Raw genomic sequence first — 57,143 nt, 5'->3', positions numbered from 1 at the left:
AACGCGCCGAGAGGTCGACGCGTGGCTGGCCGCCGCAGCGGCGGACGGGCGTAGCGTGGAGGGGTGACCGATTTCACGTTCGCCGATGAGAAGGACGCCTCCCGCTATACGCTCCACCGGGGCGACGACCTCGTGAGCATCATCGACTATCGCGACGACGGCCGGACCCTCGCGATGACGCGCGTCTACACCGTGCCGACCTTCCGGGGGCACGGCTACGCCGCCGAGGTGGTCGACCGCGCCGTCGCCGAGCTCGAGGAGCGTGCCGACCGTATGGTGCAGCCGGTGTGCTGGTACGCCGCGGACTGGTTCGCCGCGCACCCCGAGCGCTCCGACATCCTCGCGCCCCGCTGACCGGGCTGCGACGCAGGCGGACGCCTCTAGCCGCGTCGGCGTCTGCGGTCAAGGGACTCGTCGGCACGGCGCTTCCCCGCGAGGGTGGAATCCTTCCCCTTTCCGGGGCGATCCAGGAGGAAGCCATGACCCGTGACCTGCCCGACGACATGATCGATGCCGAGCCCTCCGGCGGCTGGGCCCCCGAGGGAGGCGGTGCCTCAGCATCCGACGACGACGCTCCCTCTCCCGCCGATGAATCCGGACGGGGCGAAAACGAGGAGCGGGACGACAGCGGCGGGACCGGCTCGGCGGATCCCGTGGACGCGACGGAGGACATCTCCGACCCGTTCGTGGAGAGCGCGGAGATCCAGCAGGGACTCGATCCCGATCTCGTCACCGACGCCCAGGCCGAGCGCGACGAGGAGGCGCAGCGATGAGCGACTCTGCGCACGGCTTCCCCGTCGACGGGGAGGAGGTCGCCGCCGGGGTGCAGACCGAGCCCGCCCTCGCTCAGAACGAGACCACCGAGACCGAGCGACTGGACGGTGTCGTGGTGCAGACCCGTGCAGACCTCGGCGGCCAGGACGCCGAGACGATCGAGCAGGCCCTGCGCAGCAGGCTGAGCGATGCGGGCATCGCGATGGACGACGACGAGATCGCGGCCCTCGCGCGGGACCTGGCCGGGTGAGCCGGCGCCGGGCTGCTCGTCCTACTCTTCGTCGCAGAAGCGAAGGATCCGCTGGGCTGCCGGACGCGCATCGCGGATGAGCGTCTCGTGGCCGTGCCCGAACACCGTGAAGTGACGGGAGTCGGGGAGCGCGGCCGTCACCTCGGCGCACCAGCGCACCGTCGACACGCGATCACGTTCCCCTCGGATCACGAGCGTGGGTGCCTCGACCCGCGGGTACACGTCTTCCGGTCGGTGCGTGAGCATCGCCGTCATCTTCCGCCGCAGGTGCGGCCCGGCGCGCAGATACTCCCGCGCACCGAGGAGGAGGACCTTGGGGCTCTCGCCGAGGAGGTCGACCCCGAGGCGCGCCAGCTGGCTGAGGGCGTGCCGATGATGGCGGTCGACGGTCGGGGCCACGAGCACCAGCCGTTCGACGGTCTGCGGATGGCGGACGGCGACCTCGGTGGCCACCTGCGTGCCCATCGAGTGACCGATCAGCACGACGGGGCCGCGGGAGATCTTGTGCAGATAGGCGGCGACGAGGTCGGCGGTGCGTTCCATGGTCGGCGTCCGCGGCGGCTCGGGAGCCTCGCCGTAGCCGGGCTGGTCGATCGCGATGACGCGGCCGTGAGGCTGGAGCCGGCGGACGAGATCGGCGAAGACCTTCCGCCCCATCCCGATCCCGTGGATGAGGACGAACGTGGTCTCGGCGGATTCCGCTCCGCGTGCCTCGGCCAGGAGGGTCATGCCGCTGGCGGTGAACTCCTCGATCTCCCCGTCGTCGGTCGGCACCCCCGTGATCTCATCGAGGGCGCTGTCGACGGCATCGGCCGCCTGGTCGAGGGGGTCGTTCTCGGGCACGATACCGAGCGTACCGACCCCTGTCGGACGACTCCGCGACGACGTACCGTGTGGGGCATGTGCCGCAACATCGTGCCGCTCAACAACCTCGACCCCGCCGCGACCGACGAGGAGTGCCGGGATGCCGCCCTGCAGTACGTCCGGAAGATCGCCGGCACCACGACGCCGTCGCAAGTGAACAGGGAGGCGTTCGAGCAGGCCGTCGCCCAGATCGCCGCGGCGACGCGGCAGCTCGTCGACGGATTGACCACGAGCGCGCCCCCGAAGACACGGGAGGCCGAGGCGGCCAAACGTCGGGCACGCTCGGCGGATCGCTACGAGGCCATCCGGGTCTTCCAGCAGCAGAAGCGCGACGCCCGCGCGGCCGCCGAGCAGTAGCCTGGACGCGATGACGTCGCCACAGACCGCCAGCATTCCCCTCTCGCACGGTCAGCGCTGGCGCGCGTTCTGGGTGTGCGTGTCGGTGGCTGCGCTCACGATCCTCGACCTCAGCAAGGTCAACGTCGCGTTGCCCTCGATCGAAGCCGCCTTCGACGCGGCGTCCACCGAGCTCCAGCTCGTCGTGTCCGGCTACGTCCTGATGTTCGGTCTGGCCCTCGTCCCGTTCGGACGACTGGGGGATCAGCGCTCGCGGCGCGTGCTCTTCCTCGTCGGACTGAGCCTGTTCGCCCTGACGAGCGTCGTGTGCGCCCTCGCTCCTACGACCGAGGTGCTGTTGGTGGCCCGGCTCGTACAGGGACTGGCCGCCGGCATCCAGATGCCGCAGGTGCTCGGCACGATCCAGCAGCTCTTCGTCGGCAAGGAGCGCGGGCGGGCGTTCGGCCTCTTCGGCGCGACGATCGGGATCGCGACCGCGTTCGGGCCCACTCTCGGTGGTCTCATGATCGCCCTCGGCGGCCCGCAGGACGGCTGGCGCTGGATCTTCTGGCTCAACGTGCCGTTGTGCGTGCTCGTGATCGCCGGTGTCGTCTGGCTCCTCCCCGCCACCCGCCGACCGGCCCCGGGGCGCGTGCACCTCGACCCCGTAGGCCTGGTGCTCTTCGCGGTGAGCGTGCTGACCCTCATGTGGCCCTTCCTGTTCACGACCGGCTCTCCCGACGACGATCCCCGCCGCTGGTGGTCGCTGGCCGTCTTCGGTGTGTTCGTCGCCGCCTTCATCGCGTGGGAGCGGAGGTACGCGGCGTCCGGGCGCAGTCCGCTGATCCCGTTCGGACTCTTCGATGTCGCCTCGTTCCGCAACGGCACCCTGATCGTGACGGCCTACTTCACGGCGATCCCGGCGATGTTCCTGCTCACGACGCTGTTCCTGCAGGAGGGGATCGGGCTCCAGCCCGTCTTCGCCGGCATGGTCTCGATCGGGTTCGCCGTCGCGAGCGCGGTCAGCGCGTGGTTCGGCGGCAACCTCGTGGGCCGCCTGGGGCGGCCGCTCGTGGTGGCGGGCCTGGCGATCGTCCTCCTCGGTGTGACGGCGCTGGCTGTCGTGGCCTACACGGTTCCGCCCGGGGTGGTGGCCTACGCGATGGCCGCCGTGATGCTCGTCACGGGCGTGGGGGCCGGCCTCGTCGTCGCCCCGAACCAGACGCTGACCCTCGCCGAGATCCCCACCCGCTCGGGGGGCCTCGCAGGCTCGGTGGGGCAGCTCGGCCAGCGGATCGGAACGGCCGTGGGCACCGCTGTCGGGCTGTCGCTGTTCTACGCGACGATCTACCGCGAAGACGACGGTCGCCACGCGCTGGAGGTCTACCACGACGCGTACGCCTACGGGATGGCCGCCGTGGCACTGTTCCTGGGGCTGGCCTTCGTGCTCGGCGTCGTCGATCTCGGCTCCCGTCGCCGGGCTCGTCGGGAAGGCTCAGCGGACTGACCCTCCGATCCTCGCCGTCGCCCGCACGCCTCGGCGGCGATGTCGGTGCTCGCTCGTAGCGTGGAAGCATGCGGATCCTGCACACCTCCGACTGGCACATCGGGCGGACCTTCCACGGTCACTCCACGCTCGATGCCCTGCGCGGTGTGCTCGCCGAGCTGACCGCTCAGGTGCGGGAGCACGCGGTCGACGTCGTCGTCGTGGCCGGTGACGTGTTCGATTCCTCCGCTCCGGCGGGTGACTGCTACAGCCTCCTCACCGACACGCTGCGCGGTCTCGCCGACGCCGGGGCGCGCGTGATCGTCACGAGCGGCAACCACGACTCCGCTGCGCGCCTCGGCTTCCAGTCGGGGCTCCTCCGTGAAGGGATCAGCGTGGTGACCGATCCGGCGGCCGTCGGAACGCCCATCACGATCGCCGACGAGCACGGACCCGTGCACTTCTACGGCATCCCGTACCTCGAACCCGCGCTCCTCCGCCACCTCTGGCCCGAGGTGCGCACGCAGGAGGGGGCGCTCACTCGCGCGATGGATCTCGTCCGCGACGATCTCGCGCGTCGCCGAGCCACCGAGAGTGGCACACGGGCCGTCGCGATCGCCCATTGCTTCGCGGCGGGCGTCGAGCCGACTCCGCAGCTCGAGCGCGACATCCAGCAGGGCGGGCTCGATGTCGTCCCTCTCGCGGCGTTCGACGGCGTCGACTACGCCGCGCTCGGTCACATCCATGGCCGGCAGCGGCTCGCCGATCACATCCGGTACGCGGGCGCGCCCCTGCACTACAGCTTCGGCGAAGGCGACAAGCCGCGCGGCTCGTGGCTCGTCGAGCTCGATGCCGACGGGTGCGCCGACATCACTTGGCTCGCCTTGCCGGTGCCGCGACGGGTCGTCACCCTCACCGGTCCCCTCGACGAGCTGCTGGGCGACGAGCGGTTCGAGGGTGAGCGCGAGGCCTGGGTGTGCGCGGAGTACACCGACGACCTCCCGCAGCGCGATCCGCTGCGCCGGCTGCAGGAACGATTCCCGCACTGCGCCAAGGTCGTGCACCGACCGGCGCAGACCGCGCCCGCCGACGGCATGACCTACGCGCAGCGCGTCCGGGCGGCACGCAGCGATCGCGAGCTCGTCGAGGCCTTTCTCGTGCACGTCCGCGAGGGGGTCGGTGCGTCGGAGGCCGAACAGGAGCTGATCGACGATGTCTTGGCCGCGCGCGTGCGCGTCGAGGCGGCGGCGTGAAGCTGCACCGTCTCGATCTCACCGGTTTCGGACCGTTCCGTGAGACGCAGACGGTGGACTTCGACGCCTTCGACGGGCACGGCGTCTTCCTCATCTCGGGGCGCACGGGTGCCGGCAAGTCGAGCATCCTCGACGGGGTGAGCTTCGCGCTGTACGGCTCCGTGCCGCGGTACGAGGGCGGCGAGCGGCGGCTGCGCAGCGACCACAGCTTCCTGGGTGACCCCACCGAGGTCGTGCTCGAGTTCACGCAGGGCGAGCGGCGGCTGCGGGTGACGCGAGCTCCCGAGTACGAGCGCCCCGCCAAGCGTGGCGGCGGCATGACGGTGGAGCCCCAGCGTGCGGTCCTGGAGGAGTGGACGGGAGACGGCTGGCTGGGCCTTGCCGCCAAGCCTCGTGAGGTGGCCCAGTTTCTGGACGAGATCCTCGGACTGAACGCCCAGCAGTTCCAGCAGGTGATCCTGCTCGCGCAGAACAAGTTCTCGCGGTTCCTGCTGGCCACGGCCGCTGAGCGCCAGTCTCTCCTGCGGACGCTCTTCGGCACGAGGCGGTTCGAGCGCTACGAGGAAGAACTGGAGACGCGGCGCAAGGCCCTGCAGCGGGAGCTCGAGACCGCGGGCGAGCGCGTGCGGACGCTTCTCGGGCTGGCCGAGCGGCTCGTGGGCCAGCGTGATCTCGGTGGGAACGCGTCGGAAGACATCCCGGCGACCGATCTCGCGCGGCGTCGCGACGCCGTGGCCGCCGCCGGAGAACGCGCGCGCTACCGGGTCGAGACCGCTGAGCGCGCGCGCGACGAGGCCGAGGCCGCCGCGACGACCGCCGAGCGTGTGCTGTCGGTCGCGCTCGCGCATGCCGAACGGCTGGCGGCGCTCGATGTCGCCCGTCGCGAATGGGCGCAGCTCGACGCCGCGCGCCCCGCGATCGATGCCGCCCGTACGCGTCTCCGCCGGGCGCGAGAGGCGGAGGCTCTGCGGGCCCCGCTCGACGCCGTCGCCCGCGCAGAGGAGGCTTTCCGGGTCGCGGCCGAGGAAGAGCGCTCCGCGTATGAGGCGTGGAACCAAGACGCCGGCGATGCCGATCCCGCGGTCGCCCTCGAGACGCTCACGGGCGACATCGCCCGCTGGACCGAGGCGCTCGCCGACGAGGAGCAGGCGGCGGTGGCCTCGGCGACGATCGAGTCCCTCGCGCTCGACATCGAGGCAGAGACCGAGCGGCTCGCGACCTTCGACACGCAGCAGGCGCAGATTCCCGCCGAGCGTGAGCGACTGGAGCGCGCGCGAGATGCCGCACGGACCGATGCGGCGCAGCTCCCCGCGGCCGAGGCCCGGCAGGTCGAGCTCCGGGAACGCCTCGCGGCCGCGCGCGAGGCGGCGAGCCTCGCCGGCGAGCTGGAGAACGCGGAACGCGCCTACCTGGCCGCGTCCGAAGCCGCCTCGCAGGCGGCGGCCGAGGTCACCGCCCTTCTGCAGCGTCGGGTGGCCGATCGTGCCGGCGAGCTGGCCGCAGCCCTCGTCGACGGCGAGCCGTGCGCGGTCTGCGGGTCGACGTCGCACCCGTCGCCGGCCTCCGCCCCGCAGCATCCCGCGATCGACGACGACGCGGTGGCCCGCGCCGAGGAGCGTCGCGACGCCGCACGCGAGGCCGAACACGCGGCGGCGAGCATCGCGCGAGACGTCCGGGAGCGGCACGCCGCGGCGGCTGCACGCTCGGGGGGCCGAGACGTCGCCGCGCTGACGGAGGAGGAGGCCGTCGCCGGCGAGCAGGTCCGCGCCCGTCGGGAGGCCGCGGCCGAGGTCGAGCGCCTCGATGCGCGCCGCGCGGAGCTCGACGAGCTCGCCGCTGCCGCCGCGATCGAGCGAGACCGCGTCGCGACGGCGCTGGCCGAGCACCGCGAACGCCTCACGGGCCTGCGGGCGACGCTCGACGGGCTCCAGTCGCGGATCGCGGAAGCCCGCGGCGACAGTGCCTCCGTCGCGGAACGCCTCGCCGAGGCCGCGAATCGCCGCGATCGTGCGCGCGCGTGCGTCCGGGCCGCCGAGCGGCGCGCGGAGGCCGAGCGGAGCCTCGCTTCGGCCACCGCGGACCTCGCCGAGCGTCTGGACGCCTCCGAGTTCGCCGACGCCGCGGAGGCCGCCGCGGCGCTCCGCGACGACGCCGACCGGGCCCGGCTCGACGAGGAGATCCGCTCCCACACCGACGCGGAGGCGGGGGTCCGCGCGCGGCTCCTCGATCTGGAGCTGCGGACCGTCGACGTCGACGCTGCAGAGGTCGAGCCCGCCCGCGCCGCCCGCGATGCCACAGGCCACGCCCGCGCCGCGGCGATCGCGGCCGAGCGCGATGCCCGTTCCGACGCCGAACGACTCGGCGAGCTGCTCTCGGGGATCGACGCGGCCCGCGAAGGACTTCGCGAGCTCGAGGATCAGGCCGCCGTCGTCACCCGGCTGGCCGACACGGTGGCGGGGCGGGCGCCGAACACGAAGAAGATGGACCTGGAGACCTTCGTGCTGGCCGCGGAGCTCGAGGAGATCGTCGCCGCCGCCAACCTCCACCTCGACGACATGTCGGCCGGGAGGTACACCCTCCACCACTCGGATGCGAAGGCCTCGCACGGCCGGGCGTCTGGACTCGGGATCGACGTGCTCGATGCGCACACCGGAAAGCTCCGGTCTCCGCAGTCGCTCTCGGGCGGCGAGACCTTCCTCGCCTCCCTGGCTCTCGCCCTGGGGCTCGCCGAGGTCGTCACGAGTCGTGCGGGCGGGATCCGCCTCGACACCCTCTTCGTCGACGAGGGCTTCGGGTCGCTGGATCCCGAGACCCTCGACCTCGCCATGCGCACCCTCGACGCCCTGCGGGCGGGTGGGCGCACCGTCGGCGTCATCAGCCACGTCGAGGCGATGAAGGAACAGCTCGCCGCGCGGCTGGTGGTCGAGTCGACGAGTGAGGGCCCGAGCGTCATCCGCCAGGACGGGCTCTGATCGGGGGCCGCAGCGGTCTTGCCGGTCAGACCCAGCGGTACCCGGCGCCGCGCACGGTCTCGATGCGCTCGGCGCCGAGCTTCTGCCGCAGGTAGCCGACGTACACATCGGCCACGTTGGACCCCGGGTCGAAGTCGTACCCCCATACGCGACTGAGCAGCTGCTCGCGGCTGAGCACCTGCCCGGCGTTGCGGACGAACTCCTCCGCCAGGGCGAACTCCCGCGACGACAGCTCGACGCGGCGTCCGTCCAGGCGCGCCTCGCGCGTGCGCACATCGAGCGTCAGGTCGCGATGCGAGAGCGCGGCGACGTTCCCGGTGTCGTCGTCCTTGCGCATGCGCAGCCGGATGCGGGCGAGCAGCTCGTCGAAGCGGAACGGCTTGCCGAGGTAGTCGTCGGCACCGCCCTCGAGCCCCGCGACGGTGTCGTGGAGCTCTACGCGAGCCGTGAGGATGATGACGGGCATGCGGGAGCCGCCCCCGCGCAGCTGCTCCAGCACCTGGAAGCCGTCCATACCCGGAAGGTTGACGTCGAGCACCATGAGGTCGAACTCGTCCGACTGCGCGAGGTGGAGGGCATCGGGACCCGTGGCGGCGACGGTCGTGGCGAAACCGGCCGACCGCAGGCCCTTGTCGATGAACCCGGAGATGCGGGACTCGTCCTCGGCGATCAGGATCGATGCCATCTCAGTTGCCTTCCGTCGTGGCCATCGGGTCGGGAAGTGGGGGGCGCGGCGGCACGTCGCCCATCGTCGCCGCATCCAGCGGCACCGCGATCACGAACACCGCTCCGCCGGCGTCGGCGTCTTCGACCCGCACCGACCCCCCGTGGGCCCGGGCGATCACCTGCACGATGTTCAGTCCCAGTCCGCTGCCGCCGCGATCGTCGCCGCCGCGGTGGAACCGGTCGAACACCGTCGCCTTCTCGGCGTCGGGCACGCCGGGGCCGTTGTCGCGCACCCACAGCTCCAGGGTCTCGCTGCGCACGCGGCTGCCGATCTCGATGCGTCCTCCGCCGTGGCTGACGCCGTTCTGGGCCAGTTGCAGCATGGCCTGGGTGATACGGGCGGGGTCGAGGATCGCGACCACGTCGGCGGACTCGCCGGCCGAGACGGTCGCCCCCTCGATCCCCTCCGCCTTGCGGACGATCTGCTGCAGCAGCTCGGCGACGTCGACGCGGCTCGCGGCGATCGGCCGGGGGCCGTGGAGGGCGGCGGCGGCCGCCAGGTCCTGCACGAGCATCGCCATCCGCTCCAGTTCGTCGATCGCGAGGTCGCGGGTGTCGCGCACGTCGTCGGGATCGTCAGCGTCCATGACCTCGAGGTTGCCGCGCACGATCGTGATCGGCGTCTTCAGTTCGTGCCCGACGTCGCTGAGCAGCTGACGCTGCGAGTCGAGCGCGTTGTCGAGGCGGTCGAGCATGTCGTTCATGGTGGCGGCGAGCTCGGAGACGTCATCGGTGCCCTGCACGGGGAGGCGTTCGGTGAGCGCCTGGCCCGTCACGCGCTCGGCCGTCTCCCGCATCTGGCGGAGGGGGCGCAGCAGGCGGCCCGAGACGAGGGAGGCGACGAGGGCGATCACGACGAGGGCCACCACCGATGCGACGACGTAGGCCTGCGCCGTCCCGTTGATCTCGTCGAGCTCGGCCCGGACGTCGTAGGCCATCGCGAAGATGACCTTCTGGTTGGGGTCGCCGCCGGAGATCGCGATGGGAGCGGCGAGATATCGCCACACCACGCCCTCCTCGGCGTACGTGCCGATCCGGGGGTCGTTGCCGGTCACCTGAGACACCACGTACGGCACGAAGCCGGGCTTCTCGGTGAGGTCGATGTCCAGCCCCACACCCGAGCGGAAGCGGGCCTTGCCGTCGATGATGCCGATCGCGCCGGTGTTGTCATCGGGGCTCATGCGCTGAACGACGGCGCGCAGCGCCTCTTCCGCCGTGGTCCACGTCGTCGTGCCCTCCGGGCCGTCGGGCCCGCCGGCCACGATGATGCGCGCCGACTCGAGGTTGTCCTGCAGGCGCCCTTCGATCGCCTCCAGCGACACCGTCCGCTCGACGAGGTACACCGTCAGCCCGACGACCGCCATGCCCAGGAAGGCGACCGCGGTGATGACCGCGACGATGCGGGTCCTCACCGACAGTGCGGCGCGACGGGGGCGCGCGGTCGCGGGCGGGGCAGTCGTGGTCACCTTCTCAGTATTCCGATCCGGGCCGGGCCCGCGCGCGCTCCTAAGAGATGTCTCATCCCGTTCTTCCCCCACGCATGCTGGAATCGAGGGGTGGATGCGCCATCGGTGACCCGCCCGCGCGACGCGGCCGGGCGAGACGACGAAGCGGAACTGGTCGCCGACGCGTTGGACGTGCCACGGGATGCGCTGACGCCACTGTCGCGCGAACCGCTCGGCGACGGCACGGTCGCAGGCTTCGTCCTCGCCGACGGGACGGTCGCCTATGTCGACTCGTCGGGTCTGCGCGTGGCCGCCGAGACGGGCCTCGTCCAGGAAGGCGTGGGCCGGGTGTGGATCCATCCCGCCGACCCGCACCTTCCGGCCTTGGCCCCGGCCGCTTTCGGTGACGCCGCCTCCATCCTGCTCTCGCGCCTGGGGATCCCGGGTGCGCAGATGCCGGGCCTCGTCGGGTATCGGCCGGGGCGGCGCGCGGTCCTGCGGGTGGTGACCGACGAGGGCGTCGTGTGGGTCAAGGTCGTCCGCCCGCGCCGGATCGAGCGCATCGTGGAGGCGCATCGCGTTCTGCACGCGCACGGGCTTCCCGTGCCGGCGGTCCGGGGCTGGTCGCCCGGCGGTCTCCTGGTCCTCGACGACGCCGAGGGGGAGCCAGCCACCGAGACCACGTGGGAGCCGGGCGGGCTCATCGACGCCGTCGGAGCGCTGCGGGCACGCCTGGCCGCGGCTCCCCTGGAGGGACCCGCACGCACGTCGTTGCGTGAGCGCCTGCCGTGGTACACGGCGGGGCTGCATGCGCTCCGTCCCGGCCGCCGCGACCAGATCGACGACATCGCCGCCGCCGTCTCGGCGATCCCGGAGTCGACCGACCGCGTGACGATCCATGGCGACCTACATCTCGGGCAGCTCTTCGTGCGGGACGGCGAGGTGTCGGGACTGATCGACGTCGACACCGCGGGCCAGGGAAGCGCCGACGACGATGCGGCGGCGTTCCTCGCCCACGCCGTGGCGAGTGCCCTACTGACCGAAGCCACGGGAGGAACCTCGAGCGCGCGGGTGTGGGCGCTCGCCGACGCCGCCGACCGGGCGTGGGGCGGTTCGTCGGGGGCGCGTGCTCTGACCGCCGTGCAGCTGCTGGGCCACGCCGTGGGGGCGGCGTCCGGCGGAGACGAGCGACGCGCAGACGCCCTCCTCGACTACGCCGCGCGCGCCGTCCAGGAACGTAAGAGCCCTCTCATCACCGGCTTCGAGGAGGCTTAGCGGCTGTCGTCAGAGTAGAGGACATGCGGAAGCGACCGGCGAGCCGGGAGCACCGCAGAAGATCTCGACAACGACCAGGAGGTAGGACCATGAAGAAGAAGTGGATCGCATACGGTGTGACCGGAGCCGTCGGACTCGGCCTCGTCGCGGGAGGCGCCAGCGCCATGGCCGCGCAGATGGACCTGCGCACGACCGACGGAGCCGTGGTTCCCGGCGGCGCGCTGACCGGCAAGAACGGTTCGCTGCTGGAGAGCCCCTCGGTGACACTCAGCGTGACCGACACCTCGGTCACCGTCGTCTCGGCCCCCACACCGCGCAGCGCCGTGACGCCGCAGACCGCCCCCACGGTGCAGACCGCCCCCACCCCGCGCAGCGTCGTGACGCCGCAGACCGCCCCGACGCCGCAGACCGCGCCGTCGCCGGCGACCTCTCCGTCGCCGGTCACGCCGCCGTCGCCGGTGACCCCGGCGTCGCCGGTCACCCCCGCATCCCCGGCGACGCCCGCCTCGCCCGTCTCGCCGGCGAGCCCCGTGTCGGTGGCCTCGGCTCCCTCGAACTGACGCCCCACGACACACGCACGGCACACGCCCCCACGACGAACGCCCCCGGGATCTCCCGGGGGCGTTCGTCGTGCGGCGCGTCAGGCGCCGGTCACTCCTGGAGGTGCTTCTCGGCGGCGGTGTAGATCGCGTCGACGAACTCCTCCGCCGACTCCTCGGTGAAGGTGCCCTGCGACTGGCTCACCATGGCATCGATCATCGGCTGGCGGCCGGCCTCACCCGCCATGAGCACGGCCTTGCCGGTGGTGATGAGGGTCGAGTCCGGGAAGAACTGCTCGACGACCTCGTCGGTGATCGACGGGTCGATCTCCTGGAAGATCGACATGATCGCGGGACGCACCTCGTCGAGGAAGGCCGTCTCGTCGTAGGCCCCTGCGGCCGGCGCGTCGTCATCGGGGTCGGCGTCGTCGTCGGCGGGCTGGCTGGGTGCGGACGACACGCTCGGCGACGATGAGGCGTCGGAGGGCGTCGAGCTTCCGATGACGCTGAAGGCGATCGCCGCAACGAGGGCGACGAACCAGATCGCACCGCCGATGAGCGAGACCACGAGCGACACGATGCCGAGCGGCTTTCCGCCCTGCTTGCGGCTGGCCAGGACCACGATCGACAGGATGAAGGCGACGACGAGGGCGAGGCCGCCGACGATCGTCGCGATGAGGCCCACCCACGGCACGGGGACGAACCCGACGAGAACGAGGACGATGCCGAGCGCGACGGTGCCGATCGAGAACCAGGCCAGCGTCTTGGGGCGCGTGTCGGGGCCGGTCGGCGCCGGGGCGTATCCCGGCTGCGCGTAACCGGCGGGAGCCTGGCCGTATCCAGCCGGAGCCTGCCCGTATCCAGCCGGGGCCTGCCCGTATCCAGCCGGAGCCTGCCCGTATCCGGCGGGAGCCTGGCCATATCCCGTGGGGGTCTGCCCGTATCCGGCGGGGGCGGTCGGAGGTGCCGGCGGGTAGGCCTGCGTCGGAGCGTCAGCGGTCGGAGCCGACGCCGGGTAGGCCTCGGTCGGCGCGTCGCCGGCGGGCGCGGCGGAGCTCTCCGACGCGCTGCTGTCGGCGACCGGCGCCTCGGCGGACGGCTCGTTCACATCGCGACGCGCGGCGTCGTCGGGCTCGTGAGGGGTGGACATGGCACTCCTTGCTGTTCAGGTTCCGTCATGGCAACGGTTCTCAAGGGTATCGGGTGATTAGTCACGCCCGGGAGGGGGTCCGCGCGGCCCGCCGGTGGGCGATGATGGAATGTCGGCGACGGCGAAGGAGAGACATGACGCTCAAGACGGTCCCCCTGGATACTCCCGCAGGCATCACGGCTCGATTGGGGTGGGATCCGGCCACGACGGTGCACGACCGTCGACGGATCATCGCGAAGGAGCTCATCGCGTCGCGGCTCGGCTGCGACGTGAGCGACATCCGCATCGAGCGGGAGGCGCCGCGCGGTTTCGGCTACCATACCCGTCTCATCGCCTCTCGCGACGGTCAGGACCTCCCCATCGCGATCGTGACGGCGAGCTACCGGGCCGCCACGGTCGTGGCGATCTGCGACCCCGCGCTTCCGGTCGGGATCGACATCCGCGACATGACTCCGGAGCCCGCGGACATCGCACTGATGCGCCGGCATTCTCGAGTGCTCGACAGCGGCAACCTCCCCGACCTCCTGCAGCACTGGGTGCGCACCCAGGCAGTCCTGGAGGCCGATGGCCGCGGCGTCCGCGTCGCGCCCGAACAGGTGCGGCTGGACGCCGGGCGCCACAAGGGGTGGATCCCCGACCGCAACATGAAGTACTCGCTCGTCGACGCGTCGCGGGACGGCTGGGTCATCACCCTCGCGTATGGCCTCCTCCCCGCGGAGTGAGCCCGGTCAGTCGACGAGATCGGGAAGGGCTGCACGCAGCTCGGCGATCCACGCGTGCGCGTTGCCGTCGGACGGCGCGCGCCAGTCGCCGCGAGGCGACAGCGAGCCCGCCGGTGACACCTTGGGTCCGTTGGGGATCGCGGAACGCTTGAACTGGGCGAAACCGAAGTACCTCGTGAGGAAGACGCGGAGCCAGCGCACGACGGTCGGGAGGTCGTAGGCGTAGCGCTCGTCCTCCGGGAATCCGGGAGGCCAGGCGCCCGCCTCGGGATCGGCCCATGCGTGCCGCGCCAGGAAGGCGATCTTCGACGGGCGGAGTCCATAGCGCAGCACGTGGAACAGGGCGAAGTCGTGGAGGGCGTAGGGGCCGATGGTGTCCTCGGTCGACTGGACCTTCCCGTCTTCACCGGCGGGCACGAGCTCGGGGCTGATCTCGGTGGCCAGCACCGACTCCAGTACGCTCACGGCCTCCTCCGAGACACCCTCGCGGTGCGCGATGACCCAGCGGATCAGGTGCTGGATCAGCGTCTTGGGCACGCCCGCGTTGACGGCGTAGTGGCTCATGTGATCGCCCACGCCGTAGGTCGCCCAGCCGAGAGCGAGCTCCGACAGGTCGGAGGTGCCCACGACGAAGCCGCCGTTCTGATTGGCGAGCCGGAAGAGGAAGTCCGTGCGGGCCCCCGCCTGCACGTTCTCGAAGGTCACGTCGTACACCGGCTCGCCGCCCGCGAACGGGTGCCCGATACCGGTGAGGATCTCCGTCGCCATGGGGCGGATGTCGATGGTCTGCACCGAGGCGCCGAGCGCCTCCGCAAGGGCGATGGCGTTCGACTTGGTGTGGTCGCCCGTGGCGAACCCGGGCATCGTGTACGCGAGGATGTCGCTGCGCGGCCGGCCCATCCGGTCCATCGCGCGGGCGACGACGAGGAGGGCATGGGTCGAGTCGAGTCCGCCCGAGACGCCGATCACGGGCTTGGGCGACCCGATCGCGCGCATGCGCTGCTCGAGCCCCGACACCTGGATGTTGAACGCCTCGTAGCAGTCCAGGTCGAGCCGGGCGGGATCGTCCGGGACGAAGGGGAAACGGTCGAGCGGTCGGCGGAACCCAATGTCCTCCGCGGGAGGCTCCAGCCACAGCTCGATCGGCACCATGTCGGCGCCGGCCGATCGCGCGTTCTCGTCGAAGGTGCCCTGCCGCATGCGGTCCTGCCGGAGCCGATCGAGGTCGACGTCGGCGACGCTTCGCCGAGGGCCGTCGGGGAACCGTTCGGTCTCGGCGAGGAGGGTGCCTCCCTCATAGATCATCGTCTGGCCGTCCCACGAGACGTCGTTGGTCGATTCGCCTTGACCGGCGGCGGCGTAGGCGTAGGCGGCGAGGCACCGCAACGACTGGGACTGGACGAGCGTGCGGCGGTCCTCCGCGCGCGCAATCGTGATGGGGCTGCCCGACAGGTTCAGGAGCACCGTGGCCCCCGCCAATGCAGCCCTCGACGACGGCGGGATCGGCACCCACAGGTCCTCGCAGACCTCCACGTGGAAGATGAGGCCCGGCACGTCCTTCACCTGGAAGAGGAGGTTGGACCCGAACATGACCTCCGTGCCGGCGAGGTCGAGAGGCTCGCCGTATCCGTCGTCGGCCGGCGCGAACCACCGATGCTCGTAGAACTCGCGGTAGGTGGGCAGGTACGACTTGGGCACGACGCCCAGCACCGCCCCGCGGTGGATCACGACGGCGCAGTTGGCGAGCCGGTTGCCGTGGCGCAGAGGGGCGCCGACCACGAGCACGGGGCGAAGGTCGGCGGAGGCGGCGACGATCGTCTCGATCGCCTCGACCACGGCATCCAGGACCGCATCCTGCAGGAACAGGTCTTCGATCGCGTAGCCGGTCAGACACAGCTCGGGAAAGAGCGCGATGGCCGTCCCGTCGGCGTGGCATTCGCGGGCCGAGGCGAGGACCGCCTCGGCGTTGGCGGCGGGATCGGCGATCGACACCGGGATCGTGCAGGCGGCGATGCGCGCGTACCCGTGACGGTAGACGCTGTCGAAGGGGAGGGTCTCGGTCACCGCTCCAGTCTGTCACCCGCGGCGGCGGAGGTCACCGGGGTCGAGCGGAGGCGAACCGGCGATGTCGGTGCGCGCAGCTAGGGTCGTGGGCGGAAGGGTGACATGCGATACATCGAAGACGAGGGCCGGATCGTCTGGAGCGCGAGCGACCTGACGGCTGCCGCCGAATGCGAGTTCGCGTGGCTGCGCGCGATCGACGCGAAGCTCGGGCGGGTGCCGGCGGTCGACGATCCCGTCGACGCGACGCGCGAGCGGGCGGGGCGCCTCGGAACGGTGCACGAGCGTCGGGTGCTCGAGCGGTATCGCGACTCCCACCCCGGTGCCGTGGTGGAGATCGCCGAGACGCGCTCGTCCGACGCCGCCGCGCTGTCGGAGGCTGTCGAGGCGACCACGGCCGCGCTCGCGGACCCCTCGGTCGACGTCGTCTATCAGGCCGCCTTCTCGACCGACGAGTTCGTCGGCTTCGCCGACTTCCTGGTGCGCGACGGCGACGGTCGGTGGCAGGTCCAAGACACGAAGCTCGCCCGTCACGCGCGGGTCACGGCGCTCATGCAGCTGGCGGCGTACGTCGACCAGCTCGACCGGCTGGGCGTGCCCCGTTCCGACCGCGTGGAACTGCTGCTCGGTGACGGCTCGGTCTCCGAGCACGAGGTGCGCGACCTGATGCCGGTGTTCTCCTTGCGTCGCGAGAGGCTGCGGGCGCTCATCGCCGATCGGCAGCTCGGGCTCGGTGCCGCCGGAACCCCGCTCGCGTGGGGAGACGATCGCGGAGAGCTGCGCGTGGTCGCGTGCGGTCGGTGCGCGACGTGCGACCAGGAGGTGATCGCACACCGTGATCTCCTCCTCGTGGCGGGGATCCGCCCGGTCCAGCGCGATCGCTTGCGCGCGCAGGGGATCGACACGGTCGACGCGTTGGCCGCCGCCCGTGAGGCTCCGCCCCGCATGGCGTGGGACACCTTCTCCCACTTGCGCACGCAGGCGCGACTGCAACTGGCGAGTCCCGCCGGGGGTGTCGTGCCGCTTCACCCGGGGAGCGACCCGGCCGAGCCCGCCGCCGTCGCGGAGCCGCCTGCCGTGCCCACCTACGAGGTCGTCTTCCCGCGTGCGCTGGGCGCGCTCCCGCGGCCCGACCACGGCGACCTGTTCTTCGACTTCGAGGGCGATCCGCTCTACACCGAGGGCGGCGACGCGGGGGCGCAGTGGGGCATCGACTATCTCTTCGGCTGGGTCGACACGACGTTGCAGTACTCCGCGCTGTGGGCCCACAGCTTCGCCGAGGAGCGTCGCGCCCTCGAGCAGTTCCTCGATTTCGTGGCGCTACGGCGCCGTGCGCATCCGGGGATGCACATCTACCACTACGCGCCCTACGAGCCCACGCACCTCCTGGCCATGGCCGCGCGACACGGCGTGGGGGAGGCCGCCGTCGACACGTTGCTGCGCGAGGGCGTGTTCGTCGACCTCTATCCCATCGTGCGGCGGGCCCTGCGCGTGGGATCCCGCTCCTACTCGATCAAGAAGCTCGAGCCCCTGTACATGGGGGCGGAGGTCCGCACGAGCGACGTGCAGCGCGGCGACGACTCGATCGTCCGGTACGTCGAGGCCCGGACGCTCGCCGATGCCGGTGACGACGCCGCCGCGCGGGAGATCCTCGACGACCTGGCCGACTACAACCGGTACGACTGCGTCTCCACCCTGCGGCTGCGTGACTGGCTCGTCGACCGTGCGCGGGAGGCGGGTCTGCGGCCCTCGATCGACGCCGAGGCGCGCGAGTTCGTCTACGAGCCCTCGCCGCGCGCCGACGCCCTCTCTCGGCGGGCCGAGGCGGCCGCCGACGCGGGAGAGGCGGCGGTGGCCGAGGCGCTCCGCTTGGGCTCGGCGGCGATCGACTACTACCCGCGCGAAGCGAAGACCTTCTGGGCCACGCATTTCCTCCGCCTGCGCGAACCCGTCTCGCTGTGGGAGGAGACGCGCGACGTCGTCGTGATCGATCGGGAGCGATGCCGTGTGCTCACCGACTGGCACCTGCCGGAAGGAGGGCGAGTCCAACGACGCATCGTGGAGATCCGAGGGGAGCTCGCTCCCGGCACGCGTCTGACGGTCGGAGGCACGCCGTTCGCGGCCTACGAGGTGCCTGCGCCGTTCCCCATCGACACGAATGCCCGCTGGATCCACGCGGCGCGCACCGTGCGCGTCGTCGACGTCCTCGACGACGGCGCGGTCATCGAGGAGACCTCGATCCAGGGCTTCACCTGGCAGGAACTCCCCATCGCCCTCACCCCCGCCGCTCCGCCCCAGGCCGGCAGCCAGCAGACGGCGATCGACGAATGGGCTGATTCCGTTCTCTTCGCGGATTCCGTTCTCTCCGCGGATTCCGTTCTCTCCGCCGATTCCGTTCTCTCCGCCGCCGGTGCGATGCCGGCCGACCCCGCGACCGACCTGCTCGTCCGCCGCGCGCCGCGCACGCACGGGGGAGCGCTCACCCGCGGCGGGGGAGATGTCGCCGACATCACGGCGAGCATCCTCGACCTCGACCGCAGCTACCTCGCGGTGCAGGGGCCGCCGGGAACGGGCAAGACCTACGTCGGATCGCACGTCGTCGCCGCTCTCGTCCGTGACCATGGGTTCCGCGTGGGGGTGGTGGCGCAGTCCCACGCGGTGGTGGAGCACATGCTCGACAGAGTCATCGAGGCGGGAGTGCCCCGGGAGCGCGTCGCGAAGGCGCGCAAGTCCTCGGCGTCGGACGACGAGGTTTCCTTCACCGTCATCCCCAAGAACGGGATGGCCGCCTTCATCGCCGAGCAGCAAGGCGGGTTCGTGATCGGCGGCACGGCGTGGGACCTCAGTCACCCCGGGCGCGTCGCACGCCGCTCCCTCGATCTCCTCGTCATCGACGAGGCCGGCCAGTTCTCCCTCGCCTCCACGATCGCCGTCTCGGCGGCCGCGCAGCGACTTCTTCTGCTGGGCGATCCGCAGCAGCTCCCGCAGGTGAGTCAGGGGACGCATCCCGAGCCGGTCGACACGTCGGCGCTCGGCTGGATCATGGAGGGCGCCGCCGTGATCCCCTCCGACCGTGGCTTCTTCCTCGCCCAGACGCGAAGGATGCGCCCCGAGGTGGCCGCCCCCGTCTCGCACCTCTCGTACGAAGGACGCCTCGAGGCCTTCCCCGACACCATCGCACGACGTGTGGAGGGCGTACCGGCAGGCGTCGTCGCCGTCGCGCTCACCCACCGCGGCAACGCGACGCAGTCGGGGGAGGAAGCTGCGGCCGTCGTCGCCCTCGTCACCGACCTCGTCGGCAGATCATGGACATCGGGTGTCGACGCAGCCCCGCGCCCGCTCGCGCAGGAAGACCTGATCGTGGTCACCCCGTACAACGCGCAGCAGGTGCTCGTCGAGGAAGCGCTGGCCGCCGCCGGATTCGACCGCGTGCCGGTCGGCACGGTCGACCGGTTCCAGGGGCAGGAGGCCGCCGTGGCGATCGTGTCCCTCGCCGCCTCGTCGGGACGCGACGCGCCGCGAGGGCTCGAGTTCCTGTTGCTGCAGAACCGGATCAACGTGGCGATCTCCCGCGCGATGCACACCGCGTATGTCGTCTACGGCACCGGTTTGCTCGACGACCTCCCTCGGACGCCGGAGGGCGTGGCGCGATTGAGCGCGTTCGCCCGTCTCGTCGGTGCGGCCTGAGGTCCGCCGGCACCCCCGTAGACTCGCAGGACCGACCGAGGAGAGCTCATGAGCGATGAGGCACCCCGCCACTTCGAGATCGACATGCCACCCAAGGCCGTCGCCGGCAGCTACGCCGATTTCGCCAACGTGTGGCACACCCCCGACGTGTTCGTCATGGACTTCGTCTCCCTCGTCCGGCCTCCGCACGAAGGGACCGATGCCGACGGCAACACCGTCACCGTCGTCCCGGGTCAGGTGGTGCAGAGGGTGCGCATCCCCCCGGAGCAGGTGTTCGAGCTCGCCAAGGCGCTCACGCAGCAACTGGAGTTCTGGGAGCAGGAGAACGGGCGCCGCTCCACCGGCGGCTAGACCGTGCCGTACAGGCGGTCGCCCGCGTCGCCGAGTCCCGGAACGATGTAGCCCTTCTCGTTGAGACGCTCGTCGAGCGCTCCGAGCACGAGGGTCACGTCGCGATCGCCCACTTGCGCCTCGATCGCTGCGACGCCCTCCGGGGCGCCGAGGATGCAGATGGCCGTGACGTCCTGCGCGCCGCGCGCGAAGAGGAAGTCGATGGCGGCCCCGAGCGAACCGCCGGTGGCGAGCATCGGGTCGAGCACGAAGCACTGGCGATCGCTGAGGTCGGTGGGCAGCCGCTCGGCGTAGGTCGTCGGCTCGAACGTCTCCTCGTTGCGCGCCATCCCGAGGAACCCGACCTCTGCGGTCGGAAGGAGCTTGACCATGCCGTCGAGCATGCCGAGACCCGCACGGAGGATCGGGACCACGATCGGTCGCGGCTCGCTGATGCGCACGCCCGTCGTCGTGGTCACGGGCGTCGTGATCTCGACCTCCTCCACCCGCACGGCCCGCGTGGCCTCGTAGGCGAGGAGGGTGACCAGTTCCTCGGTGAGTTGGCGGAACACGGGCGAAGGCGTGCGCGCGTCGCGCAGCACCGTCAGCTTGTGAGTGATGAGGGGGTGGTCGGCGACGTGCACACGCATAGTGACAGGTTACCGGGGCGTACGCTGGGCCCGTGAGTCTGCCCGCCCGAGAGACCGACGTCGCCGCGATGGATCGCGCACTCGACCTCGCTCGGGAAGCCGCGGCGCACGGGGACATCCCCGTCGGAGCCGTCGTGACCGACATCGCCGGCGAGGTGCGCGGAGAAGGGCGGAATCAGCGCGATCTGTATCGCGACCCCTTCGCCCACGCCGAGATCGCGGCGCTGCGCGCCGCGGCGGCGGCCACGGGCTCGTGGAATCTCGAGCACTGCACCCTCGTCGTCACCCTCGAGCCGTGTGTCATGTGTGCCGGAGCGATCTCACAGGCGCGGGTCGGTCGCGTGGTCTTCGGCGCGTGGGACGAGAAGGCGGGGGCGGCCGGGTCGCTCTACGACGTGCTGCGCGATCGTCGGCTGCCGCATCGCTCGGAGGTCGTCGGCGGAGTGCGAGAGGCGGAGGCCGCTGCGCTGCTGAGAGCGTTCTTCCTGGACCGCCGCGACCCGTAAGCCGCGCGCGGCGCCCGGCGGTTCAGTCGCTGGAGGCGAGGACGATCGTCTCGGTCGCGGGCGGTGTCCTGTGCGCGTCGAGGCCGATGCACGGCTCGATGGACACTCGATCTGCGCCCGGGACGAGCTCGCGCACCCGCGCGGCGATCTCGCGGAGGACGAGCGCGACCTCTCCGAACATCAAGTCGGGCGGGAAGGAGACCGTCACGAGGACGACGGGTCGGTCCTCGCTGGTCCAGCGGGTGGTGACGTCGAGGATGCGGTGGGTCTCGCTCTCCTCGCAGAGGACGTCGGCGACGGCGTCTCGGATGGCGGGGGCATCGAGCAGCGCGATGTTCATGCTCTCGACGCTACTGACCGGTCACATCCGAGGATGCGGCTGCGCGCCGTGGAAATGCCGCCGTCAGTCCGACGAGCTGATGATGATCGCCTCGGTCGGCGGCGCCGGAGAAGCCGGCTGGCCGATGTAGCCGATCACCGAGAGGAGCGCTCGGCGCACTTCCGACGGCCGCTCCAGGTGGGGGGAGTGGCCCACGCCCTCCAGCCGCACCTCGGTGACCTGGCCGCCCGCGGCTCGGTAGGCCTCCAGGACGTCGCGGGTCTGAGACACCATCTCCTGCGGCGGCGCCAGGTCGGGGCCCGGCCAGTCGGCGAGGATTCCCGCGGCGCCCCGCTGATTGGTCTCCCACGGCGAGGCGTCGGAGACGAGGGCGTCGGCGGTGCCGTGCACCCAGAGGATCGGGGGCTTCGGCGACAGGTCGACGATCGCCGACGCGTCGAAGTACCGGGGGGCCAGCGCGTTGACCACGCCGGTCGTCCCTGCCGCGTATCCCGGCCAGTGCGGGCTCGGCACCTCGTCGCCCGGATAGTTCCCGGTCGCCGTCGAGGTCGCCAGCATCGCCTCGACCCAGACGTCTTCATACGTGGAGGAGTAGCCGGACGCGACGAAGAGGGAACGGAAGACGTTCCGCGGCGACGTGGGAGCCTCCTCGCTCGTGTCGCGATCGATGAGTCGCTGGATGAGGTCGGGATCGATCGTGCCTCCGCCGCAGCCGGCGTCGTCGTCGGTCACGCGCGTGCCATCGCGGCGCGTGCCGCCGAAGCCGTAGGGGGAGACGGGAGCCTGCAGGGTCATCGACAGCACGGGGTGGTCGAGTGCGTACTGCAGGACGACGGCCCCTCCGAGGCCCCAGCCGACGAGGTGCGCGGTGGGGATCTCCAGTGCTGCCAGGGTCGCGGCAACGTCGTCGCTGAAGTCCCGAACTCCGCGCGTCGCGTCCACCGGCGCGTGCTCGGTCGCCCCGAAGCCGCGCAGGTCGATCGCGATGACGCGCAGGTCGCTCGGGAGGTCCTGCATGAGCTCTTGCCAGATGAGGCTCGACGAGAGGCTGTCATGGACGAGAGCGACCGTGCGCTCCGGCGGTGTCGTGACGTCGTCGCCCGTGCGCTCCAGAATGCCCACGGTGAGTCGATCCGTCTCGACCAGCCGAGAAGTGATGCCATCGAAGAGGGTCATGACGCGGGTCCTTCGTCGTTGCGGCGGGGCGCCGGCGCCCCGGGATTTCCACTCTAGCCGCGTGCGGGCGAGCCGCCCGTGCCGGCGGCGACGATGCCAGGATGGAGGGATGCAACATGCTCCGCTCCCTTCGATCGCGATCCTCGGTGCCGGCTCGATGGGAGGCGCCATCGCTCAGGGGCTGGCTCGCTCCGGCGAGGCCTCCCGCGTCGTGGCGACCAACCGCACCGCCGCGCGCGCCTCGTCGCTGGCTGGTCTCGACGGTGTCGTCAGCGTGGCGCTGGAAGAGGCCCCGGCGGCAAACACGGACGCCGCTGCGGCGGCCGACATCGTCCTCATCGGCGTGAAGCCGCTCATGGTCCCGGATCTGCTCCGTGAGATCGCTCCGGTCCTCCGCCCCGGAACGATCCTGGTGAGCCTGGCGGCAGGGGTGACCATCGCGACCTTCGAGGGCATCGTCGGCGACGGTGTCCCCGTCGTGCGGTCGATGCCGAACACGCCCGCGGTCGTCGGCAAGGCGGTCACGGGACTTGCGGCCGGATCTTCGGTCTCCGTGGACGAGATGGCGCTCGTTCGACGACTGTTCGAGACGTGCGGCGCCGTCATCGAGGTCGCGGAGGACCAGATCGACGCACTGTCGACGATCTCCGGCTCCGGTCCCGCCTATGTGTTCCTCCTCATCGAGGAGCTCACCGAGGCCGCCCGAGGAAAGGGCTTCTCGGAGGAGGACGCGCGGATGATGGCCGAACAGACCTTCATCGGCGCGGCCGCGCTGCTGGAGGCGACCGGGGAAGACCCGGCCGAGCTGCGTCGGCGGGTGACGAGCCCGAAGGGGACGACCGAGCGCGCCGTCGGCGTGCTGCAGGGCGCCAACCTGGCGGGGCTGTTCGCCGAGGCGACCGACGCCGCTCTGGCCCGCGCGCGGGAGCTCGCCGCCGGCTCCTGACCTGGCCGCGCCGCCCGCTTCAGCGGTCGGGCGAGATCAGCGGTCGAGAGAGGCGAAGCGCTCGATGTCGGAGTTCGTCCCCGACACGATGATGAGGTCGTGGTTGGTGACGACGGTATCGGCCTCGGCGTAGCGGAACGGCTTGCCGGGGCTCTTCACCCCGACCACCGTCACGTTGTACTTGGTGCGCACGCCCGACTCGTTCAGCCCCACCCCCCGGATGAACTTCGGCGGGTACATCTTGGCGAGTACGAAGTCGTCGTCGAACCGGATGAAGTCGAGCATGCGGCCGCTGACGAGGTGCGCGACGCGCTCACCCGCCTCGCGTTCCGGGTAGATGACGTGGTTGGCGCCGACGCGGGCGAGGATCTTGCCGTGCGACTGCGAGACGGCCTTGGCCCAGATCTGCGGCACCTTGAGGTCGACGAGATTCGCGGTGATCAGCACCGACGCCTCGATCGAGGAGCCGGTCGCCACGATCGCCACCTGGAAGTCCTGCGCACCGATCTGCTTGAGCGCCTCGATGTTGCGCGCGTCGGTCTGCACGGCGTGGGTGACGCGCTCCGACCACTTCTGGACCAGCTCCAGGTTCGCGTCGATCGCCAGGACCTCGCGGTCCAGCCGGTCGAGCTCCCCCGCGCACGCGGCGCCGAACCGGCCGAGGCCGATGACGAGCACGGGAGCATCGTTGCGGATCTGCTCAACCAACGATCGGCCTTTCGACGGGAAGCGAGTAGTGCTGCGAGCGGCTCGTGGCCGCCACGGCCGCGGCGAGTGTCACTGTACCAACGCGCCCCATGAACATGGTGGCCGCCAGGACGTAGGAGGCCGAGTCGGGGAGCTCTGAGGTCAGTCCCGTCGACAGGCCCACAGTCGCGAAGCCCGAGATGACGTCGAACAGGACGGTCTCCACCGGCGCCTGCGTGATCTGGGTGATCGTGATCGTGGAGACCGCGACGATCGTCGCCCCCCACGCGACCACCGACAGGGCGACGCGTTGCACGTCGCTCGGGATGCGCCGCCCGAAAGCCTCCACGCTCTGGCGCCCCTTCGCCTCCGACCACACGGCCAGGGCGAGGACGGCGAGCGTGGTCACCTTGATGCCTCCCGCGGTGGACGCCGAGCCGCCGCCGACGAACATGAGCATCGACCCCGCCACGAGCGAAGAGCCGTGCAGGTCGCCGATGTCGATGATGGAGAAGCCGCCCGACCGCGTCATCGCCGACAGGAAGAACGCCTGGAAGGTGGTGTCCCACGCGTCCATCGCGCCGAAGGTCTTGGGGTTGCCGTACTCCAGGAGCACGAACACCCCTGCACCGACGAAGAACAGCACGGTCGTCGTGATGAGGGTGAGCTTGGCGTGCAGCGACCAGCGGCGCACGTGCCACTGGTGCTTCCAGAGCGTGAAGATCACGGGGAAGCCGATGGACCCGAGGAAGACGCCGGTCATCAGCACCGTCAGCATGACGTAGTCGTGGGCGAACGGTGCGAGCCCTTCGGCGTTGGGGGAGAAGCCCGTGTTCGTGAACGACATCGCCGCGTAGTAGGGCGCCTCCCACAGGGCGGTGAGGGGATCCACGCCGTTGATGAGGAGCGAGGGATAGAGCAGGACGGCAAGGCCCGCCTCGATCACGAGGGTCGAGAGGGCGACGGTCGCCAGCAGCGTTCCCACTTCGCCCAGCCGCACCGTCTGACCCTCGTTGATGGGTCCGCCGTGGGCGCGCATCGGATTGGAGTCTCCTGCGGCGATGAGCTTCGCCCGCAGCCCGAGGCGCTTGGAGATCACGAGACCCAGGATGGAGGCGAGGGTCAAGACGCCGAGCGCGCCGACGTTCACTCCGATGAAGACGAAGACGTGCCCGAGCGGTGACCAGTGCGTTCCCATGTCCACCGTCGACAGGCCCGTGACGCAGATCGTCGAGACAGCCGTGAAGAGCGCGTCGGCGAGGGGCGTCGGCCGCCCGTCCGCCGCCGCGAAGGGCAGGGAGAACAGTGCTGTGAACAGGAGGATCAGCGAGCTGAAGACGAGCACGGCGAAGCGAGAGGGCGACGCGGTGGCGAGGTCGCGCAGCCGTTGCCAGAAGTGTCGTTGAGCGGTGAGCAGGCGGCGCCACGCGCGGACGCCAGCGGATTCGCCCGCCATCTGCTGCCTCTCTCTCCCGATGGACCGTTGTCATGGTACTCCGACGCGTACGCGGGCTAACCTAAGGTCATGGCGGACATCTTCGACGTGATCGCCGACGGCACTCGTCGGGACATCCTGCAGCTGCTGCGCGAACGCGGCGGCGATGGCCGCGGGACGAGCGTGTCGCAGATCGTCGCGGAGCTGGGAGTGAGCCAGCCCACCGTCTCCAAGCACCTGAAGGTGCTGCGCGAGGCCGATCTCGTCTCCGTCCGAGAAGAGGGGCAGCACCGCTATTACAGCCTGTCGCCGGAGCCGCTGGACGCTGTGGACGAGTGGCTCGTCCCCTTCATCATGGGCGACGAGCCGGTGTCGACTGCGTCGGTGACGCTGCCGGATTCCGCGGCCGCGGCCGCCGATCTCGTGGGCCGCGCAGCGGCCTCGACGAAGCACGCCATCGAGAGCGTCTTCAAGCGCATGCCCGGTCGCTGAGCGTTCTGCCGCGGATTCTCACCGGTCACAGAGGTTTACACGCGTCGCGCGGACCCTCTAGGCTGATCCCGCACCAATTGGGGACGATCTGGGGGAGAGGGATGTCGGACTTGGCGGATGTGCGCTTTTTGACCGTCGCGGAGGTCGCGGAGATCATGCGCGTGTCCAAGATGACCGTGTATCGCCTGGTCCACGCCGGCGAGCTTCCCGCGGTGCGCTTCGGTCGAAGCTATCGCGTTCCCGAGACGGCCGTCACCGCCGCTCTGCAGCGTCCGATCGCCGACGTCGGCTAGACTATCCCGAGGCATTTCTTCGGGGTGCCTGATCCCGGACGCGAACGATCGCGTCCAGACCCCTGACTTAGTGAGGTTTTCCGTGGGTTCTGTCATCAAGAAGCGCCGCAAGCGCATGGCGAAGAAGAAGCACCGCAAGCTGCTTCGTAAGACTCGCCACCAGCGCCGCAACAAGAAGTAAGCCGGCCTCGGCATCACGCCGAGCACCGGGTTGCCCCTGCGGCACAGACACCGAGCGCCCCGATCCGCCCGCGGATCCCGGGGCGCTTCGTGTTGTCCGCCGTGTCGCGGGATCGGTGTTGCAGGATGGAAGGGTGACCCGACTGACGATCATCTCGAAGCCCGACTGCCACCTCTGCGACGTGGCGCGGGAGATCGTCGAGCAGGTCGTCGCCGAGCTTGCGGACCCCGACGTCGTCGAGGTGGAGGAGAAGTCGATCCTCGACGACCCCGCCCTCTACGCGCGGTGGTGGGAGAAGATCCCGGTCGTCCTGATCGACGACGAGCTGCACGCCCACTGGCGCGTCTCGCCCGGGCGGCTGCGCGTCGCACTTTCACCCACCCCTGCGGAGGAGACCCGATGACGATCCGCCATGTCGTGGCCTGGAAGCTGGCCGCCGTCGACGATGCCGTCCGCGGCGAGCAGGCCGCCGAGGTCGCGCGACGCTTGACGAGCCTCGTCGGCGTCGTGCCATCGATCCGTGCGCTGTCCGCGGGGCCGAACGCGGCCTATGCCCAGCAGAACGTCGATGTCGCCGTCGTGATCGACTTCGACGACGTGCAGGGCCTCGACGAGTATCAGTCGCACCCCGCGCACCAGGATGTCGCCGCATACATCCGCAGCGTCGTCAGTCATCGGATGGCCGTCGACTTCGAGGTCGTCTCGTCCTGACCCGCCGATGCGGTAGCGATCTCGATCAGCGGGAGCGCGGTCGCGTGACGACCGGCACGTCGGCGAACGCGATGCGGACCAGATCGTCGTAGTCGACGCGTTCTCCGGCCGCGTGCTGCACGGTCAGCAGCGCTCCGTCGTCGGTGCGTACGAGCGTGCGGCGGTAGCTGCCGAGGAAGGTGCTCTCCTGCACGGTGGCAGCGATTCCGCCGGCGACGACGAGCCTCACGTTCTCGGGCCGCACGAACACGTCGACCTCGCCGTCGGCGGTGGCGATCTGCGGCGAGAGATCCTGCGATCCGATGTGCACGCGACCGCCCCGCACCATGCCGGGCACCACGCTGGACACCCCGACGAAGGCGGCGACCTCGGGGCTCGCCGGGCGGAGGTAGAGGTCCTCCGGTGAACCGACCTGCTCGATGCGCCCCGCGTTCATCACCGCTATGCGGTCGGACACCGCCAGCGCCTCCTCCTGATCGTGTGTGACGAACACCGTCGTGATCCCGAGGCGCAGCTGGATGCGTCGGATCTCGTCGCGCAGCTGTACGCGCACTTTCGCGTCGAGCGCCGAGAGCGGTTCGTCGAGCAGCAGTACCCGCGGTTCGGTGACGAGTGCGCGCGCCAGAGCGACCCGTTGCTGCTGACCGCCCGAGAGCTCGTGCGGGAAGCGGCCCGCGAGGTGATCGAGGCCGACCAGGGCGAGGGCGTCGTGCGCGCGGGAGGAGGCCTCCGGCATCCGCACGCGGCGTCGCCGCAGTCCGAACGCCACATTGTCGACGACGCGCAGGTGCGGGAACAACGAGTACGACTGGAACACCATGCCGATGTCGCGCTTGTTGGTCGGCACGGTCGACACGTCGCGCCCGCCCAGCACCACGGCACCGCCCGAGGAGGGTTCGAGACCGGCGAGCACGCGCAGCGCGGTGGTCTTGCCGCACCCGGACGGGCCCAGCAGCGAGACGAACTCGCCGGGGGCGATGTCGAGGCTGAAGTCGTGGAGCACCCGGGTCGTGCCGTAGTCCTTCACCACGCCGCGGAACTCCACGCGCGTCCCCGTGCGCGCTTCGGCGAGGAGGGTGTTGTCGGACGTGCGGGGGAGGGCGCGAACGGGGCTGTCGGCGGTGGTCATGAAGAGGCCTTTCGCGGGCGGGCTGCCGCCACTCGTGAGATCAGCAGCAGGAGGGTGAAGACGAAGGAGAGCGAGAGCAGCGTGAACATCGCCGAGGCGTACGGGTCGATCTTGTTGGAGACCACGAGCGCCGTCTGGAGGACCTGTCGGCCCAGCAACGACGCGATGGTGAACTCGCCCAGGACCACGGCGACCGAGATGAGCGAGGCGGCCAGCAGCCCCTGCCGGAGGTTGGGGACGAGCACGCGGAGGATCACCGCGCCCCACCCGGCACCCAGCGAGCGCGCGGCTTCGGTGAGGGTCCGGAGGTCCACGGCGGCGATCGAGGCCTGGATGGCCCGATACGCGAAGGGGAGCACGGTGACGCCGTACGCGAAGGCAAGGGTCCACGTTCCCGTTCCCAGCGTGCGGCCGATCTGCAGGTAGAGGGGAGCAAGCCCCACGACGAGCACGATCGCCGGGATCGAGATCGGCAGTAGCGCAAGGAACTCGAACGCCGCGCGGAGTCGAGGAAAGCGCAGCTCCACGAGGATCATCGTCGGGAGCAGCAGCACCAGGACGATCGCCACGGTGACCGCCGCGAGGGTGAGCGAGTTCGTCAGCCCGACCAAGATCGGGGTGAGCACGGTGCTGCCTGCAGGGTCGAACACCCGCAGCCAGTGCGCGAGCGTCAGGCCGCCGGTGCGTGGATCGCGGACCGTGTAGACCGTCGTCGCGAGGAACGGGACCGCGAAGAGGGTTCCGACCGTCAGGCCGATCGTCCAGCGGATCGCCCGAGACGGCGTGACCGTCGTGGCAGAGCCGCCGCTCATGACCGCCACCGTGCCGCTCGTCGCTGGACGATCGAATAGAGCGCCATGACCACCCCGACGACGGCGATCATCCCGAGCGCGAGGGCACCGGCGAGGTTCTCCCGTCCGAGCACCGTCTCGCTGGTGAGGGCGGCGCGGATCTGGAGCGGGACGATCTGCGACCCCTGACTGGCCAGCGCCGCCGCCGTCGCGTACGACGAGAACGCGTTGGCGAACAGCAGCAGGAAGCTCGCCCAGAACGAGGGCGCGAGCACGGGCATCCCGATCCGGATCCAGAAGCTCGTACGGCTGCCGCCGAGCACGAGGTTCGCCTCGCTCCACTGCGGCTTGAGGGCTGAGAGGGCGGGGAGGAAGGTGATGACCATCAACGGGACCTGGAAGAAGACGTAGGGGAGGATGAGGCCGGGCACCGAGTACAGCCAAGACCCCGGCTGGAGGTCGATACCGAACCCGTCGCGCAGCAGCACCGTGACCACACCCTGGACGCCGATCGTGGCGATGAAGACGAACGCCAGCATGACCCCGCCGAACTGGGCGAGCACGCCCGTCGCGGCGTCGAGGGTGCTCCGCATCCGGCTCGTCTCCGGAAGGCCCATCGCGGCGTAGCAGACGAGGGCTCCGACCAGGGCACCGATGCCCGCGGTCAGCAATGACAGCCACGTCGTGTTCCAGAACGTGAGCACGATGACGGGGTCGACGAGCGCTGTCGCGTTCGCCCAGGTGAATCCGCCGTCGGCGTCGACGAAGCCGGTGGCCACGGCGAGGACCGTCGGGAGAGCGAGGAACAGCGCCAGGTAGACCGCGAAGGGCAGCAGCCCGATCCAGTCGAGGTCGCGCCGCCGGGATCCACGTCGGCCGAACGCTCGTCGCCGAGCGGGCGGAGCACCGGGCTCCACCCGCTCGGCGATGGCGTGGTCGCTGACCAGGGAGGTCACTGGACCGCCGAGGCCCACTTCTCGCCCAGCAGGGTGCCGGCCGCCGTGCTCTGCTCCTCGGTGGGAACGACCGTCGTCGCCGGTGCCGCGGGGAGTGCGGCGGCGAGGTCGGCGTCGATCGTGCCGGCCGTCGTCATCGCCTCCATGCGTGCCGGGCGCGCGCCACCCTTGAGCCAGAGGTTCTGCACCTCGTCGCTGTAGAGGAACTCCTGCCAGAGGCGCGCGGCGGCCGGGTGCGGGGCGTCCTTGTTGATGGCCTGGTTGTAGTACCCCGCGTACCCCGTGCCAGCGAAGACCTTGACCTTCCAGTCCGGGTTGGTCGAGGCGTGCGTCGCGTTCAGGTAGTCCCAGTCGAAGACGACGGGGGTCTCACCGCTGCTGATGGTGCCCGTCGTCACGTCGACCTTCAAGAGGTTCCCGGCCTTCTGCAGGTCGGCGAAGAAGTCGATGCCGGGCTGGAAGTCATCGAGCGTGCCACCGTTCTGGACGGTGGCGAGTCCGACGGCCGCGAAGGCGGCGCCGGCTTGCGTGGGGTCACCGTTGATGGCGACCGAACCCTTGTACTCGGACCCGAGCAGGTCGGTGATCTCGGCCGGCTCCGGGAAGCGGCTGGAGTCGTAGCCGACCGACATGTAGCCGCCGTAATCGCCGACGAACAGCCCGGTCGACTCTTTCAGGGCGTCCGGGATGTCGTCCCACGTCTGCACCTTGTAGGGCGCGAACACGTCGGTGTTCTGGAGGGCGACGGTGAGGCCGATGTCGAAGACGTCGGGGGCGGTGTCCAGCCCCTGGTTGGTCTTGGCCGCCTGGATCTCCTCGGCGCTGGAGACGTCGGGAGACTGCTCCTGGACCGCGATCTCGGGGTAGCGGCTCGTGAACAGGTCGATGATCTCGCCGTAGTTGGCCCAGTCGCGCGGCAGGGCGATGACGTTGAGAGCGCCCTCCGCCTTGGCGGCGGCCTCGAGATCGGCGAACGTGCCGAAGTCGGCGACGCTCGTGGCGGTGGACGCATCCGTTCCCGACGGATCGGTGGATGAACCAGGGCTCGCAACTGCCGTGGCGCACCCGGCGAGGGTCAGCGCGGCGGCCGTGGTGAGGGCGACGGCGGCGCCCAGGCGCCGCAGGGTCATGGTGTGCATGTGTTCCTCTCGGGTGGCGCAGGCAGCCCGATCGGGGGCTCGCCTGCGGGGACGAGAGGACGTTACGAAGCGGAGGTGACCGGACGGCACGCGTCACGTGAATGACCGGTGACGCCTGGACGACGCCTCGGTTCGAGACCTCGGCGCGGCTTACGGTGCGAGGCGCGTGGGACCGCGGAAGAGGTAGGTGACCTCGCGGATCGACGACTCTCCGAGCAGCAGCATCAGCAGACGCGCGAGCCCCATGCCGAATCCGCCGTGGGGCGGGGCGCCGTACCGGAAGAAGTCGAAGTAGAAGGCCAGGTGCTCGGGATCCAGACCCTTCTCGCGTGCCTGGACCTCCAGCACGTCGACGCGGTGCTCGCGCTGCGCGCCGGTGGTGATCTCGACGCCCTTGTAGAGCAGGTCGTAGGACTTCGTCAGCCCGGTCTCGGGGTCGCGCATGTGGTAGAACGCGCGGATCTCGGGGTGGTAGTCGGTGATGAAGACGAACTCGTGCCCGTACGTCTCCTGCACGTGTGCGGAGATCTGCCGCTCGCCCTCGGGGTCGAGGTCGCCGTCGGTGCGAGGGATCTCATAGCCGCGCGCGGCGACGATCTCCCGCGCTTCCGCGAGCGGGATGCGGGGGAACGGCACGGCGGGCACCGCGACATCGATCCCGAACAGCTCGGCGATCTCGTCGCCGTGCTTGTCCTTGACGGCCTGGATCGCGAACTGGAGGAGTTCCTCCTGCATCCGGGCGACGTCCTCGTGCGACTCGACCCAGCTGATCTCGGCGTCGACCGAGGTGAACTCGGTCGCGTGGCGGCTCGTGAACGAGGGGTCGGCGCGGTACACGTCGCCGATCTCGAAGATCTTGCCGAAACCGGCCGACTGCGCCATCTGCTTGAAGAACTGCGGACTCTGCGCGAGGTACGCGGTCTTGTCCTCGAAGTAGGGCACCTCGAACAGCTCCGCGTTGGACTCCGACGCCGAGGCCATCAGCTTGGGCGAGTGGATCTCGATGTAGTCGCGCTCGATCCAGTACGTGCGCATCGCGTGCTCGAGCGTGGTCTGCACGCGGAAGATGAGGTTGTTCCGGCGCTGGCGCAGGTCGAGGAACCGCCAGTCCATGCGCTTGTCGAGCCCGCTGTCGGCCGCGATCGGCGTCTCCGGGAGCGCAGCGGCAGCGATGTCGAGGGCACCGATCTTGATCTCCACACCGCCGAGCTTGACGCGCTCGTCGTGCTTCAGCTCACCAGTGACGGTGAGGAAGGTGCCGGTGCTGAGCTCGGAGATGAGCGCCGTGAGGGCGAGGGCATCGGCGTCCTGCTCCGTGCCGTCCTCCGCCGGACGCGTCGCGGGGTTCACGAGCTGTACGGCTCCGGTCTCGTCGCGCAGGATGACGAACTGCACCTTCTTCTGATCGCGGACGGTCTCGACCCACCCGGACACCGACACGGCGCCGTCTTCACGGGACTGCAACTGGCTGACGAGAACGCGTTCACTCACAATCGGCCAGTCTACGCGGGCGAACCCGCCCCACCGGGCGCTCAGGTTCCGTCCACGTGGGCACCGTAGCGTCGACGGCATGGCGACAGCGTCCGACGGCTCCTGGCTCACCACCCTCGTCGACGGCGTCGTCTCTCTCATGGAGGTCGTCGGTGCGCCCGGAGCGGGCCTCGCCATCGCACTGGAGAACCTGTTCCCGCCGCTGCCGAGCGAAGTGATCCTCCCCATGGCGGGCCTCACCGCCTCGCGCGGGTCGTTCACCCTCGCCGAGGCGCTCCTGTGGACGACCGCCGGCTCCGTGGTCGGCGCGTTCCTCCTCTATGGACTCGGGACTCTTCTGGGGCTCGACCGCCTGCGTGCCATCGTCCGCCGGATCCCCCTGCTGCACGTCGAGGACGTGGACCGCACCGTCGCCTGGTTCTCACGGCACGGCGGGAAGGCGGTGTTCTTCGGTCGGATGATCCCCATCTTCCGGAGTCTGATCTCCATTCCCGCCGGGGTCGTGAGGATGCCGCTGTGGCGCTTCGGGCTGTTGACGCTGGCCGGATCCGCCGTCTGGAACACGACGTTCGTGCTTGCCGGGTACGTCCTGGGCGAGTCGTGGCACGTCGTGGAGACCTACGCCGACATCCTCCAGTACGTCGTGATCGCGGGAACGGCGCTCGCCGTCGCGTGGTTCATCGTGGCGCGCGTGCGCCAGATCCGGGGACGCGACGCCGACCTCGACGCGGCCTGACCGCGTGTGAGGCCGCTTTCAGCCCGCCCATAGAGGCCTCCACGTAGACTGAAGGTGTGCCCGCCGAACGCCTCCATCTCGTGCGCCATGGCGAGGTCCACAATCCTCAGCGCGTGCTGTACGGACGGCTCCCGCACTTCGGGCTGAGCGACGACGGGCGTCGCATGGCCGCCGCTGCCGCCGACCATCTGGTGGGGCTCGAGCGTGCGGTCACCGGGCTCTCCGCGTCGCCGCTGCAGCGCACGCGGGAGTCGGCCGAACCGCTCGCGGAGCGCTTCCGGCTCGAACCGGTGCTCGATGAGCGTCTCATCGAGCCGACCAACGTCTTCGAGGGCCGCCGGATGCGCCGGGCCCTGCTCAATCCCCTCAACTGGCGGCATCTGCGAGCGCCGTCCCTGCCCAGCTGGGGTGAGCCCTATGTCGACGTGGTCGCGCGCATGGACGCCGCGATGCGCGACGCGTGGGACCGCGTCGAGGGTGGCGATGTCGTCCTGGTCTCCCATCAACTGCCGATCTGGATCACCCACCTCGCCGTCGCCGGTCTCCCGCTGCGTCATGACCCCCGTCAGCGCCGATGCGCACTGTCGTCGGTGACGAGTTTCGAGCGCGACGGCGAGCGGTGGCGCGAAGTCGACTATGCCGAGCCGGCGGCCGTCGCCGGCGCGATCGACGTGGGAGCGGTATGAGCAGCATCGAACGTCGACGTGTCGCGACGCGCCGCACCCTGGCGGCCGCCCTCGCCGTGGCCACCGCCGTCACGTTGGCCGCGTGCTCGAACGATGCCACGCGGATCGCGGAGGGTTATCAGCAGGGTGGCAACACGGGCTTCGTCTCCGGGGACGGCCGGCTCCAGGAGATCCCCCTCGCCGAGCGGGGAGACCCGGTGGAGTTCTCCGGCACTGCCGTCGACGGATCCACCGTGTCGAGCAAGGATCTCGCCGGCGACGTCGTGGTGCTCAACTTCTGGTACGCCGGGTGCGGGCCCTGCCGGATCGAGGCGCCTCTCCTCGAGAAGACGTACGCCGCGACCCGGGACGAGGGCGCGCGCTTCCTCGGGATCAACATCTACGACGGGCCGGAGCAGGCGACGTCGTTCGAGAAGACGTACGGCGTCACGTATCCGTCGCTCCTGGCCCGTGACGACACGGATCTGAAGCTGGCGTTCACGGCATGGACGTCGCTGAGCGCCGTGCCGACGACGTTGGTGCTCGACCGCCAGGGACGCGTCGCCGCCCGGTTCATCGGGGCCGTTCGCGACGACACGTCGCTGCCGACGATCATCGGCGACGTGCTGGCGGAGTCGCCGTGAGCCCCGGCGCGATCGTCTTCGACGGCGCGTTGTGGCTGGCTCTGCCGATCGCGCTCCTCGCGGGACTCGTCTCCTTCCTCTCACCCTGCGTGCTTCCCCTCGTCCCCGGATATCTCGGCTTCCTCGGGGGCGCAGTCGGGGGATCGGCCGCATCGCGCGGGGCGACCGCCTCCGCGGCGCGGCGCGGACGCCTCGTGGGCGGCGTGCTGCTGTTCATCGCGGGGTTCACGGTCGTCTTCGTCGCGATGGGGGTCCTCGCGGGCACCCTGGGGCGCTTCTTCCTCGAGTACGGAGACGTCATCACTCGCGTGCTCGGAGTGGTCGTGATCCTGCTCGGACTGGTGTTCGTGGGGGTGTTCGGCATCGCCCAGCGCACCGTGAAGCCGCAGGTGCGCGGTGGCCTCGGGCTCCTCGGGGCTCCGCTCCTGGGCATCGCGATGGGAATCGGGTGGGCGCCGTGCATCGGCCCCACCTACACCGCGATCCTCTCGATCTCGCTCACCCAGGCAGACCCGGGCCGTGCCGTGGTCCTCGCGATCGCCTATTCGCTCGGGCTCGGCATTCCCTTCCTCCTCATCGCTCTGGGGTTCGGGTGGGCGACCCGCTCGGTGTCGTTCTTCCGCCGCCACATCCGTCTCATCAACATCGGAGGGGGCGTCCTGCTCATCGTGCTCGGTCTGCTGATGGTCACCGGGGTCTGGACCGCCGTCATGTCGTCGCTCACGGGGGTGATGAGCAGTGTCGAGCTCCCCCTCTGATCGGACGGAACCCCTTCGGCCGTCGGACTACGCCGGTACCGGGACGGACGACGCCGGTGCCGACGCCGACGACCGTGACGCGCGAACCGGCATCGCGCAGCCGCGCCTCGGACTCGTCGGATGGCTGCGGTGGGGCTGGCGGCAGCTCACCAGCATGCGCACCGCGCTCGTGCTGCTCCTGCTCCTGGCGATCGCCGCGATCCCCGGATCGATCGTGCCGCAGCGCTCGGCCGACCCCAACGGCGTCACGCAGTGGCGTACCGACAACCCCGACCTCTTCCCGATCCTCGACGGTCTGCAACTGTTCGACGTCTACACGTCGGTGTGGTTCTCGGCGATCTACCTCCTGCTGTTCCTCTCGCTCATCGGCTGCGTCATCCCGCGCACGACGCACCACTGGCGCGCCATGCGTGCTCGGCCCCCGCGGACACCCGTGCGGTTGTCGCGCCTGGACGACCACATCGAGACGGTGATGCCCGCGTCCGACGGAACCGCCGCCGACGCCGCTCGGGAGGCCGTCGCTTCCGCCGAGGCGCACCTGCGCAAGGCCGGCTACCGCGTCGAGCGCTACGACTCCGAGGCGAAGGGCAGAGTCCCCGCGTCCTTCTCGGTCTCGGCCGAACGCGGCTACCTCCGCGAGACCGGCAACCTCGTCTTCCACGGCGCACTCGTCGGCGTTCTCATCTCGGTGGGAATCGGCGGCGGGCTCACCTATACCGGGCAGACCGTCATCGTCGAGGGCGACAGCTTCGTCAACTCCGTCGGGATCGGCTACACCTCCTTCAATCCGGGGCGCTTCGTGGACGTCGACGGGCTCCCGCCCTACGCGCTGACGCTCGACCGGTTCGACGTGTCCTACGTGCCCGCCGGCCAAGCGGGACAGGGACAGGCCGGGGACTTCGCGGCCCACCTGACGGTGGCAGAACCCGGACGACCCGACCGTGACGGCGTGGTGCGGGTCAACCATCCCCTCGACATCGAGGGCGACCGCATCTACCTCATGGGCAACGGCTACGCCCCCACCATCACGGTCCGAAACGCCGACGGCGACGTCGTGTTCCGCGAGGACGTCGCCTTCCTCCCGCAGAGCTCGACGATGACGTCGCTGGGTGTCGTGAAGGTCCCCGACGGCCTGCCGAAGCAGATGGGCCTCGTGGGCTTCTTCTACCCGACCGTCACGCCGACCCACTCCGGCGCCCTCACCTCCATGTACCCCGACCTCGTCAAGCCGTTGCTGACCCTCGACGTCTACGTCGGCGACCTCGGCATCGACGACGGGACGCCACGCAACGTCTACGCGCTCGACACGAGCGAGATGACTCAGCTCACCGGTCGGCAGATCGACGTCGACTCGCTGGAGCTGGAGCCGGGGCAGACCGCCGAGCTTCCCGACGGCCTCGGCACCGTCACGTTCGAGAACGCGCAGAACGACGGCGCCCCGGGGGTCGTCAAGCGCTACGTCTCGCTGTCCGTCCACCGCGACGTCGGAGCTCCGTTCGTCCTCGCCTTCGCGATCCTCGCCCTGGCGGGACTGCTCGCGGCCCTGTTCGTGCCACGGCGACGGATGTGGGTCAAAGCGACCCCGGAAGGCGCTGACGTGCGCCTGGAGTACGCCGGCCTCGCGCGCGGCGAAGACCCCGCGATCGCGACCGCCGTCGCCGACCTCGCCCGGTCGCACGGTGCTTCCCTCCCTGCCCCTTCCGACGACGCGAAAGTAGACTGACCCCCATGCCCGCACCCGGCCTCTCGCTCGAAGACGTCTCGTTCCTTCTGGTGTGGACCGCCGTCGCGATCTACGCCCTCGCCTTCATCGCCTATGCGATAGACCTCGCGCGCCGCAGCGACCTCGCCGTCAAGGCGAAGGATGCCGCGCTCGATCGCGAGCTGGTCGCGGCGGGTGGTGTCGCGGTGACGGCGGAGACGGCGCGGCACGCGGACGTGCGAGCCCAGGAGGAGGCTGCCCTCGCGGATCTCGAGGCTCCTCTCGGTCAGCGCAAGCGCTACCTGTGGGCGCGGATCGGCACGTCTCTGACCGTGCTCGGCTTCCTCTTCCACGTCGGTGGCGACGTGCTGCGGGGGATCGCGGCAGGGCGCGTACCGTGGGCCAACAACTACGAGTTCGCGCTGACGGGCACCATGCTCATCGTCGCGGTCTTCCTGGTCGTGCTCTTCCGCTACGACCTCCGCTTCCTCGGGTCGTTCATCACGGGGCTCGTGGCGGTCTTCCTCGGCGGGGCGGCGCTGGCGTTCCATGTCGACGTCACGCCGTTGGCCGATCCGCTCAAGAGCGTGTGGCTCGTCATCCACGTGTTCGTCGCGTCGTTGTCGACCGCGTTCTTCGCGCTCGCGTTCGCCCTCTCCGTGCTCCAGCTCCTGCAGCATCGCCGTGAGTGGGCCGCGCTGGCCGCCGTCGGGACGCCCGAGGAGGGTGCGCCCCGCCGCTCGGGCCCTGCCTTCCTGCGGACCCTCCCGAGCGCGGAGGCACTGGAGTCACTCGCCTATCGCTTCGCGATCATCGGCTTCATCTTCTGGACCTTCACGCTGATCGCCGGGTCCATCTGGGCCAACGATGCCTGGGGTCGCTATTGGGGCTTCGACACCAAGGAAGTCTGGACGTTCGTCATCTGGGTGCTCTACGCCGGGTACATCCACGCGCGGGCCACGCGAGGATGGCGCGGCGCGCGCTCGGCGTGGCTGTCGATCGTCGGCTTCTCGGCCGTCATCTTCAACTTCGTGGTGGTCAACATGTTCTTCAAGGGCCTCCACGCCTACAGCGGCCTGAGCTGAGTCGCTGAGCCGACGCGCGAGTGTCCACGACGCGCCGGTCGCGCCGGGCTCGCGCCGGCGCGTCGTGGACACTCAGCGCCAGCCGCGGGAGGTCAGCGCGCGCTGCACGCGTCGAACGACGAGCCGCGCCGGGTCGGTGAAGTGGTGCGACAGCACGCGAATGAGGATCCAGCCCTCCTCTTCGATCGCCGCCCATCGGTCGGCGTCGCGGGTGAACTGATCGATCGAGGCGTGGTGGCGTCCGTCGTACTCGACGCAGACGCGGTAGGCGGGGTAGGCGAGGTCGAGTCGTGCGACGAACCGGCCCTGATCGTCGTGAAGCGACCAGTTGAGCGCGGGCTGGGGAAGGCCCGCTCTGATCAGGAGAAGACGCGTCTGGGTCTCGCGGGGTGACTCGGATCCCTCCCGCGTTGAGTCGAGCGCCTCTCGCAGTCGAACTGCACCGCGCGCGCCGGGTGTCACGGCATCCCGGAGGTCGTCCAGGTCGACGAGCCGAGCCGTGAGGAGATGGTCTGCGGCGATGATGAGCGGATCGATGGCGAGCGTGGACCCGAGCATCGCCCACGTCGTGGCCGGTGCGGTGACGGGAAGGCCGTGACGCAGCGTGAGGTCATCGGAGAGCCGGGACAGGCGATGCCCGACGACGCCCGGCAGTCGCGGCTCCCGCGCGGGAGGGTGGGCGCCGACGTGCAGCGGCGCGGCAGCCGTCCATCCCGGCAGAGGCATGCCCCAGATCGTCGCCGCGGTCACCTGGCAGAAGAACTGGGCGCCGGTCAACCGGGGTGCAAGCAGCCGGCAACGATCGAGAACCGTGGTCGCCGGAGCATTCCGCGGAGCGCGCACGCCGCGGAAGGGTGCCATGAGCGCGCGCGAGCGCAGGCGCGCCGGAGCGAGCCCCGCCTCCCGGGCGGCGCGCACGGTGAACACCCCCGGGACCTCGTGCGGGGACTCGTCCGGGAACCCGTGCGGGGACTCGTCCGGGAACCCGTGCGGGGACTCGTCCCGGAACCCGCGCCTGTCCTCGTCCGGGAGCTTGTCCTGGAACCCGCCCCTGTCCTCCCCGAGCCCGCCCTCGAGCCGAGGCTCGCCCCACTCCTCGTCCCGGAAACCCGCCATCCCGCCACTTCAGCGCCTCCGTCTCTCCGCCGTGGTCCCGCCGCGGGGCCTCGCGGACTTCTCGCCGCGAATGCCGCCTGTGGAGGACGCAACGACTCACGCGAATGTCCACGACGCGCCGGCCCGGAGGGGGCTCGCTCGGCGTGTCGTGGACACTCGGGGATGGGGGAGTCGGAACCCTGGGGTCAGGCGGGGAGGGCGCGGACCGTCGTGGTGCGGTGGCGGGCGACGGCGAGGATCGTCGCGGCGAACGCGAGGAGCGCCCACGTGAGCATGCCCACGAGCCCCGCCGTCACTCCGCCCGCGGAGGTCAGGGCCCCGAGGAGCGCGTGATACGCGGGGGCGGTCGGCATGATCGAGGCCACGTCGGCCAGCGCTCCCGGAACCGTGGACACGACGCCGGTCGCCACCGCGAGCACGCCCACGAGACCCGCGATCCACCGACCGGCACCGCCGAAGACGGCGACGAGAGCTTGGTTGACCGCCGCGAACGCGACACCTGCGACGACGGCCAGCCCGGCGAAGGCCGCCCAGTCCGCCCAGTCGTACGACGCGGCGAGCTGGACCACGCCGGCGACGAGGATGCCCTGGAGCGCGCCGATTCCTGCCGCGGGGGCGAAGCTGCGCAGCGCCAGTGTTCCCGACGAACGGCGGGAGCTCAGGGCGTGGCGGGGGATCGCCTGCAGCGCGATGAACGAGCCGAGGCCCCCGAACCAGAGGGCGAGCATCGCGAGGAGCGGGATGGCGGAGGCGCCGAACAGCGACGTTCCCACGCCATCGGCCGTGACCGGGTCGGCGACCACCGTGGCGAGGTCCTTCGCCTCGGTCTTCGTGTACGACGGCACTGAGCTGGCCGCCGTGTCGAGTCCGTCGGCGAGATCGCTCGTGCCGCCGGCGATCTTGTCGACGCCGCTGGCCAGATCGTCGGCGCCGGTCGCGGCGTCGCTCGCGCCGGAGGCGAGAGTGCCGGCCCCCGTGGCGAGCTGTTGCGCGCCGGACGCCAGGCGGTCGGCGCCCTGCGCGAGCCCGCCTACGCCACCCGCCACCTGCTGGACGCCGGAAGCGAGGTCGGAAGCGCCTCCCGAGAGCTGCGCGGCCCCGCCGGACAAGCGCCCGGCGCCCGCGGAGAGGTCGTCCGCACCGCCGGCCAGTGCGCTCACGCCCCCGGAGAGCTGATTGACGCCTCCCGCGAGTTGATTCGCGCCACCGGCCAGAGCGTCGGCCCCGTCGGCGAGCTGGGTGACACCGGTAGAAGCGGACCCGGCCGCCGTGGACAGTCGATCGAGGCCCTTGGCGAGATCGCTGGCACCGTCGGCGCTCTCGGCCACGCCGTCGCGCAACTTCTTGCTTCCCGGCACGAGGGCCTCGAGACCCCCCGCCGCTCCGGTGGCGGCCGTCTTCACGCTCCCGGCCGTCTCTGCGGCCGTATCGGCGTCGTCCGCCGCAGTGCCGAGGCGGCCGCAGAAGTCCGCGCTGCCCCCGTCGGCCGTGCAGTCGGCGGCGAGCTGGTTCAGCGTCGCGGCGAGGTCGGAAGTCTGACCCTGCAGCGTTCCCGCTCCGCTGGCCGCGCCCTCCGCCGCGGTCTGTGCTCCCTGGAGCCCCGCGGCAAGGTCGGATGCGCCGTCCTGGAGCTCGTCCAGACCGGAGGACAGCTTGCTCGCGCCCTTAGCGGACTCGTCCGCTCCCGCCGCCCACGCGGTCAGGCCGTCCGACGCCGCGCGGGCGCCCTTGGCCCAGGTCCCGAGACCGGAGTCGAGATCGTCGATGCCGCTCGCGAGTGACCCCGCACCGTCGGCGAGGTCACCCGCACCGTCGGCGAGGCTCGCCGCGCCCGTGGCGACGCCCGACGCGCCGTCGGCCACGCCACCGGCTCCGTCGGCGAGCTGTGACGCTCCCGTCGAGAGCCTTCCGGCGCCGTCGGCGAGCTGCCCCGCACCTCCTGCGAGCTCCGAGGTGCCCGACGCGATGCCCTGCGCCCCCGTGGCGATACCGCCGGTGCCGTCGGCGAGTTTCGCGATGCCGTCGGCGAGCGACGTCGCCCCCGTCGCGGCGTCGCCCGCGCCGTCGGCGAGCTGCGAGGCGCCGTCGGCCGCATCACCCAGCTTGTCGCCGAGGGTCGTGAAACCGAGGAAGACGTTCTCGAGGTAGGTCTTGGACAGCTCCGTCCCCACCAGCGATGCGGCGGCCTGCGTCACCTGCGCCGTGATCGCGTCGTCGACGATGAGGCTGTCGGGCGAGGTCGCCACCGAGATCGTCGCCTTCTCCGGTGTCTTGCCGGGCGCGGTCGAGGTGGCGGCCGCGGAGAAGTTCTCCGGGATCGTGATGACGGCGTCGTAGGTGCCGTCGGCGAGGCCGTCACGGGCGTCGTCGGTGTTGGAGATCGTCCAGTCGAGGTTGCTCGGCAGATCGTCCGACCCCTCCACGAGGCCGGCGGTCAGCTGACGCCCGAGCGGGACGAGCTGATCGTCGATCGTGACGGGCTCGTCGTTGTTCACGATGGCCGCCCGCATCGTGTCGAGGCGCTCCACGGGGTTGTAGAGCGCCGCGACGAGGATGCCGCCGATGAGGACGGGGAGCAGGATCACGCCGACGATTGTGAGCCAGGTGACCGGCTTGCGGGTGCGGGCACGTTCGAGAGGAAGAGTCATGAGGAGATCACCTGGGTGTCGATGCCGGTCGCATGGTCGGAGGAAGGAGGATCCAGCGGGGGACGGGAGAGGGCGAGCGCCGTGACGCCGGGCCGGTGCGCCTCGGCGAGGATGTCGAGGGCGGGGCCATCGCGGCGCGCCGAGGCGATGACCGTCAGGGTCGACTCGGTTCCGTTTCGCCGCGACAGTCGTGCCTCGGCGTCGCGGAGGATCGCCGCAGCCTGATCGCGTTCCGGTCCGCTCAGGGTGTCGAGGCCGTCGATCGCGACGATGCGCGTGCCGCCCGCGACGGCACGGCGGAGCTCCCGCAGCGGATCGCCGGAGGCCTCGGGATCGGCCAGGAGGGCGAGTCCGACGTGGGCGCGGACCCAGGCCGACCGACCGGGAAGCAGATGCCCGCCCACCCGCAGTCGCCCGGCGCTCGGCGCGAGCCGGCCGGCCACCGCGAGCACGAACGCGCGTCCGGCGCGGGCGTCGGGGGAGGTGACCAGGAGCGTCTCGCCGTGCGAGAGACGGAAGGCCGCGTCGGCGAAGAGCGTGTCGCCGGACTCATCCTCGGCGGCGAGATCCGCGCCGATGACGGACACCGACTCGGCATCCTCCGGCCAGTTCGTCAGCGCGAGCTCGCGTTCGACGGCTTCGCCCTCGATGTCGAAGTGGGGGAGCCGGCGATCGAGCCATCGGGGCATCCACCATGCCTTCTCGCCGAGGAGGGTCATCACGGCCGGGACGAGGGTCATCCGGACGAGGAAAGCGTCGACGGCGATGCCGACGGCGAGCCCCAGTGCGATCGGCTTGATCGAGGAGTCGCCCTCGGGCACGAAGGCGGCGAAGACCGCGAACATGATGACGGCGGCGGCGGTGACCACCCGCGCCGAGGCGGTGAAGCCGCTGCGGACCGCGGCGATCGCGGTGGCACGCTCGGCGCGCCCGTCGCGCGCTCGGCGGGTGTGCACGAAGTCCTCGCGCATGCGGGAGACGAGGAACACCTCGTAGTCCATGGCGAGGCCGAAGAGCACCCCCATGAGGATGATCGGCATGAAGCTGATGACGGGGCCCGTCCGCGCCACGTGGAGGACGTCGGCGAGCCAGCCCCACTCGAACACCGCGGCGACGACACCGAACGAGGCCGCGACCGAGAGCAGGTAGCCCGCGGCCGCCTTGATCGGCACCCAGATGGAGCGGAAGACGATGGTCAGGAGCACGAGCGAGAGTCCGACGACGAAGATCCCGAAGGGGAGGAGGGCGGCGGCGAGGCGGTCGGAGATGTCGATCCCGACGGCGGTGAAGCCCGTCACCTTGAGATCGACGCCGTACTCGTCGAGGAGGCGATCGTGCTGCGCGCGGAGCTCGCGGACGAGATCGGCGGTCGCCGGGTCGTCGGGGGCCGTCTCGGGCACGATCTGGATGAGGCCGGTGTCGGCGGTCTCGTTGGGCGTGGAGAGGGCCACCTCCTTGACGCCGGGGATCCGCTCCACCTCGCGCTTCAGGTCGTCCATGAGTCCCAGCGGGTCGGTGGAGGTGACGATCGTGCCGGTCATGATGAGCGGGCCGTTGGCGCCGGGGCCGAAGTGCTCCGCGACGAGGTCGTACGACTGTCGCGCCTCGCTCGAGGTCGGCTGGACACCGGCGTTGGGGAGGGCGAGGTGGAGGCTGGCGGCCGGAATCGCCACGACACCCAGACCGACGATGACGGACAGCGTCGTGATGATGGGGCGACGCGTGACCGCGGTCACCCAGCGTTCCGCGAACCCGCGACGCGGGCGGTTCGCACGGGAGGAGCGGACGCGTCGGGCTCGGCGCGGCCAGCCCCGCACGCGTCCTCCCGCGAAGCCGAGGAGGGCCGGGGTGAGGGTGACCGCGACGACGACGGCGATCGCGACGGCCAGCGCGGCGGCGATGCCCATCGTGGTGAGGAAGGGGATGCCGGCGAAGCTGAGACCGATGAGGGCGATCAGCACCGTGACGCCGGCGAAGAGGACGGCGCTGCCGGCGGTGCCGGTGGCCCGGGCCGCCGATTCGGCGGGCTCGACGCCCTCGCGCACTTGGTCCTGGTGGCGCGCCACGATGAACAGGGCGTAGTCGATTCCGACGGCGAGCCCCAGCATGATCGCGAGCATGGGAGTGGTCGACGAGATCGACGCGAACGCCGTGGACAGGAAGATCAGGGTGATCGCGAGTCCCACGCCGATCAGAGCGCTCGCGAGCGGGAACCACGCCACCGCGATCGATCGGAACGTGACGATGAGCACGAACAGCGCAATGAGCACGCCCACCGCCTCGATGAGCGAGAGCGCCGGCACCGACGTGGAGAACAGGTCGCCGCCGATCGCGACGTGGGACCCGGCGGGCATCGCCGCTCGCGTCTCCGCGGCGATCTCGTGGAGATCGGTCTTGGTGGTCGCGGGGACGTCGGTGGCCTGGCCGTCGAACTGGAGGCGGATGATCGCAGCCTGCGCATCATCGGAGACGAGGCCGTTCACCATCTCGTCGAAGGGGTCGGTGACGGCGAGTACGCCGTCGACGTCTTCGAGCCGGTTGATCGTGTCGGCGATCACCGTGGAGACGGGGCGACGGTCCACGCGGTCGCCGTCGGGGGCGACGATGACGAGCTGGGCGCTCGTGCCGCTGGCCTGGGGGAAAGTGCGGTCGAGGAGCAGGATGCCCTCCTGCGCCTCGGTGCCCGGGATCGTGAAGGAGTTGTCGGTGCCTTTCACGAACCCCGTCGCCATCCCCAGGCCCACCGTGCCGCCGACGACCCCGAGCAGGAGCAGCCAGGTGACGAGCACGCGCCAGGGGTGGTGGTACGACCAGCGGCCGAGGGAGTACAGCAGAGTGGACACGAGCGCTCCGGTTCAGATGGGGTGTCATCGATTCGCCGGATGCCCGGTCCATCGATCCGATCAAGGACGATACAGCGGTGTATCCGATACAAAGATGTATCGTAGTCAGCGGGATGAAGGCAAGGCTGAATGTCCGGTGGGAAAGTGGAGGAGCGGAAGGTGTGGAGGCAACGATGACCGACGTCGGTGAACGACCCGCCTCGCGTCGCCGCGAGCAGACACGCGCACGGCTGCTCGACGCGGCGCACGAGGTCTTCGCCGAGGTGGGCATGGACGCCGCCTCGGTGGAGATGATCTGCGAGCGTGCCGGGTTCACCCGGGGTGCCTTCTACTCCAACTTCGAATCGAAGGACGAGCTGTTCCTCGCTCTCATCACCCAGCTCGCCGAGGCCAAGCTCGAGGAGGTCGCCGCGCGGGTGCGGGAGCTGGAGAGCGGCAGCGTCACCGATCCGTCGAGCCTCGTCCGTCAGGTCGTCGGCGTCTCTCTCGGCGAGCGCATGGAGCCCCAGCTGATCAGCGAGATCCGCACGCAGGCACTCCGCGACCGGCGGCTCGCCTCCGCCTACCTCGATTGGCAGAACGTCATGCGGCGGCGGGTGGAGGAAATCATCGGGCACGTCGTCGGGCAGTTCGGGCTCCGCCTGCGGCTGCCTGTGCCCGAGGTCGCACAGCTGCTGCTGGACGTCTCCGACGACACCTGCACGCGTGCGACGCTGGAAGGGCATGCGCAGGGGGAGATCAACGAACTCCTCAACACGCGCCTGGAGCGCCTGGTCGGCGCGCTGGTGGAGGCGCCCTGAGCGCGAGTTGCCCGGATGCCGCGCGGTCTCAGCCCGCAGGATCCTCGGTCAGTATCGAGTAGCAGCGTTCCAGTCGACTCCGCCACCAGGCGGTGCGCTCGGGTGACGCGGCGTGTGCGCGCAGCAGGTCGGGATCGACCTCGACGCGGCCGACCGGGAGCGAGCCTGCCCGAGGCAGGAGCGGCTCCCGCGTGACATCGGCGGCGAGGAGGGCCGCCGTCCCGAGTCCGCAGTCATAGTCGAGCGTGTCGAGCGAGGCTGCCAGTGCCAGGCCCATCGACAGCCCGATACTGGTGTCGAGTGCGCTGGAGACGACGGCGGGGAGCCCCGCTGCGCGCACGATCTCGAGGGCTCGGCGCACGCCGCCGAGCGGCGCCGCTTTGACGACGAGGAGGTCGGCGGCCCCTGCGCGTGCGACGGCGAGGGGATCCGTCGCCTTGCGTACGCTCTCGTCGGCCGCGATCGGGACATCCATGTACGCCACGCGTCGGCGAAGCTCGGCGAGCTCGGGGACGCTCGCGCACGGCTGCTCGGCGTACTCGAGGTCGAAAGGCGCCAGGGCATGCAGCGCCTGTTCGGCTTCGTCGAGGTTCCAAGCACCGTTGGCGTCGATGCGGATACGGCCCTCCGGACCCCACGCCGCTCGCACGGCGCGGACGCGGGCGACGTCGTCCGCCAGTGTCTGCCCGCGCTCGGCGACCTTGACCTTGGCGGTGCGACAGCCGGGGAATCGGGCGAGCACGGCCGGCACGTCGTCCTCGGTCACGGCCGGCACCGTTGCGTTGACCGCGATGCTCGTGCGCTGAGCGGCGGGGGTGGCGTTCCAGCCGAAGTCGAGGGCGGCGGCCAGCCACGTCGCCGCCTCGGCGTCGTCGTACTCGACGAACGGCGAGAACTCCGTCCACCCCTCCGGCCCCTCGAACACCAGCGCCTCCCGCACCGTGACCCCCCGGAATCGCGTGACGAGGGGCAGGGCGACGACATGCGCGGAGGGGAGGACATCGGACAGAGGGGGGAGGGTGCGCGGGGTCACGTCTCCCATCCTGCCGTGGGGCTCGGCCCCGAGAGGGTGCGATTGACTATAGTGTGTGTTACACAGTACAGTGTGACGTGTGAAGCACCCACGACCCGTGTCGGAACACGGCGGCGAACCGGATGGCCGGGAGGCGACCGCCATCCATCTGCAGGAACTCCGTCGCGGCACGGTGGTACTGGCGTGCCTGCGGCTCCTGGCGCGCCCGGGCTACGGCTACGGGCTGCTCGAAGACCTGCAGGCGCGGGGGTTCGACACCGACGCCAACACCCTGTATCCGCTGCTGCGCCGCCTGGAGAAGCAGGGTCACCTCGTGAGCGAGTGGAACACCGACGAGGCCCGGCCCCGCAAGTTCTACCGCACCTCGGCCGACGGCCACCGGTTGGCCGAGGCCCTCACCGACGACTTCCGAGCGATCGCCGCCGCGATCTCCGACCTGCCACAGGAGAACTGACATGTCCGCCCCCACGCCGTCACAGACCCTCACCGACCGGTACATCCACGCCGTCGTCCGCACGCTGCCGGAACAGCAGCGCGCCGATGTGGCGGCAGAACTGCGGGCGGCCATCGCCGATCAGTGCGACGCGCGCCTGGCCGCGGGGGAGAGCTCGGCGGCCGCGGAGCGCGCGGTCCTCACCGACCTCGGCGATCCCGACGCGCTGGCCGCCGCCTACGGCGATCGCCCCTTGCACCTGGTCGGCCCGCGCTACTACCTGGAGTGGTGGCGGCTGCTGAAGCTGCTCTTGTGGATCGTCGTGCCGCTCGGAACCTTCGGGATCGCCCTGGGGCAGGCTCTCGCGGGAACCCCCGCGGGCGGGGTGGCCGGCAGTGCGATCGGCGGAGCACTGTCGATCGCGGTGCACGTCGCCTTCTGGACCACGCTCGTGTTCGTCGTGGTGGAGCGTTCGGATCGCGCGCGGGGGAAAGCCACGACGTTCGCAGCCTGGAACGTGGATCACCTGCCCGACGTGCAGCAGGACGGAGCCGCCTTCCGCGACGTCGTCGCTGCCATCGTGTGCCTCGTGGCCGTCGCGGCCGTCGTGGTGTGGGACCAGCTCGTGGGTGCCGTCTTCCTCGACGGCCGCTGGATGTCGTTCCTCTCACCGGCGCTGTGGCCGTGGATCGTGGGCGCTCTCCTGGTGATCATGGCGATCGAGGTGGCCGTGCAGATCATCCGGTACCTGCAGCGCCGATGGACGATGCCGCTCGCGGTCATCAACGCGGCGCTCGACGCCGTCGTCGCCGGCGGAGCCGTCGTCCTCCTCTCGCGGGAGGCACTGCTGAACCCGGAGTTCTGGCTCGCCGTGATCCCGCGTGGCGGGGAGACGGTCTTCGGCGTCGTCTCGATCCTGGCCGGCCTCCTGATCGTCGGCACCGCCGCGTGGGACGCCGTCGACGCCTTCCGTAAAGCCCGCCGCAGCGGCTGATCTCCCGTGGGAGAATCGCCCGGTGACATCGACCACTCCCGCCCGGTTCGCCCTCGATATCGACGCGGTGGCCCGCCCGGCGCGGTCGCAGGATCTGCTGGACGCCCTCGCCGCCCGAGTGGTCATCGCCGACGGGGCGATGGGCACGATGCTGCAGCGGTATGAACCGACCCTCGAGGACTATCGGCAGCTGGAGGGGTGCAACGAGATCCTCAATGTCTCCCGCCCCGACCTGATCGCCCGGATCCACGACGACTATCTCGCGGTCGGCATCGACGCGATCGAGACCAACACCTTCGGCGCCAACTGGTCGAACCTCTCCGACTACGGGATCGACGACCGCATCCATGAGCTCGCCGAAGCCGGCGCCCGCATCGCCCGTGAACGGACCGAAGCGGCCGAGGCCGCGGACGGGCGTCGCCGCTGGGTGCTGGGGTCGATGGGGCCGGGGACGAAGCTGCCCTCTCTCGGCCACACGAGCTACGCGCACCTGAAAGACACCTTCGCGCAGCAGGCCGAGGGACTCATCGACGGTGGGGCTGACGCGTTCCTCATCGAGACCTCGCAAGACCTGCTGCAGACGAAGGCAGCCGTCAACGGCTGCAAGGCGGCGATCGTCTCCCGAGGCGTGCGCCTGCCGATCTTCGTCGAGGTCACCGTGGAGACCACGGGCACGATGCTCATGGGCTCCGAGATCGGGGCGGCGCTGACGGCTCTCGCGCCGCTCGGAGTCGACGCGATCGGGCTGAACTGCGCGACCGGTCCCGCCGAGATGAGCGAGCACCTGCGGCACCTGTCGAAGCACTCGACGGTGCCGATCGCCTGTATGCCCAACGCGGGCCTGCCCGTGCTCACCGCCGACGGCGCGCACTATCCGCTGACCCCGGCCGAGCTCGCCACCGCTCACGAGCAGTTCGTCCGGGAGTTCGGCATCGGGCTGGTCGGCGGCTGCTGCGGCACGACGCCGGAGCATCTCGCGGCGGTCGTCGAGCGCCTCGCGACCGTCCCGAGTCCCGCGCGTTCCGCCGCTCCGGAACCGGGTGTCGCCTCGCTGTATCAGCACGTGCCGTTCACGCAGGACGCGTCGTACCTCGCGATCGGGGAGCGGACCAATGCCAACGGGTCGAAGGCGTTCCGGGAGGCGATGCTCGATGGGCGCTGGGACGACTGCGTCGAGATCGCGCGCAACCAGATCCGCGTCGGGGCGCATCTGCTGGACGTCTGTGTGGACTATGTCGGCCGCGACGGCGTGGCCGACATCCGCGAGGTCGTCTCCCGCTTCGCGTCGGCGTCGACCCTGCCGCTCGTGATCGACTCCACCGAACCGGCGGTGATCCAGGCGGGCCTCGAGCTCATCGGCGGGCGCCCGGTGGTCAACTCCGTCAACTACGAAGACGGTGACGGCGCCTCGTCGCGTTTCGGCCGCATCATGCCGCTCGTGAAGGAACACGGTGCCGCCGTGATCGCCCTCACGATCGACGAGCAGGGTCAGGCCCGCACCGCGGCCGACAAGGTGCGCATCGCCTCGCGGCTCGTCGACGCGCTCGTGGGGGAATGGGGGATGAAGGTCGAGGACATCATCGTCGATTGCCTGACGTTCCCGATCGCCACCGGGCAGGAGGAGACCCGACGGGACGCGATCGAGACCATCGAGGCCATTCGCGCGCTCGTGGCGGCCTACCCGGGCATCCACACGACGCTCGGGGTGTCCAATGTCTCGTTCGGGCTGAATCCGGCCGCCCGGTCGGTGCTCAACTCGGTGTTCCTGCACGAGGCCACGCAGGCGGGCCTGGACTCCGGCATCATCGATGCGGCCAAGATCGTTCCTCTCGCCTCGATCCCCGACGAACAGCGGGCCGTCGCGCTCGACCTGGTGTGGGACCGCCGTGCGTACGACGCCGAGGGCAACCTCACCTACGATCCGCTCGCGGTCATGCTCGATCTGTTCGCGGGCGTCGACACGGCGGCGCTGCGTGACCAGCGCGCGGCGGAGTTGGCGGCCCTTCCCGTCGGGGCGCGGCTGGAACGGCGCATCATCGACGGCGAGCTGAAAGGACTCGAGGCCGACCTCGACCTCGCCCGCGCGGACGGGATCGCGCCGCTGCAGATCATCAACGAGCATCTCCTCGAAGGCATGAAGGTGGTGGGGGAGCGATTCGGCTCGGGGCAGATGCAGCTGCCGTTCGTGCTGCAGTCGGCGGAGGTCATGAAGACCGCCGTCGCCCTCCTCGAACCGCACATGGAGAAGTCGGATGCCTCGGGGAAGGGCAGGATCGTGTTGGCCACGGTTCGCGGCGATGTCCACGACATCGGCAAGAACCTCGTGGACATCATCCTCACGAACAACGGCTACGACGTCGTGAACCTGGGGATCAAGCAGCCGATCGCCGACATCATCGCGGCGGCCGAAGAGCACGACGCCGACGTCATCGGGATGTCGGGACTGCTCGTGAAGTCGACGGTCGTCATGAAGGAGAACCTCGAGGAGCTCCAGGCTCGCGGTCTTGCGAAGCGGTGGCCGGTTCTCCTGGGGGGCGCGGCCCTGACCCGTGCCTACGTGGAGGACGATCTGGCGGGGCTCTTCGACGGGGAGGTGCGATACGCCAAGGACGCGTTCGAGGGACTCGCCCTCATGGAGCCACTCGTGCGGATCGCGCGGGGGGAAGACCCCGACGCCGTCGGTCTTCCGCCGCTGAAGAAACGCATCCACCGGGCCGGGTCGCTCCTCACGCTCACCGAGCCCGATGCCATGCCGGCACGCTCCGACGTGGCGAGGGACAATCCCGTGCCCGCGCCGCCCTTCTGGGGCACCCGCATCGTCCGCGGGATCGCGCTGGCCGACTATGCGGCCTTCCTCGACGAACGGGCGACCTTCATGGGTCAATGGGGTCTCAAGCCCGGCCGTGGTGAGGACGGCCTCTCGTACGAGACGCTCGTGGCGACGGAGGGGCGGCCGCGGCTGCGGTACTGGCTCGACCGCATCCTGGCGGAGGGAATGCTCGACGCCTCGGTCGCTTACGGATACTTCCCGGTGGTGTCGGAGGGGGACGATGTCGTCGTCCTCCACCACGGTGACGATCCGGCGGGCCTGCTGGGGCGGCCGGGTCTTCTCTCGCCGGACGGCGGCTCGGGCGGGGCGCTGGGAACCGATCGGTTGCGCTTCTCCTTCCCTCGCCAGAGACGTGATCGGCACTTGTGCCTGGCCGACTTCGTGCGGGCGCGGGATACGGGGGAGGTCGACGTCCTTCCCGTCCAGCTCGTGACCGCCGGCGCCCGCATCGACGAGGTCACGGCGAAGCTCTTCGCGGAGGACCGCTACCGGGACTACTACGAGCTCAACGGCCTCGTGATGCAGCTGACGGAGGCGCTCGCCGAGTTCTGGCACGCCCGCGTTCGCGCCGAACTGGGCCTGGCGGATGAGGATCCGGCCGATGTCGCGGGCCTGTTCGCACTCGACTATCGCGGCGCCCGCTTCTCCCTCGGTTATCCGGCGTGCCCCGACATGGAAGACCGTCGCAAGGTCGTGGAACTGCTCCGGCCAGAGCGTATGGGCGTGGAGTTGAGCGAGGAGCTGCAGCTGCACCCCGAGCAGTCCACCGACGCGTTCGTCTTCCACCACCCCGAGGCGAAGTACTTCTCGGTGTGACGGCGGTGTGATCGGTGGAGCGCTCGCGCCGGACACGCGGGACAGCGAGGGGGCTCAGGCCGGCGCGGAGCGGGCCATCCAGACCGTGGGGCCGGACAGCTCGGTGAACCCGAACTGGCGGTAGAGCTCCTGCGCGTCAGCGGTGGCCAGGAGCATGCGTTTCAGGCCGAGTGCGTCGAGTTCGGCCAGCACACCCGCGAGGAGTGTCTTTCCGATCCCGCGTCCTCGCGCGGACGGGTCGACGAACACATCGCAGAGCCACGCGAATCCGACGCCGTCCGTGACGACGCGGGCGTACGCGAGCTGCGTGCCTGTTGCGTCGTCGTAGACGCCGTAGTTGCGGGACGCATCGATCGCCGCGTCTTGGTGGGCGCGAGTGCGTCCTTGCGCCCAGTACGCCTCTTCGCTCAGCCAGCGGTGCACGCGGTCCCGATCGATCCGCTCGACATCGGTGGAGAACGTGACGGGCCCGTTGACGGCGGTCTCGGGCGAGGTCATGAATCGACTGTAGAGCGTGATCAGAACGGTGGCGGGTCGGCGTCGGAGACGAACCGGACCATCGGCGTGGGCCGATCGACGTACGACCTGCCGCCCGGGCTCTGCCACCTGAGCAGCCCTCTTCCCACCTGCTCGACCCGCCACTGCGTACGATGCTTCAGCACGTGGTGCCGTCGGCACAGGGTGGCGAGGTTGTCGGCGCGGGTCTGGCCTCCGAGCGCATGGTCGATCGTGTGGTCGGCGTCGCATCGGACGACGGGGAGGCGGCAGCCGACGAAACGGCAGTGCTCATCACGCGCGCGCAGGAGCCTCCGCAACGACGAGGACGGTCGGTAACGGTCGACAGCCAGGACGCCGCCGTCGACGGGGCTCGTCAGGACGCGATCCCACGCCGGTGCCGCAGCGGCCAGTTCGAGCGCGTCGGAGAGTGGGATCGGCCCGTAGCCGGCGAGGAGGCACGGCTCGCTCGACCGACCGAGAACGGTGAGGACGGGGACGGTCACCTGGACCCGCGCGGAGATCTTCGGGCCCATCTGCCCGTGAGCGGTCGGCGCCCCGCCGAGCAACAGATCGGCGAACACGTCGGCGCGGACCTCGTCGAGCGATCGGGCATCGTTGATGTCGGCGGTCTCTGTCTCAGGCGCTGCTGCTTCTCTCGCGTGGTGCGCGAGGTCGGTCAGCCTGTCGCGAATGCCGTAGGCGAGCACGGCCGGGAGGTCGGCGATCAGTCGCGCCATCCCGTCGTCGAGGTCGGTCACCACGACGCGTCGCTGTTGCCGTGCGCGCGCGTGCCGTTCGTCGAGCGAACGGGGCTGCGCATGCTCGGCCAGCGTGCGCGCGACTGGCCGGAGCTGGGCCGGGGTGAGCCCGTTCGCGCGCTCCAGCGCGCGGCGCTCGAACCACTCGCGGGCCTCGGGCTGGGTGAGAGGCAGCCCGGCCTCGACGATCGCGGACACGTGGCCGCGGTCGATCTCGCCCGATGACCACGCTCGAAGAGTGGTCGGGAAGAGCTCCGACACCGTCGCGGCCTCGTCCATGCGCCGTTGGATCGTGCGGTCGGAGACCCGGAGCGCGGCACCCACCTGCGCGGCCAGATCACGCAGTTCCAGGTCGCCTGTCCGCGATGTGGCGTTCGGCCGGCTGGCCGCGATCGAGCGTGCCCACGCATGCGCTTCGGCGAGCACGGCTACGTGCGCGGCCTGCGCCGCAGCGACGGCCCGGTGTGCGAGGAGCGCCCGCTCGACGAAGCGGTCTGCCGTGGCAGCCTCCACCGCGGTGATACCGGATCCGTCGTGCGCCATACCTCTATTCTCGCGCTCCGACCGCGCGAGTTTCGAAGAAATCTTCGATCCGTGGATAACTCGCGAGCGTCAGCCGACCGGTTGCCCGCACATCCCGCAGACTCCGGTGGCGGGCACCTCCACGAAGCAGTCGGGGCACATCACGGCCGGTCGCTCGGCGATCGTCGGGGCGGGAAGCCGGTTCGACGCCGCCCGCGGGGCGCGTCGCTCCCGCGGGGCCTTCGAGGGCGCCGGGTCGGGGCGCGTGGCGACGACGGGGCGATGGGCCGCGCAGTAGAAGCGCACGAACCCGGCCGGATTGTTGGGGTGGTGGTGCTTGACGACCCACAGGTCCTCGCGCTCACGGCTCTCCGACGACGGGCCGCAGCCGGCACACCGCGTGGGCTCTCCCGGCACGGCCTCCGAGGCGCGCAAGGGGGCGTCGAAGGGAAGCGCGTCGCGCCAGTCGGACGAGGTCCTGATCTTCACGTCTTCCAGCTTCGCACGGCCCCGGGGTCACCGCGCCCCGAGGCGCTCGTTCCATCCGTCCCAGTCGGCAGCGTCGATCACGCAGAACCGGTGTCCCTCGGGGTCCTCCATGATCACGTAGTCGGCGTCGGCGGGACGCTTGTCCCACGGCACTTCGCGCGCACCCAGGCTCGTGAGGCGCGCGACCTCGGCGGTCTGGTCCTCGGCGTAGAGATCCAGGTGGATGCGAGGAGGAAGGCTGCGAGGAGCGGCGACGGCGTCGAGCGACAGGTTCGGTCCGCGACGGTCACGCGCGCGGAGCACGGCGAAGTCGTCGTCGCGGGGCTCCCGCACCTCGTAGTCCAGGGCGGCCGTCCAGAAAGAGATCTCCGCCTCGAGGTCGTCGACGCGCAAGACGATCGATCCGACGATGAGCATCAGCGTCCTCCCGTTCCGGGGTCACGCTAGCGCGACGCTGCCGCCCGCGACACCCCTTCCGACGGGCCGGCGAGCCCGGTGGCCTGCGTGAGGAGGTGGGCCGGCGACGCAGCGGCGGTGGTGCGGCGGAGCGACGACAACACCGCCCGGCCGACGACGAGGATCCCGATCACGGTCGTGACGGCGCGGAGGGTGTCCCACGAGGCGGTGGAGGTGACGAGGGAGTACACGAGGAAGTTCCCGAGGTTCTCGCCCAGACCGCCGCCGGGCACGTACGAGATGCTCGTGTCGCCGCCGACGGCGAAGGGCCAGAACCACAGGTTCATGGCGAGGCCGAACAGGTAGGAGGAGATGACCCCGTACACCGCGAGCATGGCGATCTCGGCGGCACCGCGCGGGCGCCGCGGCAGCAGCGCGGCGCCCGCCCCGACCCACCCGCATGCGAACATCTGGAAGGGAAGCCAGGGACCGACGCCTCCCCACAACACCGCGGAGAGGCCGATCGCAGCGGCCCCGAGGAGGAGCCCGAATCTCGCGCCGCAGACACGACCCGCCAGGATCAGCAGCACGAACAGGGCCTCCACCCCGCCCACACCGGTGCTCGCGACCCTGACCGCCGCACCGACGGCGGCCAGCACCGCCAGGAGTGAGAGCGTGTGCGCCGAACGCACGCTTCCATCGAGGGCGGCCAGCACCAGGACGACGGCCAACGGTGCGGCGGCGAGCGCGATCACGGGAGCGGCGGAGGAGGCGTCGGGCGGCAGCGCCGCGACGACGAGCGGCCAGAGGAAGCTCGCCGCCGCGAGCAGGTTCGCGGCGATCAGCAGCACCGGGCGGGCGCGGTGCTCGGACGTCGGCCCGAGGGCCGTTCGTGCCCGCGCGCGCCGGTCATCCGGGACTGCGGAACCCTCTTGCGCGGACGGGACCTGCGCGGCGGAGGAATCCTCCACCGCGGAAGCTCTCGCACCGCGTGAGGGCGGCGTGACGCTCGGCGCGGGGTCTCCCGGCGACGCCATTGCGGCGGCGGTGGTCGGTGGCGTGGTGTCCTCGACCCGCTCCAGCCTGCCGTGGCGCATCGCGAGCAGGCGGTCGGCGAGTGCCGCACAGAACCCGGCATCGTGGGACGCGAAGAGGACGGCCGTGCCGGCATCCGCCTGCGCCGCCAGGGCGTGCATCACCAGGCGTCGGGCCGACGGGTCGAGCCCGCGGGTCGGCTCATCGACCAGCAGCACGCGCGGCGACCGTGCCGTCTGCAGGACGATCGCGAGGCACCGTCGCTCTCCCACCGAGAGATCGCGCGGGTGGCGGCCGAGCCGGGCGACGAAGCGTGGATCGGAGGGGGCGAGGCCCAGGAGAGCGGCGAACCGGGCAGGACCGGCCCCCGGGGTCTTCGCGCGGGCATCCTCCCGGCGAAGTTCCGCCCGCACCGTCTCGCGCACGAACAGATCGTCCGAGGCGTCCGGGACGAGCGCCGTTCCCGGCTCGCGTCTCAGCGCCTGCAGAAGACTCGACTTCCCCGCACCGTTGGGTCCGGAAACGGCGATGATCTCGCCGGCGGCGAGCTGCAGGGAGACGTCGTCGACCGCAAGCCGCTGGCCGTGACGCACCGACACCCCGCGTACGTCCAGCACCGTCCCGGTCTCGGGTGACGGAGGGGGCCCGACGGGCCGCGCGCGGACCTCCTGTTCTCCGTCGGGAACGTGCACGAGGGAACCGTCGACGATCGCGCCGTCGTCGGCCACGTGGAGGCTGCGGTCGGCGACGGCGCGGAAGTCGTCGGTGCGGTGCTCGGCCACGACGACGCACACGCCGGCCTCGTGCGCGAGCGCGCCGAGGAGCGACACGATCCGCTCGCGAGCATTCCGGTCGAGGTCGGCGAGGGGCTCGTCGACGACCAGCAGCACCGGCTCCTCCACGATTGCTGCGGCGATCGCGACGAGCGTCGCCTCTCCCGCCGACAGCTCCGAGGTCCGCCGGTTCCGCAGATCCGAGATCCCCACGCGCTGGAGGACGTCGTCGACGCGGGCACGGCGGAGCACGGGAGCGACGCCGCGCAGCTCGAGCGCCAGCCCGACCTCGTCGTCCACCCGATCGGCCGCGAAGGCCGTGCGCGGCTGCTGCAGCACCACCCCCACGACGCGCGCCGTGTGGCGAGGGGCGGTGAGGAGCCGGTCGTGGCCCGCGACGGCGATCCTCCCCTCGGCCACCCCGCCGTCGACGTGGGTGTGGAGGCCGCTGAGAGTGCGCAGCACCGTCGACTTGCCTGAGCCTGTCGCGCCGCTGATGACGATGAGCTCTCCGGGAGAAGCCGAGAGCGCATCCACTCGCACGATGGTCGGACCGCCGAACCCGGCACGCATCGAGGCCAGCTCGACCGGCCGGGCGCAATCGCCCTCGAGGGAACGACCGGCGTAGCCGCGGAGCTCGAGGGCGGCACCCAGGGCGGTCGCACGTTCCAGCGTGTGCTCGAGGACGGGAGCGAGGATCCGGATGCCTGCCCGGTCACCGCGGAGGCGCTGCGCGGTCGCCACGGCGCGCGCGGCCGCGGCGAGCGCCGGCAGGG

At 70.8% G+C, this 57,143-nt stretch carries 54 protein-coding genes (1 of these 54 running past the window's edge); 30 read left to right on the top strand and 24 right to left on the bottom strand.

All coding sequences use genetic code 11. The features are described from left to right. From QM591_RS04455 to QM591_RS04440, 4 genes are all read left to right on the top strand, one after another. A protein-coding gene (locus QM591_RS04455; protein ID WP_415130020.1) for an AAA family ATPase crosses the window boundary here: on the top strand, nt 1-67 show its 3' end. The gene continues 509 nt to the left of window position 1, outside the view; 67 of the gene's 576 nt are visible here — the last part of the coding sequence; its start codon lies beyond the left edge, outside the window; it ends in the stop codon at nt 65-67. Next, a complete protein-coding gene (locus tag QM591_RS04450; RefSeq protein WP_415130018.1) occupies nt 64-354 on the top strand; it encodes a GNAT family N-acetyltransferase in 291 nt (96 codons plus the stop codon). Before QM591_RS04455 ends, QM591_RS04450 begins: the two co-directional genes overlap by 4 nt. A 125-nt stretch (nt 355-479) precedes the next feature. Then, complete coding sequence (locus QM591_RS04445) at nt 480-773, top strand: hypothetical protein (RefSeq protein ID WP_415130016.1); 294 nt, start codon at nt 480-482, stop codon at nt 771-773. Then, complete coding sequence (locus QM591_RS04440; protein WP_415130014.1) at nt 770-1,024, top strand: hypothetical protein; 255 nt, start codon at nt 770-772, stop codon at nt 1,022-1,024. The genes QM591_RS04445 and QM591_RS04440 overlap by 4 nt, the downstream gene beginning before the upstream one ends. 21 nt (nt 1,025-1,045) lie before the next feature. On the opposite strand, the gene QM591_RS04435 is transcribed toward QM591_RS04440, so the two are convergent. Then, a complete protein-coding gene (locus QM591_RS04435; protein ID WP_415130012.1) occupies nt 1,046-1,867 on the bottom strand; it encodes an alpha/beta fold hydrolase in 822 nt (273 codons plus the stop codon). A 57-nt stretch (nt 1,868-1,924) separates the two neighbouring features. On the opposite strand from QM591_RS04435, the gene QM591_RS04430 reads away from it, so the two are divergent. From QM591_RS04430 to QM591_RS04415, 4 genes are all read left to right on the top strand, one after another. Further along, nucleotides 1,925-2,245 carry a DUF2277 domain-containing protein gene (locus tag QM591_RS04430; RefSeq protein ID WP_415130010.1) on the top strand — a complete coding sequence of 107 codons (321 nt, stop codon included), beginning with the start codon at nt 1,925-1,927 and terminating at the stop codon, nt 2,243-2,245. Nucleotides 2,246-2,255: 10 nt separating this feature from the next. Beyond that, nucleotides 2,256-3,731 carry an MFS transporter gene (locus tag QM591_RS04425; protein ID WP_415130008.1) on the top strand — a complete coding sequence of 492 codons (1,476 nt, stop codon included), beginning with the start codon at nt 2,256-2,258 and terminating at the stop codon, nt 3,729-3,731. Nucleotides 3,732-3,799: 68 nt separating this feature from the next. Continuing rightward, nucleotides 3,800-4,963: an exonuclease SbcCD subunit D gene (locus QM591_RS04420; protein WP_415130006.1), complete on the top strand. Its 1,164-nt coding sequence runs from the start codon at nt 3,800-3,802 to the stop codon at nt 4,961-4,963. Further along, nucleotides 4,960-7,935 carry an AAA family ATPase gene (locus QM591_RS04415; RefSeq protein WP_415130004.1) on the top strand — a complete coding sequence of 992 codons (2,976 nt, stop codon included), beginning with the start codon at nt 4,960-4,962 and terminating at the stop codon, nt 7,933-7,935. Before QM591_RS04420 ends, QM591_RS04415 begins: the two co-directional genes overlap by 4 nt. Before the next feature lie 25 nt (nt 7,936-7,960). Here the strand turns inward: QM591_RS04415 and QM591_RS04410 are convergent, their stop codons facing one another. Together QM591_RS04410 and QM591_RS04405 are read right to left on the bottom strand one after the other, a co-directional pair. After that, nucleotides 7,961-8,620: a response regulator transcription factor gene (locus QM591_RS04410; protein ID WP_415130002.1), complete on the bottom strand. Its 660-nt coding sequence runs from the start codon at nt 8,618-8,620 to the stop codon at nt 7,961-7,963. 1 nt (nt 8,621) lies between these two features. Next, nucleotides 8,622-10,127, bottom strand: coding sequence for an ATP-binding protein (locus QM591_RS04405; RefSeq protein ID WP_415130000.1), 1,506 nt, complete (start codon nt 10,125-10,127; stop codon nt 8,622-8,624). A gap of 105 nt (nt 10,128-10,232) precedes the next feature. On the opposite strand from QM591_RS04405, the gene QM591_RS04400 reads away from it, so the two are divergent. Both QM591_RS04400 and QM591_RS04395 read left to right on the top strand, forming a co-directional pair. After that, a complete protein-coding gene (locus QM591_RS04400) occupies nt 10,233-11,381 on the top strand; it encodes a phosphotransferase (RefSeq protein ID WP_415129998.1) in 1,149 nt (382 codons plus the stop codon). An 89-nt stretch (nt 11,382-11,470) separates the two neighbouring features. Then, complete coding sequence (locus QM591_RS04395; RefSeq protein ID WP_415129996.1) at nt 11,471-11,941, top strand: hypothetical protein; 471 nt, start codon at nt 11,471-11,473, stop codon at nt 11,939-11,941. Between the two features lie 91 nt (nt 11,942-12,032). Here the strand turns inward: QM591_RS04395 and QM591_RS04390 are convergent, their stop codons facing one another. Further along, the gene (locus QM591_RS04390) at nt 12,033-13,070 is read right to left on the bottom strand and encodes a hypothetical protein (RefSeq protein ID WP_415129994.1); all 1,038 of its coding nucleotides are present in this window, start codon (nt 13,068-13,070) and stop codon (nt 12,033-12,035) included. A 134-nt stretch (nt 13,071-13,204) separates the two neighbouring features. On the opposite strand from QM591_RS04390, the gene QM591_RS04385 reads away from it, so the two are divergent. Continuing rightward, a complete protein-coding gene (locus QM591_RS04385; RefSeq protein WP_415129992.1) occupies nt 13,205-13,792 on the top strand; it encodes a hypothetical protein in 588 nt (195 codons plus the stop codon). A 6-nt stretch (nt 13,793-13,798) separates the two neighbouring features. Here QM591_RS04385 and QM591_RS04380 read toward each other — a convergent pair whose 3' ends face one another. After that, on the bottom strand, nt 13,799-15,856 hold the full coding sequence (locus tag QM591_RS04380; RefSeq protein WP_415129990.1) for an NAD(+) synthase: 2,058 nt from the start codon (nt 15,854-15,856) through the stop codon (nt 13,799-13,801). 102 nt (nt 15,857-15,958) lie between these two features. Here QM591_RS04380 and QM591_RS04375 point away from each other — a divergent pair, with 102 nt between their 5' ends. Together QM591_RS04375 and QM591_RS04370 are read left to right on the top strand one after the other, a co-directional pair. Further along, nucleotides 15,959-19,540 (top strand): TM0106 family RecB-like putative nuclease, encoded by a 3,582-nt coding sequence (locus QM591_RS04375; protein ID WP_415129988.1) that lies wholly within the window; start codon nt 15,959-15,961, stop codon nt 19,538-19,540. A gap of 48 nt (nt 19,541-19,588) precedes the next feature. Then, entirely contained in the window at nt 19,589-19,891 is a 303-nt protein-coding gene (locus tag QM591_RS04370; RefSeq protein ID WP_415129986.1) for a DUF3467 domain-containing protein, read from the top strand. Here QM591_RS04370 and upp read toward each other — a convergent pair. After that, on the bottom strand, nt 19,888-20,520 hold the full coding sequence (gene upp, locus QM591_RS04365) for a uracil phosphoribosyltransferase (RefSeq protein ID WP_415129984.1): 633 nt from the start codon (nt 20,518-20,520) through the stop codon (nt 19,888-19,890). The genes QM591_RS04370 and upp overlap by 4 nt on opposite strands. 32 nt (nt 20,521-20,552) lie before the next feature. On the opposite strand from upp, the gene QM591_RS04360 reads away from it, so the two are divergent. Beyond that, entirely contained in the window at nt 20,553-21,026 is a 474-nt protein-coding gene (locus QM591_RS04360; protein WP_415129982.1) for a nucleoside deaminase, read from the top strand. Between the two features lie 22 nt (nt 21,027-21,048). On the opposite strand, the gene QM591_RS04355 is transcribed toward QM591_RS04360, so the two are convergent. After that, nucleotides 21,049-21,366, bottom strand: coding sequence for a hypothetical protein (locus QM591_RS04355; protein ID WP_415129980.1), 318 nt, complete (start codon nt 21,364-21,366; stop codon nt 21,049-21,051). Nucleotides 21,367-21,429: 63 nt separating this feature from the next. Continuing rightward, nucleotides 21,430-22,542, bottom strand: coding sequence for an alpha/beta hydrolase (locus QM591_RS04350; RefSeq protein ID WP_415129978.1), 1,113 nt, complete (start codon nt 22,540-22,542; stop codon nt 21,430-21,432). A 109-nt stretch (nt 22,543-22,651) separates the two neighbouring features. Between QM591_RS04350 and proC the strand changes: the two genes are divergently transcribed. Continuing rightward, entirely contained in the window at nt 22,652-23,488 is an 837-nt protein-coding gene (gene proC, locus QM591_RS04345) for a pyrroline-5-carboxylate reductase (RefSeq protein WP_415129976.1), read from the top strand. Between the two features lie 36 nt (nt 23,489-23,524). On the opposite strand, the gene QM591_RS04340 is transcribed toward proC, so the two are convergent. Together QM591_RS04340 and QM591_RS04335 are read right to left on the bottom strand one after the other, a co-directional pair. Next, nucleotides 23,525-24,196, bottom strand: coding sequence for a potassium channel family protein (locus tag QM591_RS04340; protein ID WP_067167023.1), 672 nt, complete (start codon nt 24,194-24,196; stop codon nt 23,525-23,527). Then, a complete protein-coding gene (locus QM591_RS04335) occupies nt 24,189-25,631 on the bottom strand; it encodes a TrkH family potassium uptake protein (RefSeq protein WP_415129973.1) in 1,443 nt (480 codons plus the stop codon). The genes QM591_RS04340 and QM591_RS04335 overlap by 8 nt, the downstream gene beginning before the upstream one ends. Before the next feature lie 69 nt (nt 25,632-25,700). On the opposite strand from QM591_RS04335, the gene QM591_RS04330 reads away from it, so the two are divergent. From QM591_RS04330 to QM591_RS04310, 5 genes are all read left to right on the top strand, one after another. Beyond that, entirely contained in the window at nt 25,701-26,102 is a 402-nt protein-coding gene (locus QM591_RS04330; protein ID WP_415129971.1) for an ArsR/SmtB family transcription factor, read from the top strand. 101 nt (nt 26,103-26,203) lie between these two features. Then, on the top strand, nt 26,204-26,395 hold the full coding sequence (locus QM591_RS04325; protein WP_067167033.1) for a helix-turn-helix domain-containing protein: 192 nt from the start codon (nt 26,204-26,206) through the stop codon (nt 26,393-26,395). A gap of 82 nt (nt 26,396-26,477) precedes the next feature. Beyond that, nucleotides 26,478-26,576, top strand: a complete 99-nt coding sequence (locus QM591_RS04320) for a 30S ribosomal protein bS22 (RefSeq protein WP_003792170.1) — start codon at nt 26,478-26,480, stop codon at nt 26,574-26,576. A gap of 133 nt (nt 26,577-26,709) precedes the next feature. Continuing rightward, the gene (locus tag QM591_RS04315) at nt 26,710-26,979 is read left to right on the top strand and encodes a glutaredoxin family protein (protein ID WP_415129969.1); all 270 of its coding nucleotides are present in this window, start codon (nt 26,710-26,712) and stop codon (nt 26,977-26,979) included. Next, complete coding sequence (locus QM591_RS04310) at nt 26,976-27,287, top strand: Dabb family protein (protein ID WP_415129967.1); 312 nt, start codon at nt 26,976-26,978, stop codon at nt 27,285-27,287. The genes QM591_RS04315 and QM591_RS04310 overlap by 4 nt, the downstream gene beginning before the upstream one ends. A 25-nt stretch (nt 27,288-27,312) precedes the next feature. On the opposite strand, the gene QM591_RS04305 is transcribed toward QM591_RS04310, so the two are convergent. From QM591_RS04305 to aspS, 5 genes are all read right to left on the bottom strand, one after another. Next, on the bottom strand, nt 27,313-28,416 hold the full coding sequence (locus tag QM591_RS04305) for an ABC transporter ATP-binding protein (protein ID WP_415129965.1): 1,104 nt from the start codon (nt 28,414-28,416) through the stop codon (nt 27,313-27,315). Next, the gene (locus tag QM591_RS04300; RefSeq protein WP_415129963.1) at nt 28,413-29,228 is read right to left on the bottom strand and encodes an ABC transporter permease; all 816 of its coding nucleotides are present in this window, start codon (nt 29,226-29,228) and stop codon (nt 28,413-28,415) included. Before QM591_RS04300 ends, QM591_RS04305 begins: the two co-directional genes overlap by 4 nt. Beyond that, nucleotides 29,225-30,163, bottom strand: a complete 939-nt coding sequence (locus tag QM591_RS04295) for an ABC transporter permease (protein ID WP_415129961.1) — start codon at nt 30,161-30,163, stop codon at nt 29,225-29,227. The genes QM591_RS04300 and QM591_RS04295 overlap by 4 nt, the downstream gene beginning before the upstream one ends. Continuing rightward, nucleotides 30,160-31,293, bottom strand: a complete 1,134-nt coding sequence (locus tag QM591_RS04290; protein WP_415130024.1) for an ABC transporter substrate-binding protein — start codon at nt 31,291-31,293, stop codon at nt 30,160-30,162. The genes QM591_RS04295 and QM591_RS04290 overlap by 4 nt, the downstream gene beginning before the upstream one ends. A 159-nt stretch (nt 31,294-31,452) precedes the next feature. Next, a complete protein-coding gene (aspS, locus tag QM591_RS04285) occupies nt 31,453-32,793 on the bottom strand; it encodes an aspartate--tRNA(Asn) ligase (protein ID WP_415129959.1) in 1,341 nt (446 codons plus the stop codon). A gap of 79 nt (nt 32,794-32,872) precedes the next feature. On the opposite strand from aspS, the gene QM591_RS04280 reads away from it, so the two are divergent. Genes QM591_RS04280 through ccsB form a run of 6 tightly spaced genes read left to right on the top strand, consistent with a single transcriptional unit; the run spans nt 32,873 to nt 38,383 of the window. Then, nucleotides 32,873-33,529 carry a DedA family protein gene (locus QM591_RS04280; protein WP_415129957.1) on the top strand — a complete coding sequence of 219 codons (657 nt, stop codon included), beginning with the start codon at nt 32,873-32,875 and terminating at the stop codon, nt 33,527-33,529. Nucleotides 33,530-33,585: 56 nt separating this feature from the next. Beyond that, nucleotides 33,586-34,215 carry a histidine phosphatase family protein gene (locus QM591_RS04275; RefSeq protein WP_415129955.1) on the top strand — a complete coding sequence of 210 codons (630 nt, stop codon included), beginning with the start codon at nt 33,586-33,588 and terminating at the stop codon, nt 34,213-34,215. Further along, nucleotides 34,212-34,838: a TlpA family protein disulfide reductase gene (locus QM591_RS04270; RefSeq protein WP_415129953.1), complete on the top strand. Its 627-nt coding sequence runs from the start codon at nt 34,212-34,214 to the stop codon at nt 34,836-34,838. The genes QM591_RS04275 and QM591_RS04270 overlap by 4 nt, the downstream gene beginning before the upstream one ends. After that, on the top strand, nt 34,835-35,596 hold the full coding sequence (locus QM591_RS04265) for a cytochrome c biogenesis CcdA family protein (protein ID WP_415129951.1): 762 nt from the start codon (nt 34,835-34,837) through the stop codon (nt 35,594-35,596). The genes QM591_RS04270 and QM591_RS04265 overlap by 4 nt, the downstream gene beginning before the upstream one ends. Beyond that, nucleotides 35,577-37,319: a cytochrome c biogenesis protein ResB gene (locus tag QM591_RS04260; RefSeq protein ID WP_415129949.1), complete on the top strand. Its 1,743-nt coding sequence runs from the start codon at nt 35,577-35,579 to the stop codon at nt 37,317-37,319. Before QM591_RS04265 ends, QM591_RS04260 begins: the two co-directional genes overlap by 20 nt. Before the next feature lie 5 nt (nt 37,320-37,324). Beyond that, nucleotides 37,325-38,383 (top strand): c-type cytochrome biogenesis protein CcsB, encoded by a 1,059-nt coding sequence (ccsB, locus tag QM591_RS04255; RefSeq protein ID WP_415129947.1) that lies wholly within the window; start codon nt 37,325-37,327, stop codon nt 38,381-38,383. Between the two features lie 72 nt (nt 38,384-38,455). Here the strand turns inward: ccsB and QM591_RS04250 are convergent, their stop codons facing one another. The 3 genes from QM591_RS04250 to QM591_RS04240 form a co-directional block, all read right to left on the bottom strand. Next, entirely contained in the window at nt 38,456-39,499 is a 1,044-nt protein-coding gene (locus tag QM591_RS04250) for an endonuclease domain-containing protein (protein WP_415129945.1), read from the bottom strand. 185 nt (nt 39,500-39,684) lie between these two features. Then, nucleotides 39,685-42,147 (bottom strand): YhgE/Pip family protein, encoded by a 2,463-nt coding sequence (locus QM591_RS04245; protein WP_415129943.1) that lies wholly within the window; start codon nt 42,145-42,147, stop codon nt 39,685-39,687. Further along, on the bottom strand, nt 42,144-44,990 hold the full coding sequence (locus QM591_RS04240) for an MMPL family transporter (protein WP_415129941.1): 2,847 nt from the start codon (nt 44,988-44,990) through the stop codon (nt 42,144-42,146). The genes QM591_RS04245 and QM591_RS04240 overlap by 4 nt, the downstream gene beginning before the upstream one ends. Nucleotides 44,991-45,163: 173 nt before the next feature. Here QM591_RS04240 and QM591_RS04235 point away from each other — a divergent pair, with 173 nt between their 5' ends. Beyond that, nucleotides 45,164-45,790 (top strand): TetR/AcrR family transcriptional regulator, encoded by a 627-nt coding sequence (locus QM591_RS04235; RefSeq protein WP_415129939.1) that lies wholly within the window; start codon nt 45,164-45,166, stop codon nt 45,788-45,790. A gap of 28 nt (nt 45,791-45,818) precedes the next feature. On the opposite strand, the gene QM591_RS04230 is transcribed toward QM591_RS04235, so the two are convergent. Further along, on the bottom strand, nt 45,819-46,832 hold the full coding sequence (locus tag QM591_RS04230; protein WP_415129937.1) for an o-succinylbenzoate synthase: 1,014 nt from the start codon (nt 46,830-46,832) through the stop codon (nt 45,819-45,821). Nucleotides 46,833-46,920: 88 nt separating this feature from the next. On the opposite strand from QM591_RS04230, the gene QM591_RS04225 reads away from it, so the two are divergent. The 3 genes from QM591_RS04225 to metH are packed head-to-tail and all read left to right on the top strand — an operon-like array spanning nt 46,921 to nt 51,896. Further along, the gene (locus QM591_RS04225) at nt 46,921-47,277 is read left to right on the top strand and encodes a PadR family transcriptional regulator (protein ID WP_415130022.1); all 357 of its coding nucleotides are present in this window, start codon (nt 46,921-46,923) and stop codon (nt 47,275-47,277) included. 1 nt (nt 47,278) lies between these two features. Continuing rightward, on the top strand, nt 47,279-48,250 hold the full coding sequence (locus QM591_RS04220; protein WP_415129935.1) for a permease prefix domain 1-containing protein: 972 nt from the start codon (nt 47,279-47,281) through the stop codon (nt 48,248-48,250). A gap of 22 nt (nt 48,251-48,272) precedes the next feature. Then, entirely contained in the window at nt 48,273-51,896 is a 3,624-nt protein-coding gene (gene metH / locus QM591_RS04215; RefSeq protein WP_415129933.1) for a methionine synthase, read from the top strand. 54 nt (nt 51,897-51,950) lie between these two features. Here the strand turns inward: metH and QM591_RS04210 are convergent, their stop codons facing one another. From QM591_RS04210 to QM591_RS04190, 5 genes are all read right to left on the bottom strand, one after another. Beyond that, a complete protein-coding gene (locus QM591_RS04210) occupies nt 51,951-52,394 on the bottom strand; it encodes a GNAT family N-acetyltransferase (RefSeq protein WP_415129931.1) in 444 nt (147 codons plus the stop codon). A 20-nt stretch (nt 52,395-52,414) separates the two neighbouring features. After that, the gene (locus tag QM591_RS04205) at nt 52,415-53,695 is read right to left on the bottom strand and encodes a DUF222 domain-containing protein (protein WP_415129929.1); all 1,281 of its coding nucleotides are present in this window, start codon (nt 53,693-53,695) and stop codon (nt 52,415-52,417) included. 69 nt (nt 53,696-53,764) lie between these two features. Continuing rightward, entirely contained in the window at nt 53,765-54,163 is a 399-nt protein-coding gene (locus tag QM591_RS04200) for a glucose-6-phosphate dehydrogenase (protein ID WP_415129927.1), read from the bottom strand. A 27-nt stretch (nt 54,164-54,190) separates the two neighbouring features. After that, the gene (locus QM591_RS04195) at nt 54,191-54,580 is read right to left on the bottom strand and encodes a VOC family protein (protein WP_415129925.1); all 390 of its coding nucleotides are present in this window, start codon (nt 54,578-54,580) and stop codon (nt 54,191-54,193) included. 26 nt (nt 54,581-54,606) lie between these two features. Further along, nucleotides 54,607-57,143: ABC transporter ATP-binding protein (locus QM591_RS04190; protein WP_415129923.1), on the bottom strand; the 2,537-nt coding region annotated here is incomplete at its 5' end.

This window comes from Microbacterium sp. (assembly GCF_047607225.1).
In the GTDB taxonomy this organism is placed as follows: Bacteria; Actinomycetota; Actinomycetes; order Actinomycetales; family Microbacteriaceae; genus Microbacterium.
This window is presented reverse-complemented; position numbering and strand designations above follow the sequence as displayed.

Coding starts and splice junctions, on each gene's coding strand:
- QM591_RS04280 (WP_415129957.1), top strand. CDS start 32,873: ATGGCGACAGCGTCCGACGGCTCCTGGCTCACCACCCTCGTCGACGGC.
- QM591_RS04410 (WP_415130002.1), bottom strand. CDS start 8,620: ATGGCATCGATCCTGATCGCCGAGGACGAGTCCCGCATCTCCGGGTTC.
- QM591_RS04350 (WP_415129978.1), bottom strand. CDS start 22,542: ATGACCCTCTTCGATGGCATCACTTCTCGGCTGGTCGAGACGGATCGA.
- QM591_RS04325 (WP_067167033.1), top strand. CDS start 26,204: ATGTCGGACTTGGCGGATGTGCGCTTTTTGACCGTCGCGGAGGTCGCG.
- QM591_RS04310 (WP_415129967.1), top strand. CDS start 26,976: ATGACGATCCGCCATGTCGTGGCCTGGAAGCTGGCCGCCGTCGACGAT.
- QM591_RS04395 (WP_415129996.1), top strand. CDS start 11,471: ATGAAGAAGAAGTGGATCGCATACGGTGTGACCGGAGCCGTCGGACTC.
- QM591_RS04290 (WP_415130024.1), bottom strand. CDS start 31,293: ATGACCCTGCGGCGCCTGGGCGCCGCCGTCGCCCTCACCACGGCCGCC.
- QM591_RS04385 (WP_415129992.1), top strand. CDS start 13,205: ATGACGCTCAAGACGGTCCCCCTGGATACTCCCGCAGGCATCACGGCT.
- QM591_RS04430 (WP_415130010.1), top strand. CDS start 1,925: ATGTGCCGCAACATCGTGCCGCTCAACAACCTCGACCCCGCCGCGACC.
- QM591_RS04445 (WP_415130016.1), top strand. CDS start 480: ATGACCCGTGACCTGCCCGACGACATGATCGATGCCGAGCCCTCCGGC.
- QM591_RS04205 (WP_415129929.1), bottom strand. CDS start 53,695: ATGGCGCACGACGGATCCGGTATCACCGCGGTGGAGGCTGCCACGGCA.
- QM591_RS04300 (WP_415129963.1), bottom strand. CDS start 29,228: ATGAGCGGCGGCTCTGCCACGACGGTCACGCCGTCTCGGGCGATCCGC.
- proC (WP_415129976.1), top strand. CDS start 22,652: ATGCAACATGCTCCGCTCCCTTCGATCGCGATCCTCGGTGCCGGCTCG.
- QM591_RS04270 (WP_415129953.1), top strand. CDS start 34,212: ATGAGCAGCATCGAACGTCGACGTGTCGCGACGCGCCGCACCCTGGCG.
- QM591_RS04230 (WP_415129937.1), bottom strand. CDS start 46,832: ATGGGAGACGTGACCCCGCGCACCCTCCCCCCTCTGTCCGATGTCCTC.
- upp (WP_415129984.1), bottom strand. CDS start 20,520: ATGCGTGTGCACGTCGCCGACCACCCCCTCATCACTCACAAGCTGACG.
- QM591_RS04220 (WP_415129935.1), top strand. CDS start 47,279: ATGTCCGCCCCCACGCCGTCACAGACCCTCACCGACCGGTACATCCAC.
- QM591_RS04245 (WP_415129943.1), bottom strand. CDS start 42,147: ATGACTCTTCCTCTCGAACGTGCCCGCACCCGCAAGCCGGTCACCTGG.
- QM591_RS04375 (WP_415129988.1), top strand. CDS start 15,959: ATGCGATACATCGAAGACGAGGGCCGGATCGTCTGGAGCGCGAGCGAC.
- QM591_RS04440 (WP_415130014.1), top strand. CDS start 770: ATGAGCGACTCTGCGCACGGCTTCCCCGTCGACGGGGAGGAGGTCGCC.
- QM591_RS04425 (WP_415130008.1), top strand. CDS start 2,256: ATGACGTCGCCACAGACCGCCAGCATTCCCCTCTCGCACGGTCAGCGC.
- QM591_RS04390 (WP_415129994.1), bottom strand. CDS start 13,070: ATGTCCACCCCTCACGAGCCCGACGACGCCGCGCGTCGCGATGTGAAC.
- QM591_RS04335 (WP_415129973.1), bottom strand. CDS start 25,631: ATGGCGGGCGAATCCGCTGGCGTCCGCGCGTGGCGCCGCCTGCTCACC.
- QM591_RS04330 (WP_415129971.1), top strand. CDS start 25,701: ATGGCGGACATCTTCGACGTGATCGCCGACGGCACTCGTCGGGACATC.
- QM591_RS04355 (WP_415129980.1), bottom strand. CDS start 21,366: ATGAACATCGCGCTGCTCGATGCCCCCGCCATCCGAGACGCCGTCGCC.
- QM591_RS04210 (WP_415129931.1), bottom strand. CDS start 52,394: ATGACCTCGCCCGAGACCGCCGTCAACGGGCCCGTCACGTTCTCCACC.
- QM591_RS04250 (WP_415129945.1), bottom strand. CDS start 39,499: ATGGCGGGTTTCCGGGACGAGGAGTGGGGCGAGCCTCGGCTCGAGGGC.
- QM591_RS04235 (WP_415129939.1), top strand. CDS start 45,164: ATGACCGACGTCGGTGAACGACCCGCCTCGCGTCGCCGCGAGCAGACA.
- QM591_RS04305 (WP_415129965.1), bottom strand. CDS start 28,416: ATGACCACCGCCGACAGCCCCGTTCGCGCCCTCCCCCGCACGTCCGAC.
- QM591_RS04420 (WP_415130006.1), top strand. CDS start 3,800: ATGCGGATCCTGCACACCTCCGACTGGCACATCGGGCGGACCTTCCAC.
- QM591_RS04195 (WP_415129925.1), bottom strand. CDS start 54,580: ATGCTCATCGTCGGATCGATCGTCTTGCGCGTCGACGACCTCGAGGCG.
- QM591_RS04370 (WP_415129986.1), top strand. CDS start 19,589: ATGAGCGATGAGGCACCCCGCCACTTCGAGATCGACATGCCACCCAAG.
- ccsB (WP_415129947.1), top strand. CDS start 37,325: ATGCCCGCACCCGGCCTCTCGCTCGAAGACGTCTCGTTCCTTCTGGTG.